We start from the raw sequence: 45,355 nt of genomic DNA on the forward strand, positions 1-45,355 counted from the left end.
GCCTGCTGTGAAAATACACGCTTTCGGGCGGGACGCCCATCCCACAAAGCAATCAAAATCATCCCGCAATTATGCAAGGCCCGCGTTGCACAATTTGAGGATGATTCTTGTGGGGAGTAGGGGTTAGCCGTCCCGCCTGCTGTGAAAATACACGCTTTCGGGCGGGACGCCCATCCCACAAAGCAATCAAAATCATCCCGCAATTATGCAACGCCGGTTTACCAATGTCTGCACTACTTTTTCGAGATTTCGGTGAACCCGCCCCTGCTGCAATATTGATGTTTTTAATCATCGAACGAGTATAAATTCTGTGCGCTTGCGTTCCTAAGACAAAATAAGGACACAACAATGTTGTGTCCCTACCGAATATCTGTATTGCCAGCCGCCAACTAAATCGCAATAAAATCGCTAGCTGTTAGCGGACTACTTGGAATGCCAGGAATACTGGCCAGAACTTCGCCGTTACTGGCAATTTCAATCGTCGTTATAAAATCGCCTGCAGTAACTCTCAATTGGTTGAAGCTCAAACCTCGGCTCAAACCGATTAAATCTTCACCCTTTTGAAAGTCTACAAGTGTATCTGTACCGGCCCCTAGTCCTAACACCAATACGTCGCGTCCCGCGCCACCAATTAAGAGATCAGCACCCATTGCGCCAATGAGTGTATCGTCTCCTTCTCCACCGCTCAAATTGTCATCCCCTTTGCCGCCTAATAGCTGGTCGTTGCCGACGCCACCGCTGATAATATCGTTGCCTTTGTTGCCGCTGAGAGTGTCGTTTCCCCCATTGCCAGTGATAATATCGTCCCCTGCAAAACCTGATGCTGTATTGTTGGCATCGTCGCCTACTAAATTATTAATTTGGGAGACATCGAGAGCAGTTTTCATTGCCGCAACGTTTCCTAAAAAGGAGCTTCCCGGAGCGGTTCTTAATTGTTCTAAACTGCTGCGCGATTCCAGCGATGCTCCCAAGGCAGGCAGTGCAAAGTCTAAGCCAGCTAACAGTTCTAAATAATCGGAATCTGTGAAAGTGAAATCAGGGCGGTTCAACTGGTCTACAGAGATTTCTGCCTGAGTTAAGCCGGGAGGAGGAACACTTAACAAACCGCTCTGGGTGTGCTTGTCCAAGACAAGTAGTGGGTTGATAATCGGGTTAGTAAATGTTTGAAGAACTACTTTTCCGGGGAGAAAAGCTTCTCCTCCCAAACTAACAAAATCCCCGTTAACTATGTAGTGAGTTACATTTTTTCCTGCCCCGGCTTTCTGCTTAAATGTATTGACGGTACTCTGCTCAACTCCGGGAGAATTGAAGGTGACAATATCTCCGATAGTAGAGGTAAATTCGGTGGCGGCTAGTTGCGTTATGGCGCCGCCCAAGCTGTGTCCGAGAAGGTCTGGTGGCAAGCGGCTGGGGTTTTTTGCTGTATCTTGACTGATTTGTGTCAGCCAATTTCCTAATGCTTGTTTGTTGGCTTCAAATTGGTTGAAACCGGCGCCGCGCGGGTCTGCGTTGGCAATATCGTCTACGGGCGTGTCAGTGCCACGAAATACCAAAACAGGCGGTTTGTCTGGGGTGGTGGAAATTAAGCCGATCGCGTGAAATCCAGTTCCGGGATCGTCAAAAGTGCGATCGATTTGGTAGCCAGCAGCGGTCAAACCCGTTTGAAATAAAGTTTGAGACTGGGGGTTGTTATCTATGTAAACAAGTTGCTTGGCTATAGTTTCGTAAGCGGCGGGGGATGAGGGCATATTTTTTAATTTCCTGTCGTTAGATTGGGAATTAGTGTTTAAGCTACTTAATTAAGTTTACTGTAAACTCCGGTTATTAACCATATTAATTTGTCATATTTCGTTGCTTTGTAGGGGCAGCTTTAGCCGACATTTTTTGTGGATACAAACAATTTTGCTACAAAACCCACCCGGTTTCGCGCCACCCAAACTACAAATTTTTCTCCCCCTAAAGCTATACAAAATCTACCCGCGTAATATCGCTGGCAACTACGCCTCTGAGAGTAGCAAGAATTTCCCCAGTAATCGGGATACTAATTAAAGCTCCGTCACCACCTTGGGTTACTCTAATTTGAGGAAAAGTTAGACCCCTCGACAGTGTAATTAAATCTTCACTATCTTGAAAATCTAAAATCACATCTGCTCCGCCGCCGGATTCCAATACAAAGCGATCGCGTCCCGCGCCACCAATTAAAAAATCGTTGCCAAACTCGCCGGAAACCAAATCGTTTCCGTCGCCACCCTCGAAATAATCGTTATCTCTGCCGCCGTACAAGAAATCGTCGCCATCACCACCGGTGATGCTGTCATTACCTCGATTGCCTCTGAGAGTATCGTTACCGCCGTTGCCGATAACTGTATCCTCTCCAGGGCCGCCGGTAGCAGTATTGTTGCGAGCGTCGCCTGATAAATAATTCGGTTGTAAGGGAGCTAAACCGTATTGCATTTCTCTGATCGACTGCACAAAAGAAAATTCTGGTGCTGTTCTCACCCTCTCTGCACCGCCTCTGCTTCTGATGGCGACTGACACATTGGGCAGGGCGAAATTCATCGCAGCGATAAACTCGTTAAAATCTGAATCGTTGTTATAAGTAAATTCGGGACTGTTTAATTGTTCTACGGAAATTTGCCTCTGCAAAAAACCCACGGGCGGAGTAGTTAACAAATTTTCAGTTCGATGTTTTGCCAACACAGTTAAGGGATTAATACTCGGATCGGTAAAACTTTGGATAAATACTTTACCCGGAATAAATGCTTCGCCAAACAAGCTGACGAAATCTCCGCTGACAATGTAGTGAGTGACATTTTTGTTGCCTGCCCTGCTGAGATTTCTCCGAAAACTGGTGAAGGTACTCGCTGATACTCCCGGAGAGTTGAAAGTAAAGATATCGCCGGTCAGAGTTGTGTATTCCGTTGCTACAAGTTGAGCGATTGCTCCGCCCCAACTGTGCCCGATGACATCGGGCAATAATTTGCTGGGGTTTTTACCAGTATTTTGACCGATTTCTGTGAGCCAATTTTGGATATTATCTTTGTTCTTTTCAAATTCAGGTACACCAATGTCCCGCGAGTCGGAAAAGATAGCGTCGCCGTCGATGAAGTCTGTACCTTTAAATACCAGGGCGGGCGGGTTTTCGGGATTGGATGAACCGAACCCGATCGCATAAAAGTTTGTTTCTGGGTCGTCGAATATGCGATCGATATAGTAGCCATTAGTATCCAGGAAACGCGAAACTTCATTTGCCGCGCTCGGCTTTTGATTCAAAAAAACAATTGATTTAGCCAGAGCTTCATAAACAGCAGGCGAGGCAGCCATAATATTATATTTTGTGTTTGTTGGTATTTGCGATCGCTCTCTTCTTGAGCTAAGTGTCCAATCAACCATTATAGCTGACAAGATTTGTATGGTACACTTGATAATATCAACTCAAGAATTAAGTTTTTGCGGTTATGGGTATCATTCGTCAATACATTGCTCCATTAATAGCGGTATTAGTATTTTTCGCGGCTCTGGTAGCAGTCAGCGCTCGCATCTTTTTGCCGGGTGACATGGCTGCCCCGGCGCCGATTGAGGAAGCGATCCCCCAAAAGCAAGCGGCAGTAGTGAATCCAATTTTCTTGGGGCTAAATTATTCAGCTTTCCGTGTCCGCTGAGCTGATGTCTGCTCAACTAATACCGGGCTACTGGCTGCGATCGGGATCGGGACTCGATCGAGCAAAACTGGTAAAGTTTATGCACCGGACTTACCGAGAGCTTTACCCGGATGGGGAATTGGGACATTTGGCTCAAACTGTCGAGCAGTATTTTTCTAACCAGACGCCGGTTTGGTGGGTAGAGTGCCAGAAAAACACCCAGGAAGAGGCAGAAATTTTGCCGGCGCTGCCCTCGCAGCATCTCAATCCCCAATCTCAAGCCCAAAATCTGACATCGGTTGTCGGATGTTTGTGGTTGGGAAATGCGATCGACCAAACCACCGGAGAACGCTACGCTTACATTTTTTTGCTGTACGTCGCACCGGAACATCGCCGTCTAGGAGTCGGTGCAGCTTTAGTTATTCATGCTGAAAATTGGGCGCGGGAAAGAGGCGATCGGCAAATTGGTTTGCAAGTATTTCTGAGCAATCAGCCTGCGGTGAATCTCTATCAAAAATTAGGCTATCAAACTCATTCCCTCTCGATGCTCAAATCCCTTTGAAATATAAATTCTACTGGTTTGGAATCAGGGCTAAAATCCTGATTCGTCCAAATTATGAGGACTGAAGTCCTCACTACCAACTTAAGTAACAGCATAGATATTCGTTTGTAGTAAGGATTTTAGTCCTGATTTATCCAAATTATGACGACTGAAGTCCTCACTACAAACTTAGGTGACAGCAATTATGAGGACTGAAGTCCTCGCTACCAACTTAGGTGACAGCAGAGGAATTTGTTTGTAGTAAGTCATATGTTGCACCATTCTCAATTAGCCTTTTATGAACAGGCAAGATGCCTGTTCCACAACAGACAAATTTTCTTGTGGAACAGGCATCTTGCCTGTTGCTGACAATGGTGCAATATCTCAGTAGTAAGGTAGTGCGCGCGCACCCTACAATTATTGACTGCTGACTGAGTTGCTTAGGAGCATCCTCTGTGCGGTAAAGTTTTTTTATGAACAATAACGACTACTCCAACGCCCTTGATACTGACACGGAACTGGAAAGCCCTTTGGATCAATTTGACGAATCCGAACCCTCGCTGCCAGATCCCGATGAAATGCTGCCAATGCTTGCATCCCCGGAACCTCAGCACCGGATGATTGCGGCGCGGGCTTTTTGCGAACTGCAGGACGATCGAGCAATTTCGCATTTAATTAATTTATTGAGAGACGGTTGCCCCTTGGTGCGAGTGAGCGCGGCTTATGCGTTGGGGCGAAATCCGAGTCCCGATGCTGTGGAACCGCTGATTCTTCAGCTTAACTGCGACTGGAACGGTTACGTTCGCAAAGGGGTAGTTTGGGCCCTGGGAAATTGCAGGGATCACCGCGCTTTGCCATCTTTAATTGATGCTCTGAAAACAGATATTTCGGCGGTGCGTTTGTGGGCGGCGAGTTCTCTGGGTCAAATGGCAAAAGTTGGTTACTATGTGGTGATTGCGGCGATTCCACCGTTGATTCAAGCGCTGCGGGGAGATCCTGTATCTGCCGTGCGGAGCAACTGCGCTTGGGCGATCGGGCAACTGGCACGCGAATTGCCGAATAATATAGTGTACGCTGGGGCGATCGACGGTTTGATTGAAGCTTTAGAAGAAGATGAAGATATGGGCGTGCGGGAAGATGCTAAATCTTCACTTTTGCGAGTGGGCGACCCGCGCGGATTGCAGATAATTGAAGATTTAGAAATGGAAGGACTTTTGTGATTTAAGCGCCCCCATTACCAATTACCCACTATTAATTATGCCTTTCATCAGTGCTAAAACAGATTTTGGTTTCAAAAAAATTTTTGGTTCGCCCCAGAGCAAAGACATTTTGATTAGCTTCCTCAATGCGATGCTCTATGACGCACAGCCAACCATTGAAGACTTAGAAATTATTGACCCTTACGCCGCGCCGAGCGTTACTGGATTAAAAGACACTTACCTGGATGTTAAAGCCAAAATTACAGGCAACAAAACTGTGATTATCGAAAAAATGCAGGTAATAAATGTAGAAGCTTTTAGTGACGTACTCCACACACTCCCCTTCGAGTGAGTGTGGGCTTCTCAACGACTCCTCTATGAGGACATTAATTGAGCTTTGAGGGCGTGCGTCCCACGCGCCTTTATGTTTATAGCCGCATTCAAATCCCTGCACAAACTTGTATGGCATACCGGGCAATTGTGCATTCTTTGGGATAGCAGCTTTTTAACTTTGTGACCGCAGTTAGAACATTCTTGGCTTGTGCCGTTCGGATTTACAGTTATTACTTTCAAGCCAGCATTTTCGGCTTTGTTTGAAAGTATGAGGATAAACTGTCCCCACCCAGCATCATTAATACTTTTAGCCAGTTTAGTTTTAACGAGTCCTTTGATATTCAACTTTTCCACAGCTATGACATCGTACTTATCGAGCAGCGTTCTAGCTGTCTTAAAGTGGAAGTCTTTACGAGTATCCGCAACTTTTTTGTGCTGGATAGCTAGTTTTTTAATAGCTTTCTTGCGACGGTTAGAACCTTTTTTTCTCCGAGAAACATGACGTTGCGCTGATTTTAATTTGCGTTCAGCTTTACGTAGATGTTTGGGCGCGTTAATTCTCGCACCATCCGAAGCAACATAGAAATCGATTAAGCCTACATCAATACCAACGATATTGTCCGAGTTAAAATCAGGTTTGATTGTGGGAACCGTTTGGTCATCAAGACTTAGGGTTACATAATAACCATCTGCTTTTTTGGTGACAGATACGGTCTTGATATAAAACCCTACAGGTATGGGACGGTGAACAATTACCTTAACATCCCCAATTTTTGACAGTGTGATTTTGTTGTTAGCAAAATGATGTCTCTTGAATTGAGGGTACGTCAATGTTTTGTATTGCCCCACGCCTTTAAATCTCGGTCTACCAGATTTCTTTCCATTACTATCACCTTTTAACCATCGTTCAAAAGTTATCTTGACTTTCTTAGGGACTTCTTGCAATACTTGAGAGTGAATCTCTTTATACCAAGGTCTATCTACTTTAAGTTGGGTGACAGATGACTTTTGACTGTAATAGTTAGGCTGCTCTTTTAACTCTGGTATCTGGCAAATTAAGGGACATCTATCTAGAGGACAACAATTTTGCTCATGCCAATCAAACCTTTGAGAAAGTAGATAATTATATTGACAACGCAGCATTTCGAGCGTTCGAGCGATTTTTTCTACTTGCTCTTTAGTTGGTTTAATTTTGTACTGGTATGAAGTTCTCATTGCTATCCTTGGTTTTCGACCTACAAATAGTATAACATCAATGCAAAGACGTTATGTAGGCATTGATGAAAAACAAAGCATTAAATTTGAGGAGATCCGAGCGTAGATTAAACAAACTACGCTTATACTCATCTCAAAACGATAAAACCATGACTTATGTAATCGAAGATTTTATAGATTCGCTATGAGTGTTAAAAATAGCGATTCCTCCTCGACCCACCGGGGAAGTCAATCCTACGGATTGAATCGGTTGTTGGTCAATTCGTCATCGCCCAAAAATTCATCTCATCGCCTCCGCAACGGGCGAGGCGAGAGGCTTCTTTTTGTTTCAGCTAAACGGGGAGTGTACAATGCCGCCAAAACCTACGCAACTCAACTAAAACCCAGGGAAGGATACTCTAAATTAAATCCTCTGATTGCTTTAAAAATTACAGATTTTATTCTATTTGAAAATACCGAAAAATTTCTTACCCATTTTGTATTTAAAGAACTCGAAGAAAACTTCGAGTATTATAACAGAGAAATCGAATTAGTGTTTGTCGAACTTCCCAAGTTTAACAAAGAACTAGAACAAATCGAAAACCTAATTCAAAGCTGGATTTATTTTATTAAAAATGCTCCCATCTTCGATGAAATGCCAGAAAAATTTGCATCAATTCCCGAAATTCAAACAGCTTTTTCCATCGCCAGCCGAACTAATTTAACCCTTAAGGAATTAGAAGAATTGGAAAAGCGGGAAATGTTTTTTGAAGACCAGCGCGGTGCTATTATTAAAAGTCGCAAAGAAGGCATAATTGAGGGGCAAACAGCATTAATCCTGCGTCTACTCGTGCGGCGCACTGGTGAAATTTCGCCGGAAATTCAAACTCGCATCCAACAGTTATCTCTCGAAGAATTAGAGGATTTAGGAGAAATATTGTTAGATTTTACCAGTCAAGAGGATTTGATACCTTGGCTGGAATCCGTGTCAGCATGAATTTATAAATTTTGCACTTCTGATACTAAATCCGGCTTTAATACCCCCTTCATTCTTGATTCGCCGCAGGCGGACTGTGTTTGTGTAGTAGCGGTTTCAACCGCCGAGTTTCTAATCTAATAAGTCAGGTTCCCGACGCACTATCATGTCATAAAGCGGTTGAAAGCTAAACCATCCCATACGGTGAGACCCTACTTGCTGCTGTGTTAAACGCGCACATTCTGGCTTGATGAGAATTGGTTTTCCCGCGGCTTCGGCCATTAACTGCGCTTGACAAGAACGTTCCATTGCAATAAACCACCAAGCCGCTTCATCTACTGTTTGACCTACTGTTAACAGTCCGTGATTTTGTAAAATAATCGCTTTTTTCTCACCTAAAGTTTTGGCGATGCGTTTAGCTTCTTCGATTTCCAAAACAACTCCGGTGTAATCGTCAAATAAACTTTGGTCTTCATAAAAAGAACAAGCATCTTGCGTCAGCGGGTCAAGCAGGCGGCCCAAACTCGACCAACTTTTGCCGTAGGGAGAATGAGCGTGGGCTGCTGCGATTACGTCGGGGCGGGCGCTGTGGACTTGGGAATGAATGGCAAATGCTGCTTCGTTTACGGGTTTATTTCCTTCAACAACTTCGCCTTTGTGGTTGACTAAAATTAGGTCGCTGACTCGAATTAAACTAAAGTGCATTCCAAAAGAATTAACCCAGAAATGGTCGAGGTGTTCGGGGTCGCGGACGGTGATGTGTCCGGCAATTCCTTCGCTGAATCCGAAGCGGGCAAATAATCGGAATGCGGCGGCTAAACGTTGTTTGCGGTGGCGGCGTTCTTCTTCAACTGAGTTGAATGTCGGGGGTTGAAAAGTGACTTTGGGGATTTTTATTGCAACCATAGATTTTATTAGTGAAAAGACACGAGGCAGAGCCTCCGAATCGGCATTCCCAGTCAGAGACTGGGAACGAGATAAATTTTGAATGGGGAAATTTGAATTGGGAACTGTGGGGCCGGCATCTTGTCTGCCCTACTAAACTGCGATTTCGCTAAGGCGCAAACCTGCGATGTTTTTGCAGTCAAAGGTGGCGTTGTTGCCGGGGCGACGTTCTATTAATTCGATGATTTGTCCGGCGGGGTTTTGCAGAAACCACTGGGTTAATGAGCCGTAGTCTAGAGGACGCTCTGATAGCGGTTTAAAGTTTTTATTTTGCCATATTTTAGCAGCATTCTGCACATTTTCGACTCGAAGCGCGACGTGGTGAACTGCTTCTAATCCTCTTTCTTCTTGGAAACGGTTTTTTTGGTCGCCGGCTGCGTGGGGCGCATCTAATACTACTAAGCCGCCCGCTGGCATTAATAAGGTCATTAAATGCAGCCACAAATCGGAGGGAACGTTAATGTTTTCCGCACAAAAGTTAATCGGGAACAAGTCTGGGCCTTCAACTGTTTTGGCACCGAAGGGGCGGAAAGATGCGGCGTAGTTTTCGAGTTCGGTTCGGCTGGGAAATGTGATGACAAAGTGGTCGATCGCAACTTGTTCGTCGTACAGGTGTGTTTCAAACGTCCAGGTTGTTAAAAATTCGGGAGTGATAAATTTGGGGTTGAATTCCAGCAAGCCATTTTTTTCGATGAATGGTGAGTCAATATGGCCCTCAAGGTTGCGATCGAACTTTAGGGTTTTTTGATTCAAGTTTTTCATGTATCTCACCCGATGTTGAAGGACGCAAAACTGCGAATTGTGTCTACAAGCTGAAGTTGACACACATTTGGTGCGCCTTAATTCAAAAATAACACAAAACTTAATATTGGCAAGCCGATCGCCCGATCGCAACTCCCAAACCTTTACACAGCAAATATTCCCCAATCTAAAATCTACAATCTAAAATCGGATGGTTTGCCGATCGCGTTTCCGGCCAACCAAGCCGTAGTCCAGGCACTTTGGAAGTTGAAACCGCCCGTCACGCCGTCGATATCCAAGATTTCGCCGGCAAAGAAAAGTCCGGGACAGCGGCGGCTTTCCATTGTCTTAAAATCGACTTCTTTGAGGTTGACACCGCCGCAGGTGACGAACTCTTCTTTAAATGCGCCTTTTCCGGCAATCTGATATTCGCCTTGAACGAGTTCTTGCAGGAGGCGATCGAGGATTTTGTTAGATAAGTCGGCCCAGCGTTTTTGCTCATCAATGCCGATCGAACTTGTCAAGCGTTCCCAGAGGCGGCGCGGCACCGGAAACGGACAGCTAGAAACAATCAATCGGTGCGACAACTGCGACTTAACTGCTAGTAGTTGCTGCCGCAAAACTTCCGCATTGTACTGGGGAAGCCAATTAATCAGCACAGATGTTTTATAATGGCGATCGTGCAAAAATCTCGCACCCCAAGCCGAAAGTTTTAGTACAGCAGGCCCGCTTAAACCCCAGTGAGTAATTAGCAAAGGCCCGCTTTGTTCTAATTTAGCTCCCGGCAATTTCACCTTAGCATTAGGAACAGAAATTCCGGCTAAATCTTTGATTCGGCTGTCGGAAATATTAAAAGTAAATAGAGAAGGAACGGGCAGTTCTACAGTATTACCTAACTCTTTTGCCCACTTATAACCGGACGGATTGCTGCCTGTAGCGAGAAGAATGCGATCGCACTTAAAACTCTCCCCCGACTTCAACTCAATTTCAAATGTAGGGGCGGTGCCCCCGTGCCCGCCCTCCAATGTTAATTTATTTACAGAAACGACTGCATCACCAGTGCGAATTTTTACGCCTGCATCCTCAGCAGCCCGGATCAAACAGTTAACAATTGTCCCCGAATCGTCTGTAATCGGAAACATTCGCCCGTCTTCTTCTGTTTTCAACTTCACACCGTGACCGGCAAACCATTCTACAGTATCGCGGGGTTGAAATCGAGTAAAAGCACCGCGCAGAGCTTTCCCTCCTCTGGGGTAATTCTGCACTAAAACACCAGGGTCAAAACAAGCGTGAGTCACATTGCAGCGCCCGCCGCCAGAAATGCGAACTTTTGCCAGGAGTTGCCGGCCAGCTTCTAGTAAAGTGACGCGGGCCTGCGGGTAGGTTTTGGCACAGGTAATTGCACTAAAAAAACCTGCTGCACCGCCGCCGATGACTGTAATTTTGAGCATTCGATCGGACAATTTTTTTCTCGCTTATTCTGGTTCAAAATCGGATTTTTTCGCCCCGCAAGTGGGACAAACCCAATCGTCGGGGATATCTTCAAAGGCAGTACCGGGCTCTATGCCTCCGTCGGGGTCGCCTACTTCTGGATCGTAGACATAATTGCAAACTGTACAAACGTATTTTTGCATTTGCTTAACTTAATTTTTTATTGTAAGCTTATAGATTGTACTGGACAACGCAACCTAGTGCAATATAGCAATCCTAAATTAGTCGTAAATTTTTAACCCCACCCCAACCCTCCCCTTACCAAGGGGAGGGAGTAAGAAATTCACAAATGATGCGAGGATTGCTATATCACTTTTAAAAAGTAATGAGACTTTCGGTAATTTCCCAGTTTTTACGAATTAAGTTTTGCACCATTTTTAAATCTAAAATCTAAAATCTAAAATCGTCAAAGCCTCTAGAATCAAAGTTCTAGAGGCTTAATTGTATTATTTATTAGTTTACTGCGATTGGAAGACTAGACTTTCGCTAAAGGCTTAGTCCAAACGCCGTTTTCATCCTCTTCGTATTGCTGATGAATGGCGTCCCAAGCGGTGTGTTCCGCTTGTATCGAGTCGTTGCTTTCATCAAATGAGGCGTTGTAGGATTCCATAAAGGTTTTTTGAGCTGCTTCCGACAGGTGCGATCGCACTTCTGGAGATAAGTCTGCCGGACTATTGCAGCGACCTTTAACGGCGCGCGGCAGCGTCATTTCGCTAACTGAAACTTCTTCGCCACCTGCACTTTCTAGCAAGAGTTGAAATTCGCCCGATCGGTCGGCGGGAACTTCTGCCATCACGAGAAATTCGCCTGCTTCAACGCGGGTTTGATAGATAGTTGCTTTGTCGGCGTTGCTTAATCAGGGTATGAAAAAAATCAGTTGAAAATCCCGAAGCGTTGTGAATACTGGTTTCTAGGATTTGCATATTTAGCCTTTCATACCGTAAATGAGCAACGCCTTTTTTGGCGTTGCTGTTAATTTCATGTTTAATTACCTCAATTGATTCGATCCGATCTATGTTACAAGCTTGTAGTTGAGATAGCTACTAAACCCTTTCGTCAACCCGCTTTTGCCAACGTGCTTTAGACAGCTTACTCCCAAAGGCTTATATTTCCAGTATCAGTAATCTCAGCCTTCGGATAAAAACAAATTTGAATTGCTAGGTCAACAAGTTTTTCCAATTCTAGGTTGTTGGCATACTTGTGAGTGAAAAGGAGGGGAATCCAAATATCATAAGACTTATACAGATCGATACATTTCTTTGAAACGGCTTGTATTGTTGTTTCCATATCGCCACTACTCAAGATGTTCGCAACAAGCTCCCCTGTATTGCGTCTCCAAACTGCTCCCCACAAGCCATCATTGCAGTCAGCATCCCCTGTATTAACCACCATACGCAATTTTATTAGCGTCCCGTCCGAGCTAACAAGATCGAAGTCAAACCAGTAATATTCTCCAATGCCATCCAGATAGCGTGCCCCTCCACAATCTCTAGCGTTTTCTATGTGGTGTCTTGGAATATTTGGACAGTCAATGTATTTAGCCGTACTACATTCTCCTAAAACTGAAATTGGGTGAATCGGAACCACCATTTCCTCTTCATTGAAAATGCCCTTTCTATTGAAAGCCTGCTTTATCCATGTTGGCAACTCTGACCCTATAGCATTTTTAATAGGTGACAAATTGTTAATGCAAGTTGGCCAGGTGACTTGCCTATCATCTTTGTCATATAGAATCCATTTTCTATTCATTTTGACTAGGAATCTCTCTGTGCTTAACCTTTAACCTACCGGTTTGGAAAATCTCACTAACTTAATAACCTTGATGTGAAAACTAACTGTTAATTGTATCGCAGTTGCAGTCTAATACGCCATTACAGCGCATAAAACCGCAAACATTTAATTCCTAAATTTACGCTTTTGCAGGCGTTGCTTAATCAGGGTATGAAAAAAATAAGTTGAAAATCCAGAAGCTTTGTGGATACTGGTTTCTATGATTTGCATATTTAGTCTTTCATACCCTAAATCAGCAACGCCGCTTTCTCTTCCGGCATTCCCAAGGTGACTAAAGCAGAAACTAGACCCGCACCGGCCGAACCTGCGATCGCGCCGCTAGCTGCACCCAACAGTACCGCACCCAGCGGGCCCGCCGAGACTACTGCACCGACAAAGGGAATAAACAGGACACCGACGCCTGTTAGCAAACCCAAAAAAGAACCGAATAATGAACCAAAAATCGCCCCGCTTCGCAGACCGCCTAATATCACATCTTTTTTAGTAATAAAGCCGGCAATTTTAGTTTTAGATTGAAAGTTTTTTCCCATTACTGAGATGTGGTCGCGGGAAACTCCGCGATCGAGCAACCGCCGAATTACGCCGTCTAATTGTTCTTCTTCCTTAAATACGGCTGAAACTGTTCGTTCTGCTAAATATTCCTCGGTCATTGTTCCTCCTTGATGGTTGGTAGATTAGTTGTGCTAGTTTTTAGTATAGGAAGACACTGTAGGGCGATCGCATCGACCGCGAGATAGAGGTCGATGCGATCGGAGATAGTTTGAGGCTATATCAAAAGAGTTAAACCATTAAGTATTCGGCACTCACTCAAGTTTATTTCATATTTTTATTCATCTCTTATGTAAGTTCCAAGATACTCCAGTTGGTCGATCATTTCCTCTGCTGACTTAGCAGCAATCAAATTCAAAAGTCCCCGCAACTGTGCGCCCACTGAATACCGCTGCTGTTGTGCAAGAATGATTCCAGCATGACTTCTCTCTTCTGCAATACAGATATTGTGTAAACGGCTGAAATCTCTCCTATTAAAACTGTAAACGACTCGCCCTTGCTCGGTTGCCCAAGTGAGCTGTTCTTCATCTGAAAAACTCAGCCTGTTAGCCTCCGAGGTTGTTATCACATCTACACCCGAATTTCGCAGAGCTAAGATTAGAGCTTGTTCCTGAATATCCTCATCAAGATATAAACGAATCTTACTCACGATAGCTTACCTGCCATAGAGTCTGCTTCCAAGCGCTCCCACTCAGCATTTTCTGCTGCTATTTCCGCGTCAATTTGCTTTTTGTTCGCATAATAGTAAGCTAAGGCTGCATAAACCTGTGCTAAATTCAAGTGCGTTCTCTTTTGAACAATTACTTCAGGAGTCCATCCCGCATTAAAATCAATAGCAATGTTCTCTACCGTAATTCTAGTTCCTGCAATTCGCGGGCGGCCGCCGCAAGTTCCGGGCGTGCGGACAATTAGCGTTCCAATCTCAACGGCAGTTGTCATATTTACCTCGATTGAGTTAACTTTATTCTATTGTAACGCAGCTTCATTTCTACCCGATCGCAATAAACAACATTAACCAATGCCATTAGCACCCCTGTTTCCTGTCGTTCATCCCATTCTCAAATCGGCTTTTCCCGGATGTCTGTGGACGGGAGATATCAACAGCCGAGAAATTGCCCTCACATTTGACGACGGGCCGCACCGTCAGCACACACCTCAACTGTTAAAAATTTTAGATAAATACGACATCAAAGCGAGTTTTTTCTGGCTAGGTTTTTGCGTGGACAGGCATCCCGAAACGGCTAAAGAAGTGTACGATCGCGGACACTGGATCGGTCTCCACGGCTATCAGCATATATCGTTTCCCAAACTAAAAACCCACGAACTCAAACAAAGTTTAGAAGACACGCAGAAAGCAATTGCCAAAGCTTGCGATTTAGATCCAGAATTAATCCTGGACGTGCGGCCGCCCAACGGCATTTTTACGCCGCGAACATTAGAGTTACTGCAACAGTGGGAATATCGCCCTGTAATGTGGAGTGTCGTCCCGGAAGATTGGGTGCGACCGGGGGTGAGGAAAGTTATTAGTCGCATCGTGCAGCAAACTGAAAACGGATCTATTATTGTACTGCACGATGGCTATTGCGGCGGCGAAGATGTTGCAGCTTCTGCTGATAAAATAATTCCATTGCTTTTGTATAAAGGTTACAAATTTGTGACAGTCGATCGCCTGTGGGAACAGGCTAACATTCAAATACCAGGAAATTAAGTTAATGAAAAAAAGACAGTTTATTGCATCTCTTTGCTTGGTAAGCGCCGGATGGGCGATCGAGCTTTCTCCTGCTTCCCTGAGTGCGGAAACTCCACTTCTAGTGCAGCAGCCAGCCAGGGGTGTATCCGCGCCTGCCCCCAACTCGAAAACCCCGCAAGTGGTACTGCTAAATCCGGGAGTGGAACCCCGACAGCAACTGCGTTTAAAACCAGCTATTGATGTCAAACAAACAACTGTTATGACCGTAAAAATGGATATGGAAATATCCGCATCCGGTCGGTCTTCGCCTGGGGCTAAAATTCCAGTATCGGTGATGACTTTCGAGACAAAAGTCACTAAAATTGATCCCAACGGCGATATTCACTACGAGTTTGCTTATACTAACTCAGATATCGTCGGCGATACTGGAAATATGCCGCCAGCCGTCCGAGATGCCATGCGTTCCGCACTCAAAAGCATGGTGGGAGTGAAAGGCTCTTTCATCATGGACAATCGCGGTTTTCATAAAGGAGGTAACTTTATTTTGCCCGAAAAAGCTGACAACAACCTCAAACAAATGGTTAGACAAATGTCTAAATCTCTAGAGCAAGTTGCCTCGTCGCTGCCCGCAGAAGCAGTCGGAAAAGGAGCAAAATGGCGCGTTTCTTCTTCCTCTGATTTCAGTGGCATAAAGGTGAATGACATTTCTACCTATGAATTGGCTAGCTGGCAAGATGGAGTTGCCTCTGTAAATGTAAGTGTAGAGCAGCAAGCAAACCCTCAAAATATTACCTCTCCCCAACTGCCTCCGGGAACTACCTTAACCCTAAAATCTTTGGCTTCTCAGGGTCGGGGAGCAACCACAATGCGCTTGGATAGATTAATTCCTGTTCGGTCTACTTGGTCTGTTAGTTCAAATAGCGAAATGAGTGCTAAAACTGCTGGCAGTTCTCAAGAATCACCAATCACAACAAAAATGGTGATGGAGATGACTTTAGAGTCGAAGTAAGCTTTATTATACCAACTGGAAAAAGTAGGGACACGGCCTTGCCGTGTCCCTGGTCGCAGCTAAATTTTTAATAAATGGTATTAAATCCGGCTAATATACTGGATATTATCTAAATTTTCCGAAACTTTCGATCGCCAATTTGCAAGTAGAGGAGGCTGTTATATGGTTCGATCGCACAAAAGTCAAGCTGTAATTGCTTTCGTCGTAGCTTTAGGGATAATCATCGGGAATTTGGTGTTTCCGGGTCTGAATGTAGCGCCGGCATTTGCTCAAGCCAAATTTCAGGATGTTAAAGACCATTGGGCTCAAGCTTGCATTGAGGAGTTAGCAGAGAAAAAAATTATCAGCGGCTACTACGAAGACGGCACTTTTCGGCCGAATCGCCCCGTCAGCCGCGCTGAGTTTGCAGCAATGGTTCGCATGGCTTTTCCCGATGCCAAAACCGTCCGCAATCCGATCGACTTTGCAGATATTCCCACGAATTACTGGGGTTTTAAAGCAATTCGAGAAGCTTATCAGACGGGTTTTATGTCTGGATACAGTGGCAGTATCTTTAACCCCACTTTGAATGTTACCCGCTGGCAGGTTTTGGTAGCTTTAACCAGTGGCTTGAAATATACACCTGCGGGGCCGGCGGCTGAGATATTGGATGCGACTTTTGAAGATGCGCGGGACATTCCCGAACTGGCCAGAAGTGCGATCGCCGCCGCCACAGAAAAACAACTTGTGGTCAATTATCCTGCTGTTAAACAGCTAGAACCTACACGCAATGCTACTCGCGCCGAAGTAGCAAGTTTTTTCTGTCAGGCGATCGCCAAACCCGGCCAAACTGCCTTAATTCCTTCGGAATATATCGCCCAAGTTCCGCCGAATATCGGCCCGCCGAGAACAACAGAAACCTCGGAATCGGGGAAAGTTCGGGCGGAAGTTTCTTTCGTAAAAGAAGCAGAAAATGCTAAAAATCTCCGCATCAGAATTCTCCGCGACGGTCAAAGTTTATTAGAAGAACCCGTGCTGATTCCGACTCGTTCTCTAGTAGATAACCCCGACAAAAGAGCCAGCGAAGAAGTATCGGAAGGACGTTTGTTATCGCTGCGAATACGTGATTTGGATGGGGACAAGGAACCGGAAGTGCTAGCAGATTTAGTGTCAATCAAAAGCGGCGTCCGCTGCTGCAATTATTCGTTTATTTACCGCTACGACTCTGCGGCTAAAAAATACACTCATCTCAAGCATTTTTGGGGCAATGTGAGTTACGAAATTGTCGATTTTGGCAAAAATGATATCCCAGAGTTCAAGAGTCAGGACGGGCGATTTGCGGAAGCTTTTACAAATTATGCTGATTCTCGCTTCCCGCTGCAAGTTTGGGAGTACCGCCAAGGTAAAATGCAAGATGTTAGCAAACAGTATCCGGTGGAAGTATACACGAATTCTGCTGAGCTTTGGCTGGAATCTAACAAGCGTCTGAGTGAAGATGGGGAGGTGAAGGGGGTGTTGGCGGCATTCATGGCGAACAAGTATGTCATGGGCCAGGATGCGGAAGGTTGGCAGTTGTTGGAGAAAGTTTATCAAGGACGCGATCGCACTCAATTCTTTGGGAAGTTGCGGGAGTTTTTGGTGAGTACGGGTTATGCTAGTAAGTAGATTTGGAGGTTTTTAACCGCAGATTAAAGCGGATTAACGCGGATTAACGCTGATAAAATCTGTAGGGGCGGGTTTTACGAATAATATCTAATTCCTACTAACAATATTACTAAACCCGCCCCATACAACAGATAACCCACGTCAACTATTCATCAAATTTATCGTCACCTATTAATTTGTTTAAATAAAGTAAATTACTACTCACATCTTGCCCCATTCTCCAGAACAGGCAAGATGCCTGTTCCACAAAGAGTGAATTTTCTTGTGGAACAGGCCGAAAAGCCTGTTCATAAAAAGCTTATTGAGAATAGTGCAACATCTCAGTTACTAACAACTTGTGAACAAATACCAAAAATTGTTGCTTTTTGAAGCGCCAAGCTAAAATAAGTATAAAATATCAGACATTAAATCACTTAAAATGGTATATCCATCTGCACCTTGGAATCTGCAAGGTTATGCTGTTGGGACTTTACAATTGGTAGATGTGGCACGAGTGCGCCCCTTGGTTCCCTCTGAGTTAGAAATTGTCTCTTTATTGCCCGGAAAAACCCTAGCTGGCATTTATATATCCTCCTATGGGTTGGGTTCGGTGATGGAGTACAATGAGTTAATTGTAGTTAGCGCGATCGCCAATTATTCTGGAAAATGGGGCGCTTGGATTTCCCACATCTACGTAGACAATCCTAACTCGGTAGCCGGCGGGCGCGAAATTTGGGGACTTCCTAAAGAATTAGCTCAATTTAGTTGGGAAGGCAGCGATTCGGTAAAGGCAGCACCGCTAGGCTACCGCGTCACAGTTAGCCAAGGAAACCGTCAACTGTGCAGCCTCAATTACAGCCAACAAACTTTAGCCTTACCGCTGCCTTTTAGCGGGAATGTTTTCAGCGCTGACCGCCGCAATTTGCTGTTGTTTAAAGGAGGATTAGAGTCTCGCATCGGTTTGATTAAAGGCGAATTAGAAGTGGCAGAAGAAAGTCCTTTTGGCAGTTTAAACTTAGGTCAGCCCTTGCTAACATTTGCCTGCGAAGATATGCGTTTAAAAGTCGCTGCGCCGGAAGTTGTGGGAAACAGAGCCGTTGAATTCAGTTATTAGCTGTAAAGTGCGGATCTTCGCCGTAAACCTAAAAAAACACAACAGCCAAAAACCCGGTTTCTTGAAGAAGCCTGGTTTCTGGCGCGGCGTATTAGTTTGAGCTACTTAGTAATCTTTTTGAGAACTTAAGCTAATCCGCATTTAAATTGCATGGTAAAATAAATTTTCACTCTTGTGGGGTGGGCCGAAGAGCCCGCCCTCAACATACAATTTAAATGCACAACAGCTTACCCATCAAACGGCTAAAAACCGGGTTTCTTCCTAAATGCGTCGTTCCCGCACCCAATATTCTCCGAGAAACCGGGTTTTTTTTCGTAAGTCCTATTTTTAAATGCCAGCCCCCGGAGCGGCTTCAGCACCCATTTCTAAAACTGTACCGCGAAGGAAATCAATTTGTTGCTGAAAGTCCATCCCCTGAACCTTTCCTAATAAAGCTTTTCCTGCTTCGGGAAGTTGATAGTCGGGAGGCATAGGAATAATAGTTCCTTCGTCCATTCCTACTGCTAGGAAATACCAAAAAGCCAGCTTGGTTTCAGGACTCATTGAGCCGTACATCCGGCTGATTTCAGTATTGGCTTTTGAGGCAATGTCGCGCATTACTTGTAGTTGTTCTTCGTGGGGCAGCGGTTTGACTTGCTCGAACAAACCCTGAGCGATTTCGGAACCGGAAGCACCGGGAGCCGCTGGTGTTATTGACTTGCCCATTTCGGTATAAACAAACCACAGCAAACCTAATTGGTCGTCTACACTCAAGCTCTGAATATCTGCTTTTCCTTGGTCGTAAGCACCGGCAGTAGTAAATGTCATTCAAGCCTCCAAAATAATATGTATTGCTCAGTTTTCTTATTTGTGAGAAAACTTTTGTTTGCTACTTAAGTTAAAGTACCTAATAAAGAGTGATGCTAGAATCTTGCTTAAGACAGAGATGATCCCGGACATAAGTTCGGGGAGTAAATTAACCAAAATTGGGAAAATTTGCAACCAAAGGATGAGGCAAATTTGACACGATTGTTGTTAGCGGAGTTCATGATTAGCATTGTTTAGCCGATCGACGATCGCCTATAATCGCAACAGACCTGTATTGAGGTGGCTGTTATGTCGATCGCAACTGCAAAACGCTTCACCATAGCGGAATATCACCGCCTGACAGAACTGGGGTTCTTTGGTGAGGACGATCGAGTGGAGTTAATCAAGGGAGAACTTGTCAACATGGCTGCTAAAGGTACGGCTCATTCTGTTTGCGAGACACGCTTGGAACGCGAGTTATTTAAGCTGCTGGGAGAAAGGGCGACACTGCGGGGACAACAACCGATTATTCTGCCGGATGACAGCGAACCTGAACCCGATCGCGCGATCGTGCAAAATCGCCCTGATGACTATTTATCCTGTCACCCCACAACAGCGGATATATTGTTACTGATTGAGATTGCGGATTCTTCTTTGAATTACGACAAACAAGTCAAGTTGCCCCTTTATGCTGAAGCGGGTATCTCTGATTATTGGATATTTAATTTATTAGAAATTTGTTTGGAATGTTACAGCGAACCTTATCAGAATTCGCAAGGCAAATTTGGTTATCGCGTCAAGAGAATTTTTCTGCCTAACGAGACAGTTGCCCTCCCTAATTTTGGGGATTTGTCCCTAGCTTTATCTAAAGTATTTCCTCCTAGTTCGATCGGCGATAAATAATATCGTTTTCGGTGGCATCGGAATCATATATTTGGATAATGTCAGTGCGAGCGTCCTCGCTCGCGGTATGGATCGCGAGCGAGGACGCTCGCACTGCATAATAATTCCAATGCCACCAAATCAACCGGACATGATATCATTCCAAAGAAAATAGGCTGGCAAACAGCCAGCCTAGAATCAGGAGAACTTTATTTCAAACTCGTTGAAAATCTAGCTAAACAAACCCGAAATACCGTTGACTGCTATTGCTCCAGCCAAAGCGGAAACCACCACAGAAGTCAGAGCCGTACCGAACAGCCACCAAGCTGCGGCTGCTGCCGCTTCGCGCGCATCTTCTGCTTGCTGCTTGGTCTTTTTCTTGAGCTGTTTGATGCGTTTTTTGGCTTCATGTTGCAGGCGTTCCGATCGCAATAAAACGCTGTCCCTGGCTCCTTCCATTTGGTCAACAATTCGGTGAGCGTCAGTCTCGGAAATATCGGAACGAGAACTCAGCAGGGCAACTAAAGTACCGCGATCGAACTCACCTAAACGCTCTTTAATCGCGTCAAATCCTGCCTGCGGGTCATCAAACACTTTACGCAAGTCCCGCTTGATGCCTTCGTAGTTGAGCTCTGGTCGATCGAGCGAATTGAGGTAATCCCGGATTTTTCCGAAAATACCATCCATTGCTGACTGAAACTTGTCCTGAACCATTTGAACTTGTTCGACAATTTGGTTGCGGACAGATTCAATTTGGTCGGCAATTTTGTTGGCTTCCTCTTCCGAGATGTCTTCCCGCTGCGACAGCAATGCTACCAGAGTCGATCGATCGAAGTGCTTCAGGCGATCGCCCAAACTTTGCATCCCCATTCCCGGCTCGCTAAACAGCAACTGCAAATCGCGTTTGATGCTTTCAGGATTGAGTTCTTCCTTGTCCGTATTCCGCAAGTAATTTTCCAAACTTCCTTGGAAATCCCGGACTGTTTTTTGAGCGCGAGAGGCCAAGCGGCGGGGCGATTTCACGATGCTGCGAAGCGAATCTTGCACGCGATCGATCGTCCGATTGATCTGTTCTTCGCTCAAATCTTCCCGCTGTGAAAGCAGCTTGACTAAAGTTTCGCGATCGACCTGAGAAAGTCTGTCCCGAAGTGCCAAAGCACCCTCTTTCGGATTTTCAAACAATTTAGTCAAATCCCGATTGAGGCCTTCTGGATCGAGTTCTTCCAGGTTGGTATTCCGCAGGTACTCGCCAATTTTTGCAGTAACTTCCTCGTACTGTTGCTTAGCTCTATCTGCAACTATTTGCGGCGCGTGGATAATGTTGTCGCGCACAGATTCGATCCGGTCGATCGTCTGATTGATCTGTTCTTCGCTGAGGTCTTGGCGCTGTGACAGCAACTGCACCAGCGTATCGCGGTCGAATTGAGACAAGCGTTCTCTCAGCGCTTTAAATCCGGCTTCCGGGTCGTTTAACAGCGTTTGAAACTCGCGCTCGATCGCTTCGGGATTGAGTTCTTCCTTATTAGTATTGCGGAGATAGTCTTCTACCTTTTGCCGCAATTCTTGGGCTTTCGATTTCGCTTGCTCTTGCAATTCTTGAGCTTTAGAAATCACGCGATCGCGCGAACTTTCGAGCCGCCCGATTAACTGATCGGCTTCCTCTGGACTGAAATCTTCCCGCTGACCCAGCAACTGCACCAAAGTATCGCGGTTAAACTGCGACAGGCGATCGCGCAAAGCCTCAAAACCAGCATCCCGATCTTCCAAAAGCGCTTGGAAATCCCGCTCGATACCTTCAGGATTCAATTCTTCCTTGCCGGTCGATCGCAAATAATTCTCAATCCGACTCCGCAAATCTTGAGACTGTTCTTCACCAGCAGCAGCTTGCACAATTTCCAACACTTCTTGTCGGACACCTTCAAGCTGTTCGGCAATTTCCGTCACCTGTTCAGGAGCAAACCCCTCACGGCGGCCCAGAATACCTACAAAATAATCTGGATTAAACAGCTCTAACTGGCGCAAAACTGCCCCCGGAGAAGCTTCCGGGTCGTAAATCACATCCCTAAATTCCTGCTTGATTGTCTCCCGGTTGAGATGCCAAGGTTGGGCATTCATCAAGTAGTTTTCCACATCAGCCTTAGCTGTATTGAAAGGCAGCGCAGGCACTTTGTCGCCCACCATAGAAGCCAAAGATTTAGCTTGTTCCGTCCCTTTGGCTGTCAGTTGCTGCAACTGACCAGAGATTTTTTCAACATCCAAATCAGACAAATCCGTCCGCGACAAAACAGTGCCCATAAGAGATTCGACACCCAACTGCATCGCTCGCTTCATGGGGCTGCTGGAGCCCGATTTGTTTTCCCTACTTTCCAGAATTTGAGACAGCTTGGCGTTGAGTTCGTCAGACTTCAGCAAATCGGGAGCGGCAAACTTGAGAAAATCCACCAACTCTAAATTCGGGTCTTTCTGCTCTTGCTGCTTGCCGAAAGTTTGCTTCCAAACGCCTTCGAGTTGGTCGGCAACTTGAGTTATTTCCTCTTGAGAAAAGTCTGTGCGACTCTTAATCAAATCCACAAAAGTCTGGCGGTTAACATTCTTCAGAACATCGCTTCCCGCAAGAGATTTGATATCTGCATCGCCCAGCAACTTTTCAAATTGACCGCGAATTTCCTTAACATCTAGTTTCGGTAACTGCAAAGAACCCACATAATCTTGCAGTGTTTCGCGAATGCTATCCGGGTCTACCGCCGAACTCAACTCGCGGCGTACAGCAGCAACAGATGCCTCTACAGTATTGACCATTTGGTCGCTAGCCATCTTGCCGCCGATCGCAGCACCCGCAGTACCCATGACGCCTTGAACGCCTGAAAAAGCAGTTTTGATCAAGGAACCGATCATAGAACCGACGGCGCTAGAACCGAGCCACACCAGGGTTAAAAAGTACGCAGCCCAGATGACCACACCAATAATTGCCGCTCCGTCTACGCTGGCAATTGAAGTTAGTTTGACGGCCAGAAAACAACCCAAAAATAAAGCCAGGTTAACCGTGACTAAAATCCAACCCCCGACTAAACCTTCGATTTTCCGAACTTTCTTGCCTAAACTTTCGGACTCATCATCATCATCGTCATCGTCGGGTAAAGCCTCGTCCCAATTTGATATCTTGGCGGCGATCGAGAAATTTGTTAACAGGAATTGGAAGCCGAAAGCCATAATGACTCCGGCGATTAATGCCACGAAAAACTGAGGGCTTAAAAACATCAGCCCTCCGATATCGGGGTGGTCAAATGGCACATCTATTTCTACTGGCATTTGGGCAATATTAAATTTGGGACTGTACAGCGACATTAATAACTCGCTTTCAAACATAATTTACCTCCTAAGTTTTTATGCCTAACTCGGCATGAAGAAAATTGTCCCCAACTTTTTTATAGGGGATTTTGTAATCTTTAGATGATGGTTTGTTTGGGTTCGGCTTTATCTTACGGAAGGCCTTATTAGTGAAATTGGGATGAGTAGTAAATCAGTTCTTTAGTTATCTCATCCTTACTGCTTATTATGGCTGTGGGAGCTAAAAAATAAATCCGTCTAAAGTCAGAAATCAGTCTTTCTGGGGCTGATAGCAGCCGAGTTCGCATAAAAGTGGCAAGTTTGAGGCGGGGGGCGTCACCCATTATCAATAGTAGTAAAGTGATCTTCGGCGCACCCTACATATCGTAGAGTTCGCTACCGAGTTAGGATTCCGTTGGATTTTCAGGCTCAAAACGAGCGAGTAATTGCGGGCGATCGAGCTGCATAATCAGTCGCGCGATCTCGATGGGTTCTAGTTGAATCAAAGGCTCGATTAGTTGGGATAATTCTTCATCAATCTCGCCAAATCTTACTTGTAATATACTCTCAAGAATCTCGCGTTTACTTTGCTCAATACCTTGCTCGATACCTCGCTGAGTTGCTTCTTCAAGCCGTTGTAAATAGAGGGGTGATAGTTCCATAATTAACTCCAGATTTGGTCGATAATAAATAGTAAAGTGATAAGCTGTTGTGCATCTAATTTGAAAGTCAATTTTTCTACAATTATTGTGGAACGGGCATCCTGCCCGTCTCTGGATTCAATTTAAATGCGTAGCAGCTTATTGAGCGCACCCTACCGATTGTAGAGTGCGATGCTGACTCAGGATTCCGGTTGATTTTTTTGTTCAAAATGAGCTAGCAATTCAGAGCGATCGAGCAGCATAATCAGCCGCGTGCTAGCGAGGGGATCTAGTTGAATCAAAGGCTCGATTATTTGGGCTAATTCTTCATCAATCTCACTAAATTTTACTTGTAGCAGATTCTCAACCATCAGGCGTTGAGCGCGCTGCATACCTTGCTGAATACCTTGCTGGATACCGCGCTGAGTTGCATCTTCCAGCCGTTGCAAGTAGAGGGGTGACAGTTCCATAATTAACTCCCGATCTTCTCGATCTATGTCTTGGCGGACTTCTAATATCGTTCGCAAGTTGTACAACAATTCTAACGCATTCAACCGAAAGACATTATCTGAGGGTAACTCTCTCAATTCGGCAATAGCTTGCTTCTGCACGTTTCCCTTCCCTAAAACTCTCAGCCACAGGGTTTCTGGAGTCCGGGGGAGTTGGTGAATGGCAATAATCGCTGCTTTCAGAGATGGGCCCATAAAATAAACTCCACTTACCCAATTTTCCGGTTCGGGAATCGCTCGAAATCCAGCTAATATCGTGTCGGAAACAGTCGGCGACAGTATCCAGAGTTGGGGCAAGTCTGTCTCTGCAATCCGGGTATTTTCTCTAACTGCCGCGCGTTCAAATTCGCCGTGGATATCGAAGAGTTTGCCCAGACAACTGCGAATTTCTCCGATTTGGACGGGGCTGCGGAAGGGTTCAAATACAGCGGGTTTTGCTGCAATTTGACCCAAAATGCCGAGGGCTGTTGCTTCGACTTCCGGTTCTGCTTTCGGGGAAAATAAAACGTCAACCTGCCTCACTTCTCCAGCGACATCCCGGCTGGTTTCTACATTACCGAGAGGGGTTAATAGTTCTTTCAGATACTGTTTGGCAAATTGGTCGTGAATAAATCTGGTCATGCGATTTTAGATGTGAGATTTGAGATTGAGAATTAGTTACGGGATATGGGTTGGGCGCTTGCCTAAAGTTGCATTGTTTTTTGAATTCGGTAATTAGAATGTAATTGCGGGTCCTTCAACAAACATGATATCAGGTGCGCCGCAGCGTACCCTACGATTTTTTGCCGCAGCATTTACCCTCACAATTGCGAATGCTGCGAATACATCCGTACTCCTCGAAACGTTGACTGTGTTTGCGAACAGTAGGATAGGCCAGTAAATATAATGGAATTCCGATTAGTTTGTAAAGCAATCGACCAGCAGCATGAACAATATCCCAAATTTCGCTTAAATTAGGTTCTCGAACAAATTCTCCTATTTCATCTTTTAAGGCAACCCATTGAGATTGCACAGTAGGAGAGTGACAATTATCAAAGACTGCCATACCTTTTTCGTAGTTTTGCCAAATTTTATTCATATATTTAATCAAATCGGGCTTAGTTCTGATAATATCAGAAGTTGATCTAAAATTACACTCATCCGCTATTTTAAGGAAATCAGCCATGCGACTCTCTCAAATGCTTTTTGTTACCCTGCGCGAAGACCCGGCAGAAGCAGAAATTCCCAGCCACAAACTATTACTCCGTGCCGGATACATCCGGCGCATCGGTAGCGGAATTTACGCTTATCTACCTTTAATGTGGCGAGTTCTCAAAAAAGTATCTCAAATTGTGCGCGAAGAAATGGACGCTACCGGCGCTCAAGAATGTCTACTCCCGCAATTGCAACCGGCCGATTTGTGGCGGGAATCCGGCCGCTGGGATACCTACACTCAAGCTGAAGGTATTATGTTTGCCATGACAGATAGGCAGCAGCGAGAATTGGGACTGGGCCCAACTCACGAAGAAGTAATTACTACAATTGCTAAAGATATGATTCGTTCCTATCGGCAATTGCCTTTACATCTTTATCAAATCCAAACTAAGTTTCGCGATGAAATTCGCCCGCGTTTTGGGTTGATGCGCGGTCGCGAATTCATTATGAAAGATGGCTATTCTTTCCACACTAACGAAGAAAGTTTGAAAAAGACTTATCAGGATATGGCTCAAGCTTATAGCAATATGCTGCGCCGATCGGGCTTGCAATTCCGAGCAGTAGATGCTGATTCTGGAGCAATTGGCGGTTCTGGTTCTCAAGAGTTTATGGTGTTGGCTGAAGCGGGAGAAGATGAAGTTCTTTATACTGAAGATGGTCAGTATGCAGCTAATGTGGAAAAGGCTGTATCGATGCCTGCTGATGTGGAACCCTCGCCCTTTGCAACGTTTGAAAAGCGGGAAACGCCGGGAACTGAAACAATTGATAAACTTTGCAAGTTTTTGAAATGTTCTCCGACGCAAGTTGTCAAAAATGTGCTTTACCAAGCTGTTTACGACAATGGCATGACTGTTTTGGTCTTGGTAAGCATTCGCGGCGACCAAGATGTGAATCAGGTAAAGTTGCTGAATGAGTTGACGAAGTTAGCGGGCAACTATCAAGCTAAAACTGTTTTATTTTTGACTGTTCCCGATGCGGAAGCTCAGCGGAAATGGGCGGCTAAATCTTTACCTCTGGGTTATATGGCTCCGGATCTTGCTGATGATTATATCGCCTCCAACCCCCCCCAACCCCCCCTTACCAAGGGGGGGCAAGGGGGGGTATCTCCCAAGTTTTTGCGTTTGGTCGATCGCACTGCAGTTGACCTGACAAACTTTGTCACAGGTTCAAACGAATCAGGATACCACGTTGTCGGGGCTAATTGGGATAAAGAATTTCCGCTACCAGCAACGGTTGTAGGTGTCAGAACAGCCAAAAAGGGCGATCGGGCAGTGCACAACCCCGAACAAACCTTGCAAAGCGCCAGAGGCATCGAAGTCGGCCACATCTTCCAATTAGGAACCAAATACTCCCAAGCAATGGGCGCCACCTACACCAGCGAACAAGGCGAAGAAATGCCCTTTATGATGGGCTGCTACGGCGTCGGCGTGTCGCGGCTAGCTCAATCAGCCGTAGAACAATCCTACGACAAAGATGGGATAATTTGGCCAGTGGCGATCGCGCCGTATCACGCCATCATTAGCATCCCCAATATTTCCGACGCCCAACAAGTAGAAGTCGCCGAAAAACTCTATGCAGAACTCAACCAATCTGGCATTGAAACGTTACTAGATGACCGCGACGAACGAGCCGGAGTTAAATTCAAAGATGCTGATTTAATCGGCATTCCCTATCGCATTGTTCCGGGCCGTTCGCTGAAAGCAGGCAAAGTTGAAGTCGTGGAAAGAGCAACTCACAAATCACATGAAATTCTCATTGATGAAGTAAATTCTACTTTAAAACAGTGGATTGAAGCCGCCATCAACTAAGCCTTTATAATTGGTAAGGTGCGCGCACCGCGCACCTATATTTAGGCTTGCAATGTGCGCGGTGTACACCCTACATTAGCTCCAATCTTGGGAGCATCTCACTTTTGAAGCCAACCTAGAAATTGGAGTTGGGAGGCAGGATACAAGAGGAAAGAGTGAGAAAGAAGGAGCCAGAAGAAGTGTTTTTACAAATATGAGATTCTCCCCCCTCTTCCCTCTTCCTTCTATCCTTTACATCCGTTACATCCGTTACATCCGTTACATCCGTTACAAAATCCGTTGCCGAACTTCCTTGAGATGTGAAATTCCCTAAAACTTAAAACTCGGTATGAATCTGAACCTAAATCAGTTTCTGCGATTCCCTCAATCCCGAATTGGGCGGTACTTAGCTCAAGTAACTGTCGTTGCTGTCGCTTACGCCGTGGGGGCGAGGCTAGCAATTTCAATTCAAGGTGTTAGTCCCTTTGCGGCCTCGGTGTGGCCCCCCGCAGGAATTGCACAAGCGGGAATTTTATTGTTTGGGAGAAAAGTCTGGCCTGCCATAGTTTTGGGTACATTTCTGCTAAATTTGGTTAACCCAAATGAACAGATATTTGCGGTTTGGGTGGGAGGAAACGCCGGGGCAATTCTGCAAGCTGTCTTTGCAGTAACTGCCCTGCGCTGGATGGGGTTTCGTCCATCTCTCGCTCGCTTGAAAGATGTAGTTAATTTAATCTTGTTTGGCGGTCTAATTTCTACTCAAATCAGTTGCACGATTGGCGCGTTTTCCCTATATTTAGCGGGCAAAGTAGATTTGACAGAATATTTGTCTGTTCGATGGAATTGGTGGTTGGGAGACACAATGGGAGTTTTAATTTTAACTCCCTTAATCCTAATATTTTTTCGCCCTAAAGTAACCGCCGATCGTTTAAAAAGACAAACAGGCCGCCAGCAAAGATATTTAATTTGGCGGGCAGTATGGTTATTATTATTAATTGGGGTGAGCTGGCTTGTCTTTGTGTCGAAAAATGAAGCTTCTATTTCTAGTTATCCCCTGGAATATTTGCCGTTTCCTTTCATAATTTGGTCGGCGCTCCAATTCGGTCAACGAGCCGCTGTCCTAGCATCGTTCATTGTCTCAAGCATCGCAATTATGGGCAGTTCTCAGGGAGGGGGGCCGTTCATAGCCAAAGCCGAAAATATCACTCAGGCTATCTTATTTTTGCAAGCTTTTATGGCTGTAGTTACAATTACCTCGCTGTTATTGGCAGCGACGGTAGCGGAACGCGCTGAGGCAGAAAATTCCCTGCGAGAAAGCGAAATTAAATATCGAGAATTGGTGGAAAATGCTAGCAGCATTATTATGAAATTGGATGCTGACGGCTATATTACTTTTTTTAACGAATTTGCCGAAATATTCTTTGGCTACACTCAGGAAGAAATCCTGGGTAAAAATGCAATGGGAACAATTCTTCCGCAGACAGACATCGAAGGGAATAACTTACAGTTGGTTTATCATGAAATTTTACAAAATCCCGATCGCTTTACCAGCTATGAAAATGAAAACCTCCGGCGCAGTGGCGATCGCGTTTGGGTATCTTGGGCAAATAAACCGCTGGTTGGTTCAGCGGGAGAAATCCTGGGAATCCTCTGCATCGGCACAGATATCACCGCTCGCCGAAAAGCTGAAATAGCGCTGCAAAAGCTGAATGAAAAGCTGGAAATCCGAGTTGAAGAGCGGACAAATGCCCTGAAACACAGCGAACTTCAGCTACAGAAACAGAAATCGGCATTAATTGATTTAGCCAAAAATAAAGCGCTGAATCAAGGCGACTTAACAAAGGCGCTTCAAGAAATAACTGAAACTGCTAGCCGTACTCTGGAAGTTGCCCGATCGAGCGTCTGGCTGTACGATCGCACTAAATCCAAGATCGAGTGCCTGGATTTGTTCGATCGCACTCTCAACCAGCACTCAGACGGTTTGGAATTAGCAGAAGCAGACTATCCTGTCTATTTCCAAGCACTCCGAGAAGAACGCGCAATTGCTGCCTTTGACGCGCAAAACGATTTTAGAACTAGAGAATTTGCGGAATCTTACCTAATTCCGTGCGGCATCACTTCCATGCTAGATACGCCGATTCAAATAGGCGGAGAAACAGCAGGAGTCCTCTGTTTAGAACACGTAGGAATGCCCCGCTATTGGACGATTGAAGAACAAAGTTTCGCTGTTTCTCTAGCAGACTCTGTAACTTTCGCAGTGGAAGCGCGAGAACGCCAGCGCGCTGAAGAAGCGCTGCGACAAGCTGAGGCAAAATACCGCAGCATTTTTGAAAATGCGATCGTCGGCATCTTTCAAACTACTCCCGATGGGGAATATCTCAGCGTCAACCCTGCTTTAATTCGTATTTACGGTTATAGTTCCTTTGAAGAGTTGAAGGCAAATTTAACTAATATTAACCGCCAGCTCTATGTATGCCCAGAACGCCGCGCCGAAGTCATTAATTTAATGCGAGAAAACGGCAAGGTATCAGATTTTGAATCTCAAGTTTACCGCCAAGATGGCAGTATAATTTGGATTGCGGAGAATGCTTATACTGTCGGCGACAGACATGGAAATTTGCTTTATTACGAAGGTACTGTTCAAGATATCACAACTCGCAAACAAGCTGAGGCAGCTTTGCGCTTAGAACAAGAAAAATCTGACCGTCTCCTGCTCAACGTTTTACCGCAAGCGATCGCCGACAGATTAAAACAAGACCAAAGCATCATCGCCGATACTTTTTCCGAAGTAACAGTATTGTTTGCAGATATAGTCGGTTTTACCCAAATTAGTTCCCAAATTTCTCCGCCGGAATTAGTTTCCTTGCTAAACGACATTTTTTCCACCTTCGATCGCCTAGCAGAAAAGCACGGGTTGGAGAAAATTAAGACGATTGGCGACGCCTACATGGTAGTAGGAGGATTGCCAATGCCCCGCAGCGATCATGCAGAGGCGATCGCCCAAATGGCCCTCGATATGCAGCAGGCAATTATTGACTTCAGCAATACCCACAATCAAGATTTCAGCATCAGAATCGGCATCAACACCGGCCCGGTTGTCGCCGGAGTAATCGGTATTAAAAAATTTATTTACGATTTATGGGGAGACACCGTTAACACCGCTTCCCGCATGGAATCCCACGGCTTGCCGGGGTGTATTCAAGTCACGTCTGCAATTTATGATATATTGCAGGACAAGTATGTATTTGAAAGTCGCGGCGCGATCGAAGTTAAAGGCAAAGGGGAGATGAACACTTACTTTCTTACAGGCATCAAGTTATAGCAGTAAGGAAAAAAGCCCTTCGACTTCGCTCAGCAGAAAAAGAAGGAATAAGCAATATAACAACTCATGTTTCAGCAATTAAGAACGTCCTAATATTCGGTCGCGGTTGCTATAGTTAGTTAAACATATAATACTCAGTATGAACCCCAACAAAAATCAGTTTCTGCGATTTACTCAATCTAGAAATTCGCAATACTTAGCAAAAGTAGCTGCCATTGCTTTTACTTACGCTTTGGGAGGAAAAATAGCAATTTCAATCCCAGGCGTCAATACATTAGCTAGCTGCGTCTGGCCGCCGGCAGGAATTGCACAAGCTGCACTTTTATTATTGGGTCGGCGAGTTTGGCCGGGAATAGCTTTAGGCGTATTTTTGTTCGAGACTATCAACAAAATGTCATTTTTTAGTGCATTGTTAGCTGCGTTCAGTGCTTGCTTGCAAGCTTTTTTTGCATTTGCTTTGTTGCGAAAACTCAACTTTCGCTCATCACTATCTCGGCTCATAGATGTAGTCAATTTAGTCTGGGGCGGCGCTCTAGTTGCGACTCAAATTAACTGCACTCTCGGCACGTTACGCCTGTGTTTAACGGGTTTAGTTGACTGGAGCGAATATTGGCATATTCGATGGAATTGGTATCTCGGAGATACATTAGGAGTGTTAATTTTTACTCCCCTGCTGTTGATTATATACAACCACAAACCAGCGCCCCGCCCTTCACCAAATACAGCTTCTCAAACAATTCTCAATCGCATCGGTGCCGGAATAGGCCTGCTGTTATTAGTAACAGTCAGTTGGCTAATCTACAACTCAAAAAGTGAAAGTAATCTCTCCGGTTATCCCCTCGAATACTTGCCATTTCCCTTAGTAATTTGGGCAACCATTCAATTCGGTCAGGTAGGGGCGGTTTTAGCATCTTTTATTGTATCCAGTATCGCCATTTGGGGCGGTTCTCAGGGAGGCGGGCCTTTTATTGCCAAAGCGGAAAATATCAATCAGGCCATCTTATTTTTGCAGGCTTTTATGAGCGTAATTGTAGTTACATCGCTGCTGTTGGCGGCGACAGTAGCCGAACGCGCCTCAGCAGAGGATTCGCTGCGGCAAAGCGAAATTAAGTATCGGGAATTAGTGGAAAATGCTAACAGCATTATTTTAAAAATAGATAGGGCAGGAAATATTACTTTTTTTAACGAATTTGCACAGAAGTTTTTTGGTTACGATGAAAAAGAGATAATTGGCAAAAACGCCGTGGGAACAATTATTCCCAAGACAGATACAACAGGAAATGACTTGGCAGCAAAGTTGAGAGATATTTTGCAAAACCCAGAACAATATACGCGAAATGAAAATGAAAGTATCCGGCGCAGCGGCGATCGCGTTTGGGTATCCTGGGCAAATAAACCGCTGTTTGACGCGGCAGGAAAGTTCGCGGGAATGCTGGCAATCGGTACGGATATCACAGACCGCAGGCGGGCTGAAATGGCGCTTTACAAGCTGAATGAAGAGTTAGAATTTCGAGTGAAAGAACGAACTAATGCTCTGAATGATACTTTAAGTGCACTGCGAGTTCAACAGGAACAATCAGAACGCTTGTTGTTGAATATTTTGCCTGAAGAAATAGCAAATCGGTTGAAGCGAGGAGACAGTACGATCGCAGATACTTTTGCTGACGTTACTGTCTTGTTTGCGGACATAGTGGGCTTTACTCAATTGAGCTCGCGAGTTTCTCCAACGCAATTAGTAGCCTTGCTGAATGACATCTTTTCGACCTTCGACAACCTAGCAGAAAGGCACGGTTTGGAAAAAATTAAGACGATTGGCGACGCTTACATGGTAGTAGGAGGGCTGCCAATTCCTCGCCCGGATCACGCAGAAGCGATCGCAGAAATGGCCATCGATATGCAGCAGGCAATTACTGACTTCAGCAATATCCACAATCAAGATTTCAGCATCAGAATCGGCATCAACAGCGGCCCGGTTGTCGCCGGAGTCATCGGTATTAAAAAATTTATTTACGATTTGTGGGGAGACACCGTTAACACCGCTTCCCGCATGGAATCTCACGGCTTGCCGGGGTGTATTCAGGTAACAGAGACAACTTATCAGCAGTTGCGAGAAAAGTATTCCTTTGAAAACCGCGGCGCGATCGAAGTTAAAGGCAAAGGCGAGATGACTACTTATTTACTGAAATGCCGAAAAGTGCTCTAGTAAAGGTTTTTCTCTAAAAGTAAGGGCGATCGCACTCTCAAGTGTGCGATCGCCCTCATTTTAATTTAGCCAAGTTTTTTAAAGCTTGTACAGGTTAATTCCAGCTTCCTTCGCCATGATTTCCAAACCCTTGTGTTGCAAGGTTTTAATCGCCTTTGTAGAAAGGTGCAATCTTACCCAGCGCTTCTCCTGCGGCCACCAAACCCGCTTCCACTGCAAATTTGCGTCTTGCAATTTGTGAGTGCGGTGGTGCGAGTGAGAAACTGCAAAACCGTTATTCGCCTTCTTCCCCGTTAGCTGACATTTCCGAGACATACTTCCCTCCAGATTACCGTTTTTTGCGTGCAGCATTTCATTATACCCGAAGGAAGAAGGAAGAAGGAAGAAGGAAGAAGGCTTGACTTATCCCTTTACCAATAGAAATAAACTCTTGCTCCCCCCCTTAGCAAGGGGTGGTTGGGGGCAGGGCTGTTTCGGGGCAACCACGGGGAGTAGGGGTCGGATTGCCCCTACGGAAAATCAGGCTTTTGTAGGGGCGGTGCGACCCCTACTCCCCGTGCCCGCCCCCCCACGGACGATGAAATCGATGTTTCAAATATCGGGGCAACCGGGCGTGGGATTGCCCCTACAAGAGAATGAAACAGCCCCCCCTTAGCAAGGGGGGGTTGGGGGGGTTATTACATGGCACGTTCAGTCAATTTTGTCAAGACTTGATTCGATCGCTCGACAAAATCCTTCATCCCTTCAGCATCGAAACCCTTCTGGGCCATCAAAGCCAAGTCGTAAACGTGGTGACAAATCATACTCGCCAACTGACTTGACGGAGACTCCCCGCCGCCTTGAATAATCGCACCCTGACTCAAACTAGCCAGATTTTGAATCAGCGGGTGAGACGTATTCACCAGCAAAACGTGTTCTTCGGGGAATTCGGCCGCTTGCTGCTGCAAAAGCGCCGTCATGTCCCGCATCCGGCGCAAAGCTTCCGGCAAAAGTACGATCGCAGGTGGCGTCCCCTCCGCAGAGTCAGACTTCAAAGCTTCTGTGCGAATGTTCACTTTCGGCTTATTGAGAGCTTTTTGGAACATTTCTTTAACTTGTTCGCTGCGAGTTTTATTCGTCGCCGGATCGACAATTTCCGCTTCTTTCTCTTTGTCAATTAGCGTTTCGTCGATGTCGGAATCAACCCGCGAGAATTTGACATCTAAGTGTTCTCGTTCCAAGAAACTAATAAAGTGCGTGTCGATGAAAGAATCCATAAACAGCACTTCTAAACCTTGGCTTTTGTGCATTGCCACGTAAGTTGCTTGAGACGCCGGATCTGTACAATAAAACACCCGATTTTCGTGGCGTTTTTGATTGCGTTCCAAATACTCTTTCAGCGTCGTGTAAGGCTGCGTTGAAGTAGAAGTTTCCGACTTCGGAGTTACATCTTGCCACAAATCTCCTTCCTCAGTTTGCACCTGAACTTCGGGCGTTACAGTTTCTGGCTTCTGGGCTGTTGGTTCGTAGGTGCTGCGGTAGATTAAGATATCTTCGACTTGCTTTTTGAACTTGTCATCGTTGAGAGTTCCAAACTTGACAAAAGTGCCGATATCTTGCCAGCAGCGGATGTATTCGTCACGGTCGTCGCGGTAGAGTTCTTTCAGGCGATCGCCCACTTTTTTCGCGATATAATCAGCTATTCTCCTGACTGTGCGATTGCTTTGCAGAGAACTGCGAGAAACGTTCAGGGGAATGTCGGTACTGTCAATCACTCCCCGCAGCGGCATCAAGAATTTCGGGATAATTTCTTCGCAGTGGTCGCTGACAAAAACCTGGTTGCAGAATAGCTTAATATTGCCTTGGGTAACATCGACCTCCGGGCGCAGTTTGGGAAAGTAAAGAATCCCGTTGACAATAAAAGGATAATCTGTATTCAGGTGTACCCACAGCAGAGGCTCGTCTTGGTACGGGTAAAGGTGGCGGTACAGTTCTAAGTAATCTTCTTTTTGCAAATTGCTGGCTGATTCCCGCCAAATTGCTTTGTGCTTGTTGAGTTCCTCACCCTCAAATTTGATGGGAACGGGCATGAAATCGCAGTAAGTTTTGATTAACTGCTTAATGCGACTGGGTTCTACATATTCTAGTTCTTCATCTTGGAGGGTAAGAGTAATAGTAGTGCCGCGTTCCGTGCGGGAAGATTCTGATAGTTCAAAAGCGGGGGAACCGTCGCAAGACCAGTGTACGGCTTGGGAGCCTTCTTGGTAAGAAAGGGTGTCTATATCTACTTTCTGAGCGACCATGAAAGAAGAGTAGAAACCTAGGCCGAAGTGACCAATAATTGCGTCCTCGCCGCTGCCTTGGTATTTTTCAATAAATTCTTCTGCGCTGGAGAAAGCGACTTGGTTGATGTATTTTTTTACCTCGTCGGCGGTCATGCCGATGCCGTTATCGGAAATTGAGAGGGTTTTGTTTTCTTTGTCGATCGCTATGTTGATTTGCGGTTCGCCCATGTCGCCGCTGTATTCGCCGGAACGAGAAACCATTTTGAGTTTGGCAATGGCATCGACGGCGTTAGAAATTAGTTCCCGCAAGAAGACTTCGTGGTCAGTGTATAGCGACTTCTTGATAATCGGGAAAATATTTTCGGTATGGATTGAGATTGTTCCCTGTTCTAAAACTGTCATAATTTTTCGCTAGGTATTTGTCGGTCATGAACCGTGATTAGTCATTGGTCATTGGTCATTGGTCATTAGTTATTAATTGTTAGTCGAGCTGAATTTTCCTGTTATACGTTGTTAGCTGCTAACTACTAACTACTAACTACTAACTACTAACTACTAACTACTGACTACTGACTACTGACTACTGACTGAGGACTAATGACTATTTAATGATTTTCGGCGATCGTGCTACCTTTTGCCAAAGGGATTACCCGAAATAACTGATTCGGTTTCCCTCACATGGTAACTCACAAAGGCAATCGCAGAAAAAAGGTGCTGCCACAGCCCAATTCGCTGCGGGCGCTGAGGCTGCCGCGGTGTGCGCGGGCGATGGTTTGGGCGATCGCCAATCCCAGTCCCGAACCGCCGGTATGGCGCGATCGATCGCTGTTGACTCGGTAGAATCGATCGAATATTCGCTCTAAATCTGCCGCCGCTATCCCAATACCGGTATCTTGAACCTGAACGATCGCCTCCTGGTGGCTGCAATCTAAAATAACTGTTACTTTTCCCCCAGGCGGAGTGTATTGAATGGCATTAACAATTAAATTAGCAACTAAGCGATAAAGTTGGTCGGAATTGCCGACAACATTTAATTGCTGTTGCACCCGCACGGACGATGTTAGGGCTACCTTAGAAGCGATCGCCAAAGCTGCCAATTCCTCTACTAAATCGCTAACAAGGTCATTCAAACAACACAATTGAGGGCGATCGCGTATCGCTTGATTATCCATGCGAGCCAGTAGCAGCAAATCAGCCACTAACTGAGTCAATCTGCGGTTTTGGCGCTCTACAGTTCGCAAAATTTCCCGCGCTTCTTTTTCATCCAATTGAGGCATCAACAGTGCTGATTCTACTGTCGCCTGCGAAGCCGCTAAAGGTGTCCGTAATTCGTGAGCAGCATCCGCTGTAAACTGTTGAATTTGTCGGTAGGAAGCATAAATCGGTTTCATGGCTAATCCTGCCAGCCACCAACTAGAAAAGCCTACTAAAATTAATGCTGTCGGCAATCCCAACTTTAAAATTAATTTGACTGTACTGAGATAATCGTTGAAGTCTTCCAAGCTCCGCCCCACTTGAAAATATCCCCAATTTTCCTGATTATTGGTGTGCAGCACTACAGAAATTTGGTGATAAATATTGCCTTGGCTGTCAGTGATTGTTTGCCAATGTTGTGAGTTAAAGGTCGGTGGCAATTCTTCGGGATAAGCGCCTGCTGTAGCAATCAAATTTCCTGAATTATCAAATAAACGGATATAGTAAAAGCTTTGGTTGATAGCGCTTAAAATATGGCGATCGGGCAACTGTTCTTTATCTTTAATGCCGTTAACTCCAATTACCCGCAGGTTTGGCAAAAGTTCATTTACTATTGGTTCCAGGCGTCCGGGCTGCAGCAATTTGGTTTCTAGGCTGTCGTGTAGCGTCCCGGCTACTGATTCTAATTCGCGATCTATGGCTACCCAGTGAGCGTGGGCGATCGCCTCGTATACGCCCAATCCCAGCAAGCTTAAAATCAAACCCATTACTGCTGCATAGGAAAGGGCTAATTGCCAGCGAGTTCGGTTAAATAGTTTATTTTGATTCATTTTTATAACTTAAGCTGTCCGTCAAACAGTCCGCCAGGGAATGAATTCCCTGGCTAATAGTTAAAGTCCTCTAAAGAGGACTAAAGAACTCATTAGTCCTCTTTAGAGGACTTTAGCTTTGAGGCAGGGAATTCATTCCCTGGCGGACTATCGGTTTTACTTTAATTTTTCATCCGGTATCCGACGCCGTGTACAGTTTCAATTAAATTCGCGCAGCCAACTGATTCGAGTTTGCGCCGCAGCAAGCGCACTTGAGCTGCTACCACATTGCTAAAGGTATCTGCACTAGCCTCCCATATCTGATTCCGAATTTGGTCAGTGGTGACAATTTGGTTCGGATGTTTCATAAAATATTCTAACAGTTGAAATTCTTTGTTTGTCAGCGAAATTATCTGGTTTTTGCCGTGGGTATCGACATGACAAGCAGTGCGATTTCCGCAGTCGAGAACGAGATTCCCTACTTGTAGCTGTTGTGGCTGAATTTGGGGCGATCGCCTCTGCAATGCCCGCAACCTTGCTAACAGTTCCGCCATCCCAAACGGTTTAACTAAATAATCGTCAGCCCCGGCATCCAATCCCGCAACTTTATCTTCCATTCGGTCTTTTGCTGTCAGCATCAATACGGGCAGTGCGCTATGTTTAGCACGCAATCTCCGCAGCAGTTCCAATCCTGACAATCCTGGTAGCAACCAGTCAAAAATAGCGAGGGTGTATTGCGTCCACTGGCTGTCTAAATATTCCCAAGCTTCATTGCCATCTAGGGCCCAATCAACTATATATTTTTCCTGCTTTAAGGTTCGCTCGATCGCTTTCCCTAAATCGGGCTCATCTTCAACTAGCAAAACTCTCATAACTCTAATTTATAGCGGTAAATCCTTATACATTGTTAGCGATCGGCAGCATCTACCCCAACATCTAACCTCACATACTGAGATGAAATCAGCATGAAATTTTCTAATTTCGCAGAAAAAGATGATAGTTGACAATCATTGACAACAAGCTGGAAATGTCTTATACTCAAACACAATCAAATTTTTGAGAATATTTTTCAATAAGTATGACAGATTTATCCGATCGTCCCCCCATGAAAAAGCCGGGACGCTGGAGCCGCCGCCAACTGCTACAGCTAGGAATAGCTGGGGCTGGGGTAGCGGGCGGCGCGATCGCACTTCAAAATTTGACTCGCAAACCGACATCAGTTGCGAGAATACCGCCCATGCCCGCAGATGCAGTCACCGTCAGCAATATGAACCCGATGCAAATTGCGCGGGATTTTGATTACGGCACGGTGACGCGCGAAAACGGGCGCACGGTTCGGGAATTTCGCCTGGAAGCTAATACTTCGATCGTCCAACTTAACAGCGCCGTCACTTTCAACACCTGGAACGTGAACAATCGCGTGCCGGGGCCGACATTGAGGGCAACTGAGGGCGATCGTATCCGCGTCATTTTTTATAACAAAGCCGGGGATTCTCATTCGCTGCACTTTCACGGCGTTCATACCAGCGAAATGGATGGCGTTAAACCAGTGAAACACGGTTCGGTATTTATTTATGAATTCGATGCCAATCCCTACGGAGTGCATCTTTATCACTGCCATATTGAGCCTGTAACTCGTCATATAGGTAAAGGACTCTATGGAATGTTCATCATCGATCCGCCAAAACCCCGCCCTCCCGCAGATGAAATCTTGTTAATCATGGGAGGATACGACGTAAACGACGACAAAAAAAACGAACTATACGCTTTTAACGGGTTGCCCAATTATTACATGAACAACCCGATACCTATTTACCGAAATCAGCTAATCCGGCTTTACGTTCTCAACATGATTGAGTACGAAGCGGCAGTGACTTTTCACCTGCACGCCAACTTTTTTGACGTATATCGCACGGGAATGACTTTGACTCCCAGCGAAAGAACCGATGTAATTACAATGGGAGTAGCTGAAAGACATATTTTAGAATTTACCTACGGCTACGCTGGAAAATTTATGTTTCATCCCCATCAAGATGCGATCGCCGAAGCAGGCTGCATGGGGGTATTTGAAGTCATCACTTAAACCAATCGCGCTCCCCGATTACAGCGATTAAAGTTAAGAAAGTCTTAAATTATCTACCAAATTTTCTCGCAAATAGGTAGAATGAATAGCTCCCAAATAATTGAGAATCTTTCTTAATAAATTGTGAGTCCAAACGCACATCACATAAAAATTAGCAACAGCCATGTTATCAACTTTTCGTTTATTACTCACATCTTGCACCATTCTTAAGAACAGGCAAGATCCCTGTTCCATAAACAATGACTTTTCTTGTGGGGTGGGCGTCCCCAAGAACAGGCAAGATGCCTGTTCCACAAACAATGACTTTTCTTGTGGGGTGGGCGTCTCGCCCGCCCGTAGCAGGGTTGTTGCAAATGTTGCAAGATATCGTTTATTACCTACCGCCGCTGCTACAGCCATCCTCGTTGCTCTGGCCGGTTGCGCTTCCCCCACAGCCAGCAACACCGACAGCACACCCTCACCCGCTGCTACAGCCAGTCCCGCATCCACAAGCGGTCACAGCGGGAATCACGGCGGCAAAGGTGGCATCAACATCAATACTGCCATTCTTTCAGAGTTAGATAAACTCGAAGCCAAGTTAGGAGTACCAGCACTTTCTAACAAAATTCAAGCCAGCCGCCCTTACGGAAAAGTCGAAGAATTGGTTTCTAAAAATGTCATTACTCAAGCCCAATTCGACCAAATCAAAGACGTGGTAACTATTGAAAATGTGGTCCTGACAGGCGAGCCCAAAGATGTAGACTACATGACTAAACTTGGCTTGATGAAAGGGCATCTTATCGTAGCCAAAGAACTCTTGGATCAAGGCAAACCCGACCAAGCCGAACCGCACATCGGGCATCCAGTCGAAGAAATTTATGCCGATGTGGAAGAGCAGCTAAACGAGCGTAAAATTCCCGAATTTAAGACTACTTTAATTAAATTGCAGGATTTAGTTAAAGCAGGTGCAAAAGATCCTGCTCAAGTGAATGCGGAATTTACCACATCGATGCAAGCTGTAGATGGAGCAATTGCCGCCCTTCCCGAAGCCCAGCGAAAAGATCCGAAATTCGTGCTGCAAGTGATTAACGGCTTGCTGGATACAGCTAATTCCGAATACGCAGCGGCGGTTGCTAACGGCAAAATTTCCGCAATTATTGAATACCAAGATTCGCGGGGTTTTGTCATGTACGCGGAAAGCCTGTACAAAGACATTGCCGAGCAAGTGGCTAAAACTAGCCCGGAAATTGACAAAGCAATTGTTGCCAACATGACTGAACTTAAGGCAAATTGGCCAACTGCGATCGCACCCCCCGCCCCCGTAAAAACCACCGAACAAGTCAACCAGCTAGTTAAAACGATCGAAAGCGACAGCCAAAAAGTTCTCAAACCCGCCTCTTAAAAACATTACTCTCATCAACAGCGGTAATTGGTAAATAATCTGCCAATTACCTCGCTCCTTAACCAGTCCCATTTCCACCATAAAAAAATGAATTTTGGCGAAGCATTGCCCACCTTTGTAATTACTCTCCGCGAAGGAGTCGAAGCCGCCTTAGTTGTCGGAATTGTTCTAGCTTGCCTCAAAAAATCAGGACAAAGCTATTTAAGTCCTTGGGTTTTCGGCGGTGTTGGCGTTGGACTGATTGCCAGTGCTTTGATAGGTGTACTTTTCGGCTGGACTATTCAAATTTTGTCCGCATCCAATCAGCCTTTTGCACCGATTATGGAGTCGCTGCTAGAGGCAATCTTTGGGGTTGTGGCGATCGCAATGCTGAGCTGGATGCTGATTTGGATGACCAAACAAGCGCGATTTATGAAAGCCGAAGTCGAAGGCGCTGTGAGTGCTGCCTTAACGCAAAATTCTCATGCCGGTTGGGGCGTATTTAGTTTAGTTTTGATTGCCGTGTTACGCGAAGGATTTGAAACCGTTTTGTTTGTGGTTGCCAAATTTCAACAAGGAATTATTCCGGCAATCGGCGCTTTGGCGGGCCTTCTCTCAGCCACCGCACTTGGTGTCCTGCTGTTTAAATTGGGAATCAAAATTAATATCCGCCTGTTTTTCAAATATATGGGCGTTTTATTGCTCTTCATTGTAGCGGGTTTAGTGGTATCTACTTTGGGATTATTTGACAGCGCGGTGAATATTTTATCGCAATCAAATCGCGAATCAGCATCACTGTGTTTCTATTACGAAAGATTTACTAAAATCCACTCTTGCATTCTCGGGCCAATGGTCTGGAATACCTCGCAACTGCTTCCCGAAGAAAAGTTTCCCGGTTTGTTATTGAGTGCGCTGTTTGGATACACGGATAAGCTCTATGTCGTGCAGGCGATCGCTTATTTCGTCTTTTTAATTACCGTGGGCGGGATTTATTTTCAAAGTTTGGCCGGTCGAGTCTTTTTTCCGTTTAAGAAAACTCAGGTAACGAAATAGGAAATTAAGTGCGATGAAAGGCGATCGGCTTTTTAGTCTGAACTTCCCCCTGCAAATATACTTACACAAGCTCAAAACCCTCTTATCACAAAGGTGTCAATTGTTGAGTAAAAAAGTGTGTACCCAGGTAGATGATTAATATCTGTTTGCGATCGGCAATTATATTGAATCTACAACAATTGAGCGCGATCACCTGCGTCAGCTCTTGCTGATAAATGGGTACAAATTTTTAGCTCAACATTTGCATCCTTTGTTGAGTAAGAGTTTTAGGGCTGTTAGTACATTTGTATGAGAAGTCCAGATTAAAACCTGTGAGAGAGACGAGAATGGGTGGATGACTTTAGTAATGCTATAGCCCTAGGTGAATTGACGGAACTACCCCGCAGGGGGTAAGTTCCGCTTTACACTCACCCGAAGTACAACCAGCAGAAAGACTATGGTCTGCAGACAAATGAACCGATAGCCAATCGCTGTTTGAAAAACGCAAGATGAATTAGAAGCTGTTTTATTTGATCGGTGTCAAAAACGGTTAAATCTCAAATCGCTAATTAGCGGCTTGACCCATTTCTATTCGTAGCCGGAGGCAAAAGTTTAATAATGGTTAATCGACCGGACATGAGATTAATCATCCGCCTGCACACGATCTATACAAGCTTTCAATTTTTCAGCTAGCACTTGTACATGGGGTTCTTGCAACATAGTAAGATGTCCACCAGGAACTTCATAGATATCCAATCCTCCAACAGCCAGCTTACCCCAGCCGAATTTAATGTCAATGTCTACCAACTTAGGATCATACAAGGAGTCGCTTACAGTAGTTTGCATACTAGATACAAAGAGCGTTATTCGACCTGAGTAGGCTTGCGGTATATATTGGGTTTGGGCTTCTCCGTATGCCTCCTGAAAAGTTTTGTATCGAGTCTTGTCCGACCCACGAAGACCGTTAGCCTGGAAAAATTTGTAGTAAATCAACTGAAGCTTTTTGCTCAAATCATTGACTTTCTTCAGACCATAGGCAGGGCCGAATTCCAAAAGGTTACTCAAGAAGCCAAAAGCCCGCTTGTGGATAGGCTTGGGTGTGTATGCACCTAAACCGAGAGTATCCAACAAAGCTAGCAGAGCTACCTTCTCACCCTCTGCGTGGAGCTGTTGAGCTACTTCGAGTGCTACCATTCCTCCAAAACATAAACCGCCTAGAAAATAAGGGCCATGAGGCTGGACTATTCGCATTTCTTTGATGTAATGAGCCGCTAGATCAACAGGGTTGAAGGAAGCGTCTGTTGCATTCATCATCTCTATTGATAACCCATAAACGGGTTGCTCCGAACCCAGATGAGATGCCAAAGCGTGGTATAAGCCGATGCCTTGAAAAAGAAAAATAGGTGGCTTGGAACCGTGAGGCTGAATCGGTGCTAGCGCAGACCCAAGTTTTGAGTATCCTTCCTGGCGGAGAATGCTGGCCAATTGCTCAACTGTGGGTGCCTGGAAGAGAGCAGCCAGAGGCAAGCTTTTGCCGAATGCCTTATTGATTTGAGCCAACAGGCGCACGGCTAGTAGAGAGTGTCCTCCCACGTCAAAGAAATTGTCATTCACACTAATCGGCTTTTTGCCTAAAACGTTCTCCCAAATTTTTGTTAGTTGGATTTCTAAATCATCGCTGGGAGGCACAAAGGTACTTGCTGGCTCTTGCCTGAGCCCGTCGGGTGCGGGCAGGGCGCGCTGGTCTATTTTCCCGTTGGGTGTTAAGGGTAGGGTGTCTAGGAAAACGAAGGCTGATGGCACCATATAGTCAGGGAGCTTTTGCTTCAGGAAGCATCGTAGTTCGTCGGTAGTGGGTTTCTGCTGTTGGTTTGAAACAATATAGGCAACTAAACGTTTGTCGCTTTCTATGTCAACCCTTGCTGTTACTACACACTGCTGCACACTAGGATATTGGGATAGAGTTGACTCAACCTCCCCCAGTTCGATGCGGAAACCACGGATTTTGACTTGATTATCTATGCGACCGAGAAACTCAATGTTCCCGTCGGGTAGATAACGAGCTAGATCCCCAGTTTTATAAAGGCGTGTCCCTGGTTCATTGCTAAAGGGGTTTGGGATAAATTTATCTTTGGTCAAATCGGGGCGGTTGAGGTAGCCTCGAGCGATGCCTTCACCACCAATGTGGAGCTCGCCCGGTACACCAATGGGAACAGGATTCAAATATTTATCCAGCAGATATATCTGCATATTGGCAATAGGGCGACCGATCGGAACCTGTGTTCTGAGTGCCGAAGACTGACAATGATATACACTGCTCCACACCGTTCCTTCTGTTGGCCCGTATTCGTTGAACAAAGATGTCTTAGCCAGCAGCTTAGTATGGCGTTCAACCAACTCTCTGGAACAGGGTTCGCCTGCGACAATAACACCACGAAGACAAGTGAGCTGTTGTGGTTCCGCTTGCTCCAAAATCAGGTTATAGAGAGATGGAAGACTCAATAAATTTGACATCTCCCCATGCCTAAAGGCGAGGGGATTCATAAGACCACAATTTAAGTCTTACAGGTGCTGAGTTAGAGTCGATAGGGGCGTTGCCACCCCTACCTCTCCTTCAGAACCGTGCGTGAGACTTTCACCTCACACGGCTCCTTGATAATTCCATCCTTGTTATGGATACGACTCAAGACCAACTATCAGGTTTTAACACTTCCTTTAGAGCGCATTGACCTGTCTGTTGCTGTCTTTGTGTCGTGGCAGTGTTTATGCAGAAGTTGTAGGTTGTCATAGGTGTCTTTTCCACCTAACGAAGTCGGTTTAATATGGTCAACTTCTACAATATCTGTACTGGTAAAGTACAAATCACAGTGAGAGCAAATACCCTTTTGTTTCTTGATTAATGATGCAACCCTGGTAGGGGTTTCTGGGTATTCACCTCTTCGTTTACTCCAATAAATCCAGTTACCATCAAACGGACTGGCTACACCTTTGACTTTTGTATGCCTTACGATTGGCGTACTTGCATGGGTGAGTAATTCCACTCTGTCCTCTGTACTGAAACACCAATTACGGTCGCTTACTGTTCTCCAGTATTTCTCCTTGTTGATGTTCCCTTTTCCCCTACT

General features: G+C 45.4%; 40 protein-coding genes and 1 pseudogene. 17 read left to right on the top strand and 24 right to left on the bottom strand.

Going from position 1 to position 45,355, the window contains the following annotated elements; genetic code table 11:
• Positions 1-389: 389 nt before the first annotated feature.
• Together QT992_RS12075 and QT992_RS12080 are read right to left on the bottom strand one after the other, a co-directional pair.
• A complete protein-coding gene (locus QT992_RS12075; protein WP_333313860.1) occupies positions 390-1,748 on the bottom strand; it encodes a calcium-binding protein in 1,359 nt (452 codons plus the stop codon).
• Between the two features lie 214 nt (positions 1,749-1,962).
• A complete protein-coding gene (locus QT992_RS12080) occupies positions 1,963-3,324 on the bottom strand; it encodes a calcium-binding protein (RefSeq protein ID WP_333336802.1) in 1,362 nt (453 codons plus the stop codon).
• Between the two features lie 134 nt (positions 3,325-3,458).
• Here QT992_RS12080 and QT992_RS12085 point away from each other — a divergent pair, with 134 nt between their 5' ends.
• From QT992_RS12085 to QT992_RS12100, 4 genes and pseudogenes are all read left to right on the top strand, one after another.
• Complete coding sequence (locus QT992_RS12085) at positions 3,459-3,662, top strand: hypothetical protein (protein ID WP_333036629.1); 204 nt, start codon at positions 3,459-3,461, stop codon at positions 3,660-3,662.
• A gap of 4 nt (positions 3,663-3,666) precedes the next feature.
• Complete coding sequence (locus QT992_RS12090; protein ID WP_333313863.1) at positions 3,667-4,203, top strand: GNAT family N-acetyltransferase; 537 nt, start codon at positions 3,667-3,669, stop codon at positions 4,201-4,203.
• A gap of 452 nt (positions 4,204-4,655) precedes the next feature.
• Positions 4,656-5,402, top strand: coding sequence for a HEAT repeat domain-containing protein (locus tag QT992_RS12095; RefSeq protein ID WP_333313865.1), 747 nt, complete (start codon positions 4,656-4,658; stop codon positions 5,400-5,402).
• Positions 5,403-5,439: 37 nt separating this feature from the next.
• A pseudogene (locus QT992_RS12100) lies at positions 5,440-5,700 on the top strand (Rpn family recombination-promoting nuclease/putative transposase); the annotation flags it as partial.
• 56 nt (positions 5,701-5,756) lie between these two features.
• Here the strand turns inward: QT992_RS12100 and QT992_RS12105 are convergent.
• Positions 5,757-6,929 carry a transposase gene (locus QT992_RS12105; RefSeq protein WP_333313867.1) on the bottom strand — a complete coding sequence of 391 codons (1,173 nt, stop codon included), beginning with the start codon at positions 6,927-6,929 and terminating at the stop codon, positions 5,757-5,759.
• Between the two features lie 184 nt (positions 6,930-7,113).
• On the opposite strand from QT992_RS12105, the gene QT992_RS12110 reads away from it, so the two are divergent.
• Positions 7,114-7,905, top strand: coding sequence for an Rpn family recombination-promoting nuclease/putative transposase (locus QT992_RS12110; RefSeq protein WP_333336799.1), 792 nt, complete (start codon positions 7,114-7,116; stop codon positions 7,903-7,905).
• Between the two features lie 111 nt (positions 7,906-8,016).
• Here the strand turns inward: QT992_RS12110 and QT992_RS12115 are convergent, their stop codons facing one another.
• The 9 genes from QT992_RS12115 to QT992_RS12155 all read right to left on the bottom strand — a co-directional run bounded on the left by QT992_RS12115 (position 8,017) and on the right by QT992_RS12155 (position 14,340).
• Complete coding sequence (locus QT992_RS12115; protein WP_333052907.1) at positions 8,017-8,790, bottom strand: class II aldolase/adducin family protein; 774 nt, start codon at positions 8,788-8,790, stop codon at positions 8,017-8,019.
• Positions 8,791-8,922: 132 nt separating this feature from the next.
• A complete protein-coding gene (locus QT992_RS12120) occupies positions 8,923-9,591 on the bottom strand; it encodes a hypothetical protein (protein WP_333336797.1) in 669 nt (222 codons plus the stop codon).
• Positions 9,592-9,764: 173 nt separating this feature from the next.
• Entirely contained in the window at positions 9,765-11,021 is a 1,257-nt protein-coding gene (locus QT992_RS12125; RefSeq protein ID WP_333336795.1) for an NAD(P)/FAD-dependent oxidoreductase, read from the bottom strand.
• 24 nt (positions 11,022-11,045) lie between these two features.
• Positions 11,046-11,204 carry a rubredoxin gene (gene rd / locus QT992_RS12130; protein ID WP_333313874.1) on the bottom strand — a complete coding sequence of 53 codons (159 nt, stop codon included), beginning with the start codon at positions 11,202-11,204 and terminating at the stop codon, positions 11,046-11,048.
• Between the two features lie 332 nt (positions 11,205-11,536).
• Positions 11,537-11,854 (bottom strand): ChaB family protein, encoded by a 318-nt coding sequence (locus tag QT992_RS12135; RefSeq protein ID WP_333336793.1) that lies wholly within the window; start codon positions 11,852-11,854, stop codon positions 11,537-11,539.
• A gap of 296 nt (positions 11,855-12,150) precedes the next feature.
• Positions 12,151-12,810, bottom strand: a complete 660-nt coding sequence (locus QT992_RS12140) for a hypothetical protein (RefSeq protein WP_333336791.1) — start codon at positions 12,808-12,810, stop codon at positions 12,151-12,153.
• A gap of 269 nt (positions 12,811-13,079) precedes the next feature.
• A complete protein-coding gene (locus QT992_RS12145) occupies positions 13,080-13,502 on the bottom strand; it encodes a general stress protein (RefSeq protein WP_445305305.1) in 423 nt (140 codons plus the stop codon).
• Between the two features lie 176 nt (positions 13,503-13,678).
• Positions 13,679-14,050 carry a DUF5615 family PIN-like protein gene (locus tag QT992_RS12150; RefSeq protein WP_333313877.1) on the bottom strand — a complete coding sequence of 124 codons (372 nt, stop codon included), beginning with the start codon at positions 14,048-14,050 and terminating at the stop codon, positions 13,679-13,681.
• The gene (locus QT992_RS12155; protein ID WP_333245239.1) at positions 14,047-14,340 is read right to left on the bottom strand and encodes a DUF433 domain-containing protein; all 294 of its coding nucleotides are present in this window, start codon (positions 14,338-14,340) and stop codon (positions 14,047-14,049) included. The genes QT992_RS12150 and QT992_RS12155 overlap by 4 nt, the downstream gene beginning before the upstream one ends.
• A 79-nt stretch (positions 14,341-14,419) precedes the next feature.
• Here QT992_RS12155 and QT992_RS12160 point away from each other — a divergent pair, with 79 nt between their 5' ends.
• From QT992_RS12160 to QT992_RS12180, 5 genes are all read left to right on the top strand, one after another.
• Positions 14,420-15,109: a polysaccharide deacetylase family protein gene (locus tag QT992_RS12160; protein ID WP_333336790.1), complete on the top strand. Its 690-nt coding sequence runs from the start codon at positions 14,420-14,422 to the stop codon at positions 15,107-15,109.
• A 4-nt stretch (positions 15,110-15,113) separates the two neighbouring features.
• Entirely contained in the window at positions 15,114-16,100 is a 987-nt protein-coding gene (locus QT992_RS12165) for a DUF6263 family protein (RefSeq protein WP_333336788.1), read from the top strand.
• Between the two features lie 162 nt (positions 16,101-16,262).
• Positions 16,263-17,744 carry an S-layer homology domain-containing protein gene (locus QT992_RS12170; protein ID WP_333313881.1) on the top strand — a complete coding sequence of 494 codons (1,482 nt, stop codon included), beginning with the start codon at positions 16,263-16,265 and terminating at the stop codon, positions 17,742-17,744.
• 234 nt (positions 17,745-17,978) lie between these two features.
• Positions 17,979-18,113 (top strand): hypothetical protein, encoded by a 135-nt coding sequence (locus QT992_RS12175; protein ID WP_333336786.1) that lies wholly within the window; start codon positions 17,979-17,981, stop codon positions 18,111-18,113.
• A gap of 49 nt (positions 18,114-18,162) precedes the next feature.
• On the top strand, positions 18,163-18,837 hold the full coding sequence (locus QT992_RS12180) for an acetoacetate decarboxylase family protein (RefSeq protein WP_333336784.1): 675 nt from the start codon (positions 18,163-18,165) through the stop codon (positions 18,835-18,837).
• 327 nt (positions 18,838-19,164) lie between these two features.
• Here QT992_RS12180 and QT992_RS12185 read toward each other — a convergent pair whose 3' ends face one another.
• Entirely contained in the window at positions 19,165-19,644 is a 480-nt protein-coding gene (locus QT992_RS12185; protein ID WP_333336782.1) for an orange carotenoid protein N-terminal domain-containing protein, read from the bottom strand.
• A gap of 288 nt (positions 19,645-19,932) precedes the next feature.
• Between QT992_RS12185 and QT992_RS12190 the strand changes: the two genes are divergently transcribed.
• Positions 19,933-20,526, top strand: a complete 594-nt coding sequence (locus tag QT992_RS12190) for a Uma2 family endonuclease (protein ID WP_333336780.1) — start codon at positions 19,933-19,935, stop codon at positions 20,524-20,526.
• A 210-nt stretch (positions 20,527-20,736) separates the two neighbouring features.
• Here QT992_RS12190 and QT992_RS12195 read toward each other — a convergent pair whose 3' ends face one another.
• The 4 genes from QT992_RS12195 to QT992_RS12210 all read right to left on the bottom strand — a co-directional run bounded on the left by QT992_RS12195 (position 20,737) and on the right by QT992_RS12210 (position 26,147).
• Entirely contained in the window at positions 20,737-23,871 is a 3,135-nt protein-coding gene (locus tag QT992_RS12195; RefSeq protein ID WP_333336779.1) for an MFS transporter, read from the bottom strand.
• Between the two features lie 365 nt (positions 23,872-24,236).
• A complete protein-coding gene (locus QT992_RS12200; RefSeq protein WP_445305304.1) occupies positions 24,237-24,494 on the bottom strand; it encodes a hypothetical protein in 258 nt (85 codons plus the stop codon).
• A gap of 179 nt (positions 24,495-24,673) precedes the next feature.
• Positions 24,674-25,603 (bottom strand): hypothetical protein, encoded by a 930-nt coding sequence (locus tag QT992_RS12205; protein ID WP_333336777.1) that lies wholly within the window; start codon positions 25,601-25,603, stop codon positions 24,674-24,676.
• Between the two features lie 151 nt (positions 25,604-25,754).
• On the bottom strand, positions 25,755-26,147 hold the full coding sequence (locus tag QT992_RS12210) for a hypothetical protein (RefSeq protein WP_333313892.1): 393 nt from the start codon (positions 26,145-26,147) through the stop codon (positions 25,755-25,757).
• Here QT992_RS12210 and proS point away from each other — a divergent pair.
• The 3 genes from proS (at position 26,146) to QT992_RS12225 (ending at position 33,488) form a co-directional block, all read left to right on the top strand.
• Complete coding sequence (gene proS / locus QT992_RS12215; protein ID WP_333313894.1) at positions 26,146-27,984, top strand: proline--tRNA ligase; 1,839 nt, start codon at positions 26,146-26,148, stop codon at positions 27,982-27,984. The two genes, QT992_RS12210 and proS, sit on opposite strands and share 2 nt — an antisense overlap.
• Positions 27,985-28,312: 328 nt before the next feature.
• Complete coding sequence (locus QT992_RS12220; RefSeq protein WP_333336775.1) at positions 28,313-31,285, top strand: adenylate/guanylate cyclase domain-containing protein; 2,973 nt, start codon at positions 28,313-28,315, stop codon at positions 31,283-31,285.
• A gap of 139 nt (positions 31,286-31,424) precedes the next feature.
• On the top strand, positions 31,425-33,488 hold the full coding sequence (locus QT992_RS12225) for an adenylate/guanylate cyclase domain-containing protein (protein ID WP_333313897.1): 2,064 nt from the start codon (positions 31,425-31,427) through the stop codon (positions 33,486-33,488).
• Between the two features lie 78 nt (positions 33,489-33,566).
• Here QT992_RS12225 and rpmB read toward each other — a convergent pair whose 3' ends face one another.
• The 4 genes from rpmB to rppA all read right to left on the bottom strand — a co-directional run bounded on the left by rpmB (position 33,567) and on the right by rppA (position 38,627).
• Positions 33,567-33,803 (bottom strand): 50S ribosomal protein L28, encoded by a 237-nt coding sequence (gene rpmB, locus QT992_RS12230; protein WP_006634309.1) that lies wholly within the window; start codon positions 33,801-33,803, stop codon positions 33,567-33,569.
• Positions 33,804-34,165: 362 nt separating this feature from the next.
• Positions 34,166-36,154 carry a molecular chaperone HtpG gene (gene htpG / locus QT992_RS12235; protein ID WP_333313898.1) on the bottom strand — a complete coding sequence of 663 codons (1,989 nt, stop codon included), beginning with the start codon at positions 36,152-36,154 and terminating at the stop codon, positions 34,166-34,168.
• 284 nt (positions 36,155-36,438) lie between these two features.
• The gene (gene rppB, locus QT992_RS12240; RefSeq protein ID WP_333336773.1) at positions 36,439-37,776 is read right to left on the bottom strand and encodes a two-component system sensor histidine kinase RppB; all 1,338 of its coding nucleotides are present in this window, start codon (positions 37,774-37,776) and stop codon (positions 36,439-36,441) included.
• Positions 37,777-37,937: 161 nt separating this feature from the next.
• A complete protein-coding gene (rppA, locus tag QT992_RS12245) occupies positions 37,938-38,627 on the bottom strand; it encodes a two-component system response regulator RppA (RefSeq protein WP_333336771.1) in 690 nt (229 codons plus the stop codon).
• A gap of 206 nt (positions 38,628-38,833) precedes the next feature.
• Here rppA and QT992_RS12250 point away from each other — a divergent pair, with 206 nt between their 5' ends.
• Positions 38,834-39,838: a multicopper oxidase domain-containing protein gene (locus QT992_RS12250; protein WP_333313902.1), complete on the top strand. Its 1,005-nt coding sequence runs from the start codon at positions 38,834-38,836 to the stop codon at positions 39,836-39,838.
• Positions 39,839-39,871: 33 nt separating this feature from the next.
• On the opposite strand, the gene QT992_RS12255 is transcribed toward QT992_RS12250, so the two are convergent.
• Positions 39,872-40,003, bottom strand: coding sequence for a hypothetical protein (locus QT992_RS12255; RefSeq protein ID WP_333377048.1), 132 nt, complete (start codon positions 40,001-40,003; stop codon positions 39,872-39,874).
• Between QT992_RS12255 and QT992_RS12260 the strand changes: the two genes are divergently transcribed.
• Together QT992_RS12260 and QT992_RS12265 are read left to right on the top strand one after the other, a co-directional pair.
• Positions 40,002-41,219: a helix-hairpin-helix domain-containing protein gene (locus QT992_RS12260; protein ID WP_333377050.1), complete on the top strand. Its 1,218-nt coding sequence runs from the start codon at positions 40,002-40,004 to the stop codon at positions 41,217-41,219. The two genes, QT992_RS12255 and QT992_RS12260, sit on opposite strands and share 2 nt — an antisense overlap.
• An 87-nt stretch (positions 41,220-41,306) precedes the next feature.
• Positions 41,307-42,251, top strand: coding sequence for an FTR1 family protein (locus QT992_RS12265; RefSeq protein ID WP_333313908.1), 945 nt, complete (start codon positions 41,307-41,309; stop codon positions 42,249-42,251).
• 621 nt (positions 42,252-42,872) lie between these two features.
• Here QT992_RS12265 and QT992_RS12270 read toward each other — a convergent pair.
• Positions 42,873-44,732: an AMP-binding protein gene (locus QT992_RS12270; RefSeq protein WP_333336769.1), complete on the bottom strand. Its 1,860-nt coding sequence runs from the start codon at positions 44,730-44,732 to the stop codon at positions 42,873-42,875.
• A gap of 194 nt (positions 44,733-44,926) precedes the next feature.
• On the bottom strand, positions 44,927-45,355 hold a 429-nt coding region (locus QT992_RS12275; RefSeq protein WP_333336767.1), incomplete at its 5' end, for an HNH endonuclease signature motif containing protein.

The organism is Microcoleus sp. T3_D1, from assembly GCF_036700405.1.
Taxonomy (GTDB): Bacteria; Cyanobacteriota; Cyanobacteriia; order Cyanobacteriales; family Microcoleaceae; genus Microcoleus.

What these genes read in the sequence shown, in the direction of transcription:
- QT992_RS12085 (WP_333036629.1), top strand. Translation starts at nt 3,459, where the DNA reads ATGGGTATCATTCGTCAATACATTGCTCCATTAATAGCGGTATTAGTA.
- QT992_RS12145 (WP_445305305.1), bottom strand. Translation starts at nt 13,502, where the DNA reads ATGACCGAGGAATATTTAGCAGAACGAACAGTTTCAGCCGTATTTAAG.
- QT992_RS12120 (WP_333336797.1), bottom strand. Translation starts at nt 9,591, where the DNA reads ATGAAAAACTTGAATCAAAAAACCCTAAAGTTCGATCGCAACCTTGAG.
- QT992_RS12220 (WP_333336775.1), top strand. Translation starts at nt 28,313, where the DNA reads ATGAATCTGAACCTAAATCAGTTTCTGCGATTCCCTCAATCCCGAATT.
- QT992_RS12110 (WP_333336799.1), top strand. Translation starts at nt 7,114, where the DNA reads ATGAGTGTTAAAAATAGCGATTCCTCCTCGACCCACCGGGGAAGTCAA.
- QT992_RS12225 (WP_333313897.1), top strand. Translation starts at nt 31,425, where the DNA reads ATGAACCCCAACAAAAATCAGTTTCTGCGATTTACTCAATCTAGAAAT.
- rd (WP_333313874.1), bottom strand. Translation starts at nt 11,204, where the DNA reads ATGCAAAAATACGTTTGTACAGTTTGCAATTATGTCTACGATCCAGAA.
- rppB (WP_333336773.1), bottom strand. Translation starts at nt 37,776, where the DNA reads ATGAATCAAAATAAACTATTTAACCGAACTCGCTGGCAATTAGCCCTT.
- QT992_RS12075 (WP_333313860.1), bottom strand. Translation starts at nt 1,748, where the DNA reads ATGCCCTCATCCCCCGCCGCTTACGAAACTATAGCCAAGCAACTTGTT.
- QT992_RS12135 (WP_333336793.1), bottom strand. Translation starts at nt 11,854, where the DNA reads ATGGCAGAAGTTCCCGCCGACCGATCGGGCGAATTTCAACTCTTGCTA.
- QT992_RS12210 (WP_333313892.1), bottom strand. Translation starts at nt 26,147, where the DNA reads ATGGCTGATTTCCTTAAAATAGCGGATGAGTGTAATTTTAGATCAACT.
- QT992_RS12180 (WP_333336784.1), top strand. Translation starts at nt 18,163, where the DNA reads ATGGTATATCCATCTGCACCTTGGAATCTGCAAGGTTATGCTGTTGGG.
- QT992_RS12200 (WP_445305304.1), bottom strand. Translation starts at nt 24,494, where the DNA reads ATGGAACTATCACCCCTCTATTTACAACGGCTTGAAGAAGCAACTCAG.
- QT992_RS12090 (WP_333313863.1), top strand. Translation starts at nt 3,667, where the DNA reads ATGTCTGCTCAACTAATACCGGGCTACTGGCTGCGATCGGGATCGGGA.
- QT992_RS12255 (WP_333377048.1), bottom strand. Translation starts at nt 40,003, where the DNA reads ATGGCTGTTGCTAATTTTTATGTGATGTGCGTTTGGACTCACAATTTA.
- QT992_RS12250 (WP_333313902.1), top strand. Translation starts at nt 38,834, where the DNA reads ATGACAGATTTATCCGATCGTCCCCCCATGAAAAAGCCGGGACGCTGG.
- QT992_RS12095 (WP_333313865.1), top strand. Translation starts at nt 4,656, where the DNA reads ATGAACAATAACGACTACTCCAACGCCCTTGATACTGACACGGAACTG.
- QT992_RS12115 (WP_333052907.1), bottom strand. Translation starts at nt 8,790, where the DNA reads ATGGTTGCAATAAAAATCCCCAAAGTCACTTTTCAACCCCCGACATTC.
- QT992_RS12125 (WP_333336795.1), bottom strand. Translation starts at nt 11,021, where the DNA reads ATGCTCAAAATTACAGTCATCGGCGGCGGTGCAGCAGGTTTTTTTAGT.
- QT992_RS12165 (WP_333336788.1), top strand. Translation starts at nt 15,114, where the DNA reads ATGAAAAAAAGACAGTTTATTGCATCTCTTTGCTTGGTAAGCGCCGGA.
- QT992_RS12175 (WP_333336786.1), top strand. Translation starts at nt 17,979, where the DNA reads ATGCCTGTTCCACAAAGAGTGAATTTTCTTGTGGAACAGGCCGAAAAG.
- rppA (WP_333336771.1), bottom strand. Translation starts at nt 38,627, where the DNA reads ATGAGAGTTTTGCTAGTTGAAGATGAGCCCGATTTAGGGAAAGCGATC.
- QT992_RS12080 (WP_333336802.1), bottom strand. Translation starts at nt 3,324, where the DNA reads ATGGCTGCCTCGCCTGCTGTTTATGAAGCTCTGGCTAAATCAATTGTT.
- QT992_RS12185 (WP_333336782.1), bottom strand. Translation starts at nt 19,644, where the DNA reads ATGACATTTACTACTGCCGGTGCTTACGACCAAGGAAAAGCAGATATT.
- QT992_RS12105 (WP_333313867.1), bottom strand. Translation starts at nt 6,929, where the DNA reads ATGAGAACTTCATACCAGTACAAAATTAAACCAACTAAAGAGCAAGTA.
- QT992_RS12140 (WP_333336791.1), bottom strand. Translation starts at nt 12,810, where the DNA reads ATGAATAGAAAATGGATTCTATATGACAAAGATGATAGGCAAGTCACC.
- QT992_RS12260 (WP_333377050.1), top strand. Translation starts at nt 40,002, where the DNA reads ATGTTATCAACTTTTCGTTTATTACTCACATCTTGCACCATTCTTAAG.
- QT992_RS12205 (WP_333336777.1), bottom strand. Translation starts at nt 25,603, where the DNA reads ATGACCAGATTTATTCACGACCAATTTGCCAAACAGTATCTGAAAGAA.
- QT992_RS12195 (WP_333336779.1), bottom strand. Translation starts at nt 23,871, where the DNA reads ATGTTTGAAAGCGAGTTATTAATGTCGCTGTACAGTCCCAAATTTAAT.
- QT992_RS12265 (WP_333313908.1), top strand. Translation starts at nt 41,307, where the DNA reads ATGAATTTTGGCGAAGCATTGCCCACCTTTGTAATTACTCTCCGCGAA.
- QT992_RS12155 (WP_333245239.1), bottom strand. Translation starts at nt 14,340, where the DNA reads ATGACAACTGCCGTTGAGATTGGAACGCTAATTGTCCGCACGCCCGGA.
- htpG (WP_333313898.1), bottom strand. Translation starts at nt 36,154, where the DNA reads ATGACAGTTTTAGAACAGGGAACAATCTCAATCCATACCGAAAATATT.
- QT992_RS12190 (WP_333336780.1), top strand. Translation starts at nt 19,933, where the DNA reads ATGTCGATCGCAACTGCAAAACGCTTCACCATAGCGGAATATCACCGC.
- QT992_RS12170 (WP_333313881.1), top strand. Translation starts at nt 16,263, where the DNA reads ATGGTTCGATCGCACAAAAGTCAAGCTGTAATTGCTTTCGTCGTAGCT.
- QT992_RS12160 (WP_333336790.1), top strand. Translation starts at nt 14,420, where the DNA reads ATGCCATTAGCACCCCTGTTTCCTGTCGTTCATCCCATTCTCAAATCG.
- rpmB (WP_006634309.1), bottom strand. Translation starts at nt 33,803, where the DNA reads ATGTCTCGGAAATGTCAGCTAACGGGGAAGAAGGCGAATAACGGTTTT.
- proS (WP_333313894.1), top strand. Translation starts at nt 26,146, where the DNA reads ATGCGACTCTCTCAAATGCTTTTTGTTACCCTGCGCGAAGACCCGGCA.